Source organism: Massilia sp. GER05 (genome assembly GCF_052056005.1).
Lineage (GTDB): Bacteria > Pseudomonadota > Gammaproteobacteria > Burkholderiales > Burkholderiaceae_D > Telluria > Telluria orientalis.
Genome location: NZ_CP178858.1, coordinates 3,890,995 through 3,947,224 on the forward strand (window position 1 = coordinate 3,890,995; position 56,230 = coordinate 3,947,224).

The window sequence follows — 56,230 nt, forward strand, 5'->3', positions numbered from 1 at the left end:
CGGATGCTGAAGCAGCTCGCCGAATACGAGCGCCGCTCGTCGATCGAATTACAACTTTTCGTGAAGTCAGGGTCTCCCGATGCGCCGCATTCTCATTCTTGACGACGAACCGTCCGTGCTGAGCGCATTGCGGCGCACGCTGCGCGCGGCATTCCCGCCGGACGACGTCGTGATCGAAGCGTTCGACGAGCCGGAAGCGGCCGTGCTCCGTGCCGGCGAACAGGACTTCGACGTCGTCATCTCCGACTACCGCATGCCCGGCCTGAACGGTGCCGACGTGCTCCAGCTCATGAAAGGCCTGCAGCCGGAAGCGGTCCGCATCGTCGTGTCCGCGACGAAGGAAATCCTCGAGGTGGCCGACGCCGTGAACCGCGCCGAAGTGTTCCGCTACCTGGCCAAGCCGTGGCAGCAGGAAGAACTGGTCGCGACGGTGCGCGAAGCGTTCGCCCGCCGCGACCGCCGCGCGCCGCCGCGTCCGGCGCCGGCGGCGGCGGGCGGGCACGACGACGTGTTGCGCCGGCTCGAGCAGGACGAGCCCGGCATCACCCGGGTCGACTGGGACGAGGACGGCAATATACGCCTGTTCTGACGCGGCATCCTGTCCGGATCGGCGGGAAACACCGCTCCCATGCCGTAAAATCAGTCATATCATGTGGATTGAATTGCCATAAGGCAATTTATTTGACACAATCCCGCTCATAACGATATTTACATGGGCACGGAGGCATGTCATGGGTTGGATTTCACGTTTGATGGGCGGTTCGGACGGCGGCGCCAGCCCGTCCGCGGCGGCGGCCAAGGCCGGCGAGCAGAAACTGGAGCAGGCGCGCGAAGCCGAACGCATCGGCCACGACATCGATGCGGCGTATTACCGCTGGCTGACGGGCTCGGCCCGTTTCGATGCGGCGCCGGACGTGGAACAAGGCATCCTCGACGAGGTCCGGGCGCTCGCGGCCCGGCCGGGCGATGCGGCCGGGCTCGTGCCGCGCGTTCCCGAAGTGATCCCCCAGCTGCTGGGCAGCCTGGGCGCGGAAGACGTCTCGACCACCGACCTGTCGCGCCTCGTCATGCAGGATCCCGTGCTCGTGGCGGAAGTGATCCGCGAGGCCAACAGCGCGTTCTACCGCCCCATGACGAAGGTCGATACCGTCGAGGCCGCCATTAAGCTGCTGGGGCAGAACGGCCTGCGCATGGTGCTGGCGCGCGTCGCGTTCCGGCCCGTCATCAACATGGAGTCGGACGGCTTCGCGCGCCGCGTCGCGCCGCGCGTGTGGGACCAGGCCGAGCGGTGCGCGCTGGCCGCGAGCCTCATCGCGCCGGGCATCCCCGCCGGCGGCTTCGAAGCGTACCTGGCCGGCCTGATGCAGAACGTGGGCCTGATCGTCGCGTTCCGCCTGTGCCCGGACCGCGCCGTCCCCGGTTCCACCGGGTTCAGCAGCCAATTGCTGGCGCTGGGACGGCAGCTGTCGGCCGGCATCGCGCGCCACTGGGAATTTCCGGCGGAGGTGACCCTGGCCATCGAACAGGCGGGCGCGCCGGACGCGTCCAACCTCGCGCGGGCGCTCGCGCAGGGCGACCGCATCGCCAAACTGCGCCTGCTGATCGACGCCGGCACGGTGCCCGAGGACGATGCCCTCGTCACGGATGGACTCGACAGCTTCCAGCGCCGTTGCCTCGGCAAGCTGGCCCACCTCGAGACTTGATCACATTGCCCACACTCGTTGTGAGCAATGTCAATTTTTAGCAACAATATAACGATAACCTCTGTCGTTTAATTTGCGACAGAATTATCGAATTTGCGGTATTTTAGATACGCGTGGGCGATTTATTGCTGGAAATTTCATGAAATCCACAGGTTTGGCCATTGTTCCTGCGTGCCGAGCCTGTACATACGTCCATGCCACGCGCAATGGGACTGACACGCCGGCCGCAAGGTCCGCTAGGATCAGGCTCATGCGAAGAATGCCAGCGGTCGCCTGGTATCGCATCGACAGGAGATGAGCATGAATCCCTCCGCTTTTGCGCCCGAAGCGGCGTTGCCGGCCCGGCAACCGGCAGCACTGCAGGTCCTTGAATTCGATTGCCGGGGGCGACGCTTTGCCGTGCCGCTGGCGTCCGTGCGGCGGGCCGTGCTCAGCGCGCGGCCGGTGCCGCTGCCGGGGGCGTCCGACATCGTGCTCGGCGTGCTCGACGTGGGCGGCGAGACCGTCACCGTCGTCGATTTCGGCCTGCGCGCCACCGGCCGCCCGACGGTCATCACACCTTCCCAGCAATTCCTCATCGTCGAGATGGACGGGGTCCTGTGCGCGCTCGTGGTCGACGCGGTCGTCGGCCCCGGCACGGCGGTGCCGGACAGCGGCTGGCCGGACGCTGCGGGCGCGGCCGATTACGTCGACGGCGTGGTGCGCCTGCCGGACGGCCTGTGCCTCGTGATCGATCCGGCCCGGTTCCTGTTCGAGCACGAACGGGTGCAGCTGACGCGAGCGTTGGGAGCGGTGGGTGAGCGCCATTGACGACACCGTCGTCGCCGACGTGTTCGACCTGGCGGCGCAGCGGGTCGAGGCCGCGACCGGCCTGACGTTCACGGGCCTGCGCCGCCGCCAGTTCGACGCCGCCCTGGCGCGGATGGCCGACGCGCTGGGCCTGCCGGGCGCCGCGGCCTGCGCGTCGTGGCTGCTGGCCGGGCCGTGGGACGCTGCCCTCAGCGCCCTGTGCGCGCGCTTCCTCACCGTCGGCGAAACGTATTTCCTGCGCGAGCCGCGCGCCTTCGACCTCGTGTGCGACCAGGCGCGCTCCCTGCTGGCCCGGGGGACGGCGCGCCCGCTGCGCATCTGGAGCGCCGGCTGCTGCACGGGCGAGGAACCGTATTCGATCGCGCTGGCGCTGCGCCGCGACGTCCCGCAACTGCCGCCCGAACGCGTCGACATCCTCGCCACCGACCTGAACGACGCCTTCCTCGACGTCGCGCGTGCGGGCGTCTACCGGCGCTGGTCGTTCCGCCGCACCGACCCGGCCGAACTGGCCCCGTTCATTCAGCCGCTCGGCGACGGCCGCTTCGAAGTCGACCCCGTGCTGCGCGCCCAGGTCCGCTTCGCGCAGCTGAACCTGGCCAGCGGCGCGTATCCGTCCGCCATGGACGTCATTTTCTGCCGCAACGTCCTGATGTACTTCGGGCCCGAGCAGTCCGCGCGCGTCGTCGCGCGGCTGCGCGCCGCCCTCGTCGACGGCGGCTGGCTCGTCGTGAACGCCAGCGAGGCCTCGACCCGGCTGTTCCAGGGCTTTACCGCCGTCTACCTGGAGGATGCCGTGTTCTTCCGCAAGGACGCGCTGCCCGCGCCGGCGCCGGTGCCGGTGGAGCCCGCACCGGCCGTGACCCGGCCGGCGCCGGTCCCGCGTCCCGAGCCGTTGCCGGCCGCGGCGCCGAGCGCGCCGGTGCCGCCGGACGATGCGGCCATGGCGCGCGTGCACGCGCTCGCGCAGGCGGGCGGGCGCGAGGAGGCGCTGCAATGCCTGCGCCGCGCCGTCGAGGCCGAGGCGCTGTCGGCCCCGTTGCAGCAGCGTGCCGCGCTGTTCGCGCTGGAGCAGGGCGACCCGGCCCTCGCGCGCCATTGCGTGCGGCGCCTCCTGTACCTCGAACCGGACAGTGCGTTCGGCCACTACCTGTGCGCGCTGATCGAAGACGCCGCGGGCCGGCGGCCGCGCGCGCGCAGCCTGCTGCGCGACTGCCGCCGACTGGCCGGCGCCGCCGACGCCGAACTGGGCGGCGCGGCGGCGGCGTGGCTGGAGCGGATGTCATGACGGCCGCCTTCGACTGGGAAGCCTTGTCGCGCCGGCTCGAAGCGGCCGCCGCGGGCCTGGACGCGCTGGACCGCATCGAGCCCGGCGCCCGCGAGCGCGTGCTGGCCGCGCGTGCCGCCGCGCTGGCAGCGGCGGGCGCCGCGCCTTGCGCGGCACCGCCCGCCGGCATCGAGGTGCTGGCCTTCCGCTGCGGCGGCGAGCGCTACGCGTTCGACGCGGCCTGGGTCGCGCGCGTGCTGCCGGCGCTGCCGCTGACTACCTTGCCCGGCGTGCCGGACGTCATCGCCGGCATCACGATGTGGGAAGGCGAGGTGCTGGCCGTCGTCGACCTGCGCGTGCTGCTCGCGCTGCCGCTGACCGAACTGGCCGACCCTGGCGCGCTGATCGTCCTGCGCGGCGAGGAGAGCCGGTTCGCCGTGCTGGCCGAGGCGATCGACGGCACCCGGCGCTTCCCGCACGACTGCCTTGGACACGACCTGCCGATGCTGGCCGACCCGGACGCCAGCTACCTGCTCGGCGTCGCCCCCGACCGCACCGCGCTGCTGGACGCGCGGCGCCTGCTTGCCGATTCCACGCTGATCGTGAATACGGACCACCAATAACAAGAGGAGATTCCCATGCGCGCCCTGGCCGACTTTTCCACCCGCGCGAAACTGATGCTCGGTTTCGCATTGATCGTCGTGGCGATGGCGCTGTCCAGCTTCTCGTCGTGGAACGGACTCGCGCGCCAGCGGGCGTTGCAGCAACGCCTGTACAACGACGACCTGGCGATCACGATGAACGTGCTGGAGCTGCGCAGCGCCATCAACCGCGAACGCGTGGCGCTGCTGTCGACGCTGGTTGCGGGCAGCACCGCGCAGGCGGGATTCGGCCGCCAGCTCGAAGCCGAGGAAGGTGCGATCCGGAGGCTGTTCGGCGAGCTCGCCGCGCACAAGGACGCCGACCAGGCGTTTGCCGCGGACTACGCGCGTCTCGTCAACGCCTACCAGGAATACGGCGTCGTGCGCGACAACGACGTGCTGCCGCAGGTGCGGGCCGGACAGCGCGCGGCCGCCGGCGAAGCGGCGACGGGACGCCTGCAGAACACGTTCGACCGGCTCAGGACCGTCGCCGACGAGATCGCGGCGAAGCAGATGCAGGAAGCCCGGGCCCGGATGCGCGATGGCGAGGCGCTGGTGGAAAGCGCGGGCGTGACGCTGATCGTCCTGAACCTGGCGGTCGTCCTGCTGGCGTTCGTGAAGACGGTGTGGCTCAACCGCGCCATCGCGGTTCCCCTCCGGGAAGCGACCACCGTGGCCGCGCGCATCGCGACGGGCGACCTGCGCGCCGACGTCCCGGCCGGCACGAGCCGCGACGAGGTCGGGCAGATGCTGCGCGCACTGGGCGACATGGTGCAGTCCTGGCGCACCCTCGCGGCCGAGACGACGCGCGGCGTCGCCACGCTGACCGGGGCCGCCGGCGAGATCCTGTCCAGCACCGCGCAGGCGGCGGCCAGCACGGCCGAGACGGCGGCCGCCGTCAGCCAGACCACCGCCACCGTCGAGGAGGTCAAGCAGACCTCGCTGCTGGCGTCCGAGAAGTCGCGCGCCGTGTCGGACGCGGCGCAGCAGGCCGCCCGCACGGCCGCGGAGGGGCGGCGCGCACTGGAAGACAGCATGAAGGGCATGGAATCGATCCAGGAAAAGATGGAAGCCATCGCGTCCACCGTCGTGCGCCTGTCCGAGCGCAGCCACGCGATCGGCGAGATCACGGCGACTGTGGCGGGCCTCGCCGAGCAGTCGAACCTGCTGGCCGTGAACGCGGCCATCGAGGCCGCCAAGGCCGGCGAGCATGGCCGCGGCTTCGCCGTGGTGGCGCAGGAAGTCAAGAGCCTCGCCGAGCAGTCGCGCCAGGCCACGCGCCAGGTGCGCGAGATCCTCGGCGAGATCCAGAAGAGCGTGGGCGCCGCCGTGATGATCACGGAGCAGGGCGCCAGGACGGTGGCGCAGGGCGTCGAGCGGGCCGCGCAGGCCGGCGAGGCCATCCGCGGGCTGACGGACAACATGACGGAGGCGGCGCAGGCGGCGGTGCAGATCGCCGTCTCGAGCCAGCAGCAGCTGGCCGGCATGGACCAGGTGGTGCTGGCGATGGAGAACATCCAGCAGGCCAGCACGGAGAACGCGGCGGGCACGCGCCAGGCGGAGGCGTCCGCGCGCAACCTGCACGCGCTGGGGCAGTCGCTGCGCCAGACCATGACCCGCTTCCAATTCTGATCCCGCGATGACCGACGAAGCATTCCGGGAGCGGCTGCGCGCCATCTTCGGCGAAGAGGCGCGCGAGCACCTGGCCCAGATCGACGTGGGCCTGGTGGCGCTCGAACAGGCGGGCGGGGGCCAGCGCGACGTCCTGTTCGAACGCCTGCTGAAGGTGCTGCATACCCTCAAGGGCGCGGCGCGCACCGTCGACGAGATCGAGCTGGAGCGCCTGTGCCATGCGCTGGAAAGCATGCTGGGCGCGGCGCGCGCGGCCGGCGCGGCGGGTTTGTCGGCGACCGCCGAACAGTTCGACCTGCTGCACCGGGCCGCCGCCGCGGCGCGCCAGGTCGTCGACGCGCCCGCCCTGCGCAGCCGCAAGGTGGCTGGCATGCTGGCGGCGCAGCTCGAGACCGCCGCGGCCGAGCTGCCGGCGCAGGCGGCCGAGGCGCCCGCGCAGGAAGCGCCGGCGGCGCCGGAGGTGCCGGATGAGCCGGATGAGCCGGACGAGCCAGACCCGCCGGCGGACGAGACGGAGCAGAACCGGACGGACGAGCGCATCCGCGTCGACGGCCGCTGCATCGACTCGATCCGCGCCCACGCCGAAGGCCTGCTGCCCGTCGAACTTAAGTTGCGCCACCACGTCGACGAATTGCGCGCTCTCGCGGCCGGGATCGCGACGCGGCGGCGCGAAGGCGTCGCCTCCTTCGACGATGAAGCGGCGCGCCTCGAGCTCGCGTGCGCCCAGCTGGCCACGGGGCTGGAAAACACGGGCAAGGAATTGCATGGCGTGCGCGCGCGCCTGTTCGAGGCCGTGCTGGAAACGGCGCTGGTGCCGGCCGCCGCCGCGTTCGGCGAGCTGCCCGCGCTCGTGCGCAACCTGGCGCGGGGGCGCGGCAAGCAGGTACGGCTGGAGACGCTGGGCGCCGACGTGGACCTCGACCGGCGCGTGCTGGGCGTCGTGCGCGAAGCGCTGATCCACCTCGTCACCAATGCCGTCGACCACGGCATCGAGACGCCCGACGAGCGTGCGCGCGCGGGCAAGGATCCGGCCGGGCGCATCGAGATCGCGGTGACGCAGCGCGACGCGCGCATGGTGTGCGTGCGCGTGCGCGACGACGGCGCCGGCATCGACGCGGACGCGGTCGCGCGCCGTGCCGGCGTGGACGCGGCGGAACTCGCGCAGATGAGCGAACAGCAGCGCCTGCAGCTCGCCCTGCGGGCCGGCGTGTCGACCCGCACCGAGGTCACGTCCGTGTCGGGCCGCGGCGTGGGCCTGGCCATCGTGGCGGACAAGGTGGCGGCCAGCGGCGGCCAGCTGGTCGTGGGCACCGTGCCGGGCGCCGGCGCGTCGTTCGAACTGCTGCTGCCGGTGGGCGTGGCGAGCCTGCGCGCGCTGGTCGTGGAAGTCGACGGCCACCGCTACGCGCTGCCGCTGGCCGGCCTGGAGGCCGTGCGCAGCGCGGCGCAGGCGGCCGTGCGCACCGTCGAGGGCCGCGAGACCGTGCTGGTGGGCGGGCGCGTGCTGCCGCTCGTGCGCCTCGCCGCACTGTTCGGCACGGCACGGCCCGGCAGCGACGGCGACCAGGGCGTCGTGGTCACCGCGCAGGCGGGCGGCCAGGCGTTCGCCGTGCTGGTCGACGCCATCGTCGCCGAGCAGGACCTGCTGCCCAAGCCCCTGGGGCCGCTGCTGCGGCGCGTGCGCTGGTTCAGCGGTGCGGCGCAGCTGGGCGACGGCACGCTTGCGCCCGTGATCGCGCTCGAGGACGTCGCCGGGCGCGGGCTCGCGGGGGCCGCCGCGGCGGCCGCGCCGGCGCCGGCGGCGGGGCCGCGCAAAGTGCTCGTCGTCGAGGATTCCGTCACGTCGCGCCTGCTGCTCAAGCACATCCTCGAAGGCGCCGGCTATGCGGTGGACACGGCCGTCGACGGCCTCGACGCGCAGTCGCGCCTGCGCACCGGGCGCTACGACGTGGTCGTGAGCGACGTCGAGATGCCGAACCTGGACGGCCTGGCGCTCACCGCCAGCATCCGGGCGACGCCGGCCACCGCCGAGCTGCCCGTGATCCTGGTGACGTCGCTGCAGACACCCGAGCAGCGCGAGGCCGGCCTGCGCGCGGGCGCGGACGCGTATTTCACGAAGGGCAGTTTCGATCAGGACCGCCTGCTGGCGACGGTGCGCCGGGTGGCGGGGATGGAGGCATCATGATCCGGGTACTGGTGGTGGACGACTCGAATTCGGTGCGGGCGCTGCTGATGCACATCCTCGGCACGGCCCCGGGCCTCGCGGTGGTCGGGTGCGCGGCGGACGGCGAGGAAGCCGTGAAGCTCGCGCGCGAGCTGCAGCCGGACGTGATCACGATGGACCTGCACATGCCGCGCATGGACGGCTTCGAAGCCATCCGCCGCATCATGCGCGAATGCCCCACGCGCATCGTCGTCGTCAGCGGCAGCGACTCCCGGGCCGAGGTCGACGCCAGTTTCCGCGCGATCGAGGCGGGCGCGCTGGTGCTGGTGCGGCGGCCGCTCGGCATCGGCAACCCGGCGCATGCGGACAGCGCGCGCGACCTCGTGCGCACGGTGAAGGCGATGGCCGAGGTGCGCGTCGTGCGGCGCTGGAGCGATGCGCGCCGGGCCGCGCGGCCGCTGCAGGGGGCGCCGCGGCGGCTCGTGGCCGTCGGCGCGTCGACGGGCGGACCGACGGTGCTGCGCGACATCCTGGCCGAACTGCCGGCCGACTATCCGCTGCCGGTCGTGATCGTGCAGCATCTCGCGCCCGGCTTCATGGACGGCCTGGCGACGTGGTTGGGCGAGGCCAGCGGCTACCCGGTGGAGGTGCTGAAGGATGGCGCCCCGCTGGCGGGCGGGCGCGCCTGCCTCGTCCCGGAAGGCTGGCAGGCGACGCTGGGCCCGGGGCTCGTCGGCCGGCTCGTGCTGGCGCCGCCGGAACACGGCATGTGCCCGTCCGTGTCGCACCTGTTCCGCGCCATCGATCCCGAACTGCGTCCGGCCACCGCGGCCGTCCTGCTGACCGGCATGGGCAAGGACGGCGCGGCCGAATTGAAGCTGTTGCGCGAGCACGGCGCGCTGACGATCGCGCAGGACCGCGCGAGCGCCGTCGTCTACGGCATGCCCGGCGAGGCGTTGCGGCTGGACGCCGCGATGCTGGTGCTGGAACCCGCGGAAATCGGCAAGGTGCTGGCACGCCTGCCGGCCGAGCCGTTTCCGTCATCCGTATTTCCAACCCTTGGGGACCTTCCATGAGCACGTCTCCCGACAACGTCGTCGAACGCGATACCGTGGCCTCCCACGAGATCGAAATCCTGGTGGTGGAGGACAGCGCCACCCAGGCCCGCCAGCTGGCGCAACTGCTCGAAACCGTGGGCTACCGCGTGCGCATCGCGTCCGACGGCCGCGCGGGCCTGGAGGCGGCCCGACAGCGACCGCCGACGCTCATCGTCACCGACATCAACATGCCGCGCATGGACGGCTTCGAGATGTGCAAGGCGATCAAGCAGGACCCGCACGTGCGCGACGTGCCGGTGATCCTGCTCACGTCCCTCTCCAGCCTGTACGACGTGATCAAGGGCCTGGACTGCGGCGCCGACAACTTCATCCGCAAGCCGTTCGAGGCGGACTACCTGCTGGGCCGCATCCGCTTCATCCTCGCCAACCGCGCGCTGCGCTCCAACGAGCGGGTGCAGCTGGGGATGAAGATCAACCTGGGCGGCCAGACCCATTTCATCACGGCGGAACGCCAGCAGATCTTCGATCTCCTGATCTCGACGTACGAGGAAGCGATCCACATGACGGAGCAGCTGCGCGCCCAGCAGGAGCGCATCGCGCATTCGTACCAGTCGCTGGAAGGGCTGTACCGGGTCGCGGAGGCGATCAATCCGGTGCTGTCGGAGCAGGACGTGGCCGAGCGCGCGCTCGACCGCGTGCTGGACCTGCCGGGCGTCACCGGCGCGACGATCCGGCTGCACGACCACGACGGCCGGCCCACGTTCGCCGTCGCGCGCGACGGCACCGGCGCGGTCATGGAGCCGTGCACCTGCGTCATGCCGGCCGGGGCGCAGCCGGCGGCCGTGATGCGGTCGACGTGCCGCGGCTTTCCCAGCCTGCGCGTCCCGCTGTCGACCGGCACGCGCAGCCGCGGCATGATGTGCCTGACTGTCGGCGACGGCCCGCTGGCCGAGGACGACCGCCAGGTACTGGAGACGGTCGGCAGCCAGATCGCCGTCGCCGTCGAGCGCGCGCACCTGTACGGCAATATGGAGCGCCTGGTCGACGAGCGCACGGCGGCGCTGGAATCGGAGCGTGCGCTGCTGGCGGCCGTGGTGAACCTGTCCGGGGCGCTGGTCTGCGTGGTGGACGGCGACGGCAGCATCCGGCTGTTCAATCCGGCCTGCGAGCAGACGTCGGGCTGGCGTGCGGAAGAGGTGCTGGGGCGGCCGTTCCGCGACCTGTTCCGCCGCGCCGACAACGCGCCCGTGGAATTCAATGCGTCGCCGGCCGGGACGATGCCCGTGCAGCAGAGCGGCGAATGGGTCGCGCGCGACGGGTCCGTGCGCTCCGTGATCTGGTCGTCGACCATGCTGCCCCGCGCCGACGGCAGCGTGCAGTACGTCGTCACGGCGGGCATGGACGTGACGGAGCTGCGCCGCGCCGAAGAGAGCCTGCGCTATCTCTCCAACTTCGACCGCGAGACCGGCCTGCCGAACGACGTGCTGCTGCGCGACCGCGTGCGCCAGATGCAGGCCCGCGTCATCGACGGCAAGCCGCTGCTCGGCTACATGCTGCTGCGCCTGACGCGCTTGCAGGTGATCCGCGCCAGCGTGGGCGTGGAAGCCGAACAGGCGCTGCTGCGCCAGGCCGCGGGCCGCCTGGGCGAGCTCCAGGACGCCGACCTCACGGTCGCGCGCACGGGCGAGCGCACGTTCACGCTCGCCGCGCTGCGCGCGAACGAGGCGGAGATGGCCACGCTGGCGCGCCTGGTGCTGGAGCGCATGGACGAGGCGTTCGTCCACGACGGCGAGGACGTGCACCTGGACCCATGCATCGGCATCGCCCTGTTCCCGAACGACGCCGACGACTATGACGGCCTCACCCAGGACGCCGAGGCGGCGCTGCAGCGCGCCCTGGCGAGCAAGGACGAGCGCTACGCGTTCTACCGGCCGGAACTCAACGACGGGGTGTACGAGCGCTACCGCTTCGAAAACGCGCTGCGGCGCGCGCTCGAACGCGACGAGCTGATCGTGTACTACCAGCCGCAGGCGAGTCTCGCCACCGGTCAGCTCATCGGCTTCGAGGCGCTGCTGCGCTGGCAGCATCCGGAACTGGGCCTGATCCCGCCGGGCCGCTTCATCGGCCTGGCGGAGGAGACGGGCATGGTCCTGCCCATCGGCGAGCGGGTGCTGCGGCTGGCCTGCGAACAGTCGATGGCGTGGCAGCGCGAGGGCCTGCGCGCCGTGCCGGTCTCGGTGAACCTGTCGGCGCGCCAGTTCTCGGAACGGATCGTCGACACGGTCGCGAAAACCCTCGCCGCGACGGGGCTGGAACCGAAGCTGCTGGAGCTGGAGTTGACGGAAAGCGCGTCGATGGAAGACCCGCAGAAGACCGTCGACATCCTGTGCAAGCTGAAGGAGATGGGCGTGCGCCTGGCCATCGACGATTTCGGCACGGGCTACTCGAACCTGAACTACCTGAAGCGCTTCCCCGTCGACCGCCTGAAGCTCGACCAGTCGTTCGTGCGCGACCTGACGTCCGACCCGGACGACCTGGCGATCGCGCGTGCCGTGATCGCGATGGGGCACGGCCTGCGGCTGGACGTGATCGCGGAAGGCGTCGAGACGGAAGGGCAGCTGGCGCTGCTGGCGCAGCACGGCTGCGACGAGGTGCAGGGCTACCTGTTCGGCCGGCCCGCGGCGCCCGAGGATTGCGGCCGCATGCTGCGCGAGGAAAAGTCGCTCGCCCTGGACAAGCTGCAGCCGCAGCCCTATCACCGCACCCTGCTGTACGTGGACGACGAAGTGAACCTGCTGACGGCGATCCGGCGCGCGATGCGCCAGAGCGGCTACCGCGTGCTGGTCGCGAGCAACGCGCGCGAGGCGTTCGAGATCCTGGCGACGAACGAGGTGGGCGTCATCGTGTGCGACCAGCGCATGCGCGGGATGAGCGGCACCGAATTCCTCGCGCGCGTGAAGCAGATGTATCCGCTCGCCGTGCGCATGGTGCTGTCGGGGTACACGGACCTGCAGTCGGTCACGGAGGCCGTCAACCGGGGCGCGATCTTCAAGTTCCTGACGAAACCATGGATCGACACGGAACTGGACGAGGCGGTGCGCGAGGCGTTCGCCGAATTCGAGTCGAAACGGCTGCACGGGAACCCGTGAAGGAGGCTCTGCTATCGCGCTTTTGGATACCGGCCCGGCCCATTTCATATAGCTGGGCGCGGGGAGGCTGGCTCATACTTGGGGTTTCCCTTCTCATAACCATAACGACGAGACCATGACGCTTCTTCCCCGTTCCCTCACCATCGTTGCCCTCGGCGTCGCCATGCTGTGCGGCGGCGCCCATGCGGCCGACGTCCGCGAACGCCAGTCGTTCGACGCCGGCTGGCGCTTCACGAAAGGCGATCCGGCCGGCAGCGCGGCACCGGACGCCGCCTCCCAGCCGGCCTTCGACGACGCCGCGTGGCGCAAGCTCGACCTGCCGCACGACTGGGGCATCGAAGGGCCGTTCAAGCAGGAATACCCGGGCGAGACGGGCAAGCTGCCGTGGTGGGGCGTCGGCTGGTACCGCAAGCACTTCACCTTGCCGGCCGGCGACGCGGGCCGCCGCGTCTACCTGGACATCGACGGCGCCATGTCGCACGCGAAGGTCTGGGTGAACGGTCAATACGTGGGCGGGTGGCCGTACGGCTATGCGTCGTGGCGCGTGGACCTGACGCCGTACGCGAAGCCGGGCAGCGACAACGTCGTGGCGATCCGGCTCGACAATCCCGAGAAGTCGTCGCGCTGGTATCCGGGCGGCGGCATCTACCGCCACGTCTGGCTCGTCAAGACGACGCCCGTGCACGTGGCCCAGTACGGGACGTTCGTGACGACGCCGCAGGTCTCGAAGGCGCAAGCCACCGTCTCCGTGCAGACGACGGTGGAAAGCAACGGCCGCGCGGCGCAGGTGCAGGTCGCGACCGAGATCTACGCGCTCGACGCGGCCGGCAAGCGCGGCGCCGCGCCGGTCGCGCGCCAGGCGGCCACGAAGGTCACCAAGGTGGAGGCGGATCGCCAGGCCCAGCTCACGCAGACGCTGACGGTGCCGCAGCCGAAGCTGTGGAGCATCGCGAGCCCGCAGCGCTACGTGGCCGTCACCACCGTCACGGAAAACGGCCAGGTGACGGACGTCGTCGAGACCCCGTTCGGCATCCGCAGCGCCGTGTTCGACGCGAACAAGGGCTTCCTGCTGAACGGCCAGCGCGTGCCGCTGAACGGCGTGTGCATGCACCACGACCTGGGCGCGCTGGGCAGCGCGATCAACGAGCGCGCCCTCGAGCGCCAGCTCGAGCTGCTGCGCGAGATGGGCACGAACGCGATCCGCACGAGCCACAACCCGCCGGCGCCGGAGCTGCTGGACCTCGCCGACCGCATGGGCTTCGTCGTGCTGGACGAGGCGTTCGACATGTGGCACGAGAAGAAGACGCCGAACGACTACCACACGTCGTTCGACGAATGGCACGAGAAGGACCTGCGCGCGCAGATCCGGCGCGACCGCAACCACCCGAGCGTGATCGCCTGGAGCACCGGCAACGAGATCCCGGAGCAGGGCAAGCCGGAAGGCTGGAAACTGGCCGCGCACCTGGCCGAGATCGCGCGCGGCGAGGACCGCACGCGCCCGATCACGTCCGCATACAACCACACGGATTCCGGCTACAACGGCTTCCAGAACGTGGTCGACATCTTCGGCTACAACTACAAGCCGGGCGAGTACGGCAAGATGCATGCGTCCGCGCCCTACCTGCCGATCTACGGCAGCGAGACCGCGTCGACGATCAGCTCGCGCGGCGAATACTTCTTCCCGGTCAGCGACGACAAATCGAAAGGCGCCGCCAACTTCCAGGTCAGCAGCTACGACCTGACGGCGCCGCCGTGGGCGACGTCGCCCGACGTCGAATTCAAGGGGCAGGACGACAATCCGTTCGTGGCGGGCGAATTCGTGTGGACCGGCTTCGACTACCTGGGCGAGCCGACGCCGTACAACGACGACACGACGAACCTGCTGAACTTCACCGATCCCGCCCAGCAGGCGCGCGCCGCGCAGGAACTGGCGACGCTGAAGAAGATCGCGATGCCGTCGCGCAGCTCGTACTTCGGCATCATCGACCTGGCCGGCTTCAAGAAGGACCGCTTCTACCTGTACCAGGCCCGCTGGCGCCCGGAGCTGCCGATGGCGCACCTGCTGCCGCACTGGAACTGGCCGGAGCGCGTGGGCCAGGTGACGCCGGTGCATTTGTACACGTCCGGCGACGAGGCGGAGCTGTTCCTGAACGGCAAATCGCTGGGCCGCAAGAAGCGCGGCCCGCGCGACTACCGCCTGCGCTGGGACGACGTCGTCTACCAGCCCGGCACCTTGAAAGCGGTCGTGTACAAGAAGGGCAAGCGCTGGGCCGAGGACACCGTCGCGACGACGGGCGCGCCCGCGAAGCTGCTCGTGTCGGCCGACCGTGCCAGGCTGCGCGCGGACGGGAAGGACTTGTCGTTCGTGACGGTCACGGTCGCGGACAAGGATGGCCGTCAGGTACCGCGCTCGCATGACCGCATCACCTTCAAGCTGTCCGGGCCGGGCGAGATCGTCGCGACCGACAATGGCGACGCGACCGACCTGGAAGCGTTCCAGTCGCCGCAGCGCAAGGCCTTCAACGGCCTGGCGCTGGCCATCGTGAAGACGAAGGCGGGCGAAGCGGGCAAGCTGACCCTGACGGCCAGCGCCGATGGGCTCGAAGGGGCGCAGGTGACGCTGGACACCCAGGCGCAGTAAGGCCGACTGTTGTAATCAGGCGATAGCGACCGAAACTCTTGCATGCAAGAGTTTCAAGAAAGCCCCCACGCTCGGCGTTTCCTCCGGATAATGGAATTTCCGTAAATATGCCGAGCCATCGCCATGGAATTTGAAGTTTTCGAATCGCTATCGTCGAGTCCCGCGCCGGCCGAAGCCGCGTCGCCCCTGGTCCGGCTGCAATACCTGATCGACAACACGCCGGCGATCATCTACGCCACCGTGCCCAGCGGCGACTTCAAGATGACGTTCGTGAGCAACAATGCCTACAAGGTCCTCGGCTACCGGCCGGAAGAGATGCTGGCCGATCCGAACTTCTGGTTCGACCATCTCCACCCGGACGACGCGCCGGGCATCTTTTCCAGCCTGGCCCAGCTGTTCGTGGAAGGCGAGCGCACGTACGAATACCGGTTCCGCACCGCGAGCGGCGAGTTCGTGTGGATGCACGACCGCCTGCGCCTGATCCGCGACGAGCACGGCACGCCGGTGGAAGTCATCGGCTCGCTGACGGACATCACCTCGCGCAAGAACATGGAGCAGAAACAGCAGCAGCTGATCGCCCGCCTGAGCGAGGCGCACGAGCAGCTGCTGCAGTCGGAAAAGATGGCGTCGATCGGCCAGCTGGCGGCCGGCGTCGCGCACGAGATCAACAACCCGATCGGCTTCGTCAACTCCAATATGGGGACGTTGGGGCACTACGTGGACACGCTGCTGAACGTGGTGGACGCGTACGGCGAGGCGGTGCAGAAGGCGGCGCCCGGCTCGGCGCTGATGGCGCAGATCGAGGCGATCAACCGCGAGGCGGACCTCGGCTACCTGAAGGACGACATCGCCGACCTCGTGCGCGAGTCGATGGACGGCCTGAAGCGCGTGAAGGACATCGTCCAGGCGCTGAAGGATTTCTCGCACGTCGGCCAGAACGACTGGCAGTACGCGGACGTGCACGCGGGCCTGGACACGACGCTCAACATCGTCGCCAACGAGATCAAGTACAAGGCGACGGTCGAGAAGCACTACGGCAAGCTCCCGGAAATCAAGTGCCTGGCCTCGCAGCTGAACCAGGTGTTCATGAACCTGCTCGTGAATGCCGCCCAGGCCATCAAGAGCAAGGGCGTGATCACGATCGCCACCGGGGCGGGCGAGGGCTGGGTGTGGGTGAAGATCAGCGACAACGGCTGCGGCATCCCGCCGGACAACCTGAAACGCATCTTCGAACCGTTCTTCACCACCAAGCCGGTGGGCAGCGGGACGGGCCTCGGCCTGTCGCTGTCGTACAGCATCGTCAACAAGCATGGCGGGCGTATCGACGTGGCGTCGAAGCCGGATGTCGGCACCGTCTTCACGATCAAGCTGCCGGTGGTGCCGCCGGCATCCTGACGCTCATTCCTCATGCAGGCGGATCGCCTGCTTCTCCTGTTCCGGCTTGTCCAGCCAGCGCCGGTGCAACGCCCGCTCGATGGGCTTGCCGCACACGAACAGGACGAACACGAGGACGAGGGCGATCGCGGCGATCTGCCACGAGCCCATGCCGCACAGGATGCCGAGGATCGCGGTGATCCAGATCGACGCGGCGGTCGTGAGGCCGCGCACGCGGTCGCTGCCGTTGTCGCGGATGATCACGCCCGAGCCGAGGAAGCCGATGCCCGTCACCAGTCCCTGGATCACGCGGCTGACGGCGGAAGGATCGGCCTGGCCGTCGCCCGTGAGGAAATTGGCGCCGGCGAGGGTCAGCACGCAGGCGCCCAGGCATACGAGTCCCAGGGTGCGGATGCCGGTGGGCTTGCCGTGCAGGTTGCGGTCCAGGCCGATCAGGCCGCCGACGAGGACCGAGACCGTCAGGCGCAACAGGATGTCGAGGTAGTCCATGCGTCGGGTTGTTGTCGAGAGGACACTATCCTACCACCTGGATGGCACCGTTGCAGGCAAGCTTGTGGATCTGATAAATGCTGTTAAAACATTCGTAATTTCGAGCATTCGGGGCCAGAAAACTGTCTCGTTCCCGTCCAAAAAGCATGGTTTCGTCGCGTTTTTACGACCACATTTCGCGAGGTTGCGCTAATATTGACGCGCGGAAACTTTCACCCAATGTTTATGAAAACACGTTCCCTGACCACCCGGCGCGAACGCGGCTTCACGCTGATCGAGATCCTCGTCGTCGTCGCAATCGTCGGCATCCTCAGCGCCATCGCCGTCCCGACCTATCGCGACTACGTGATACGGGCGCGCCTGACCGAAGCGTTCTCGGGCCTCGGCAGTGTGCAGATCGCCGCCGAGGATTACTGGAACAACGGCAGTCCCCACACGTACGCCGGCTTCGACCGGCTACCGCCGAACAGTAGCAGCTTCACGTTCGTGCTGAGCGGCGCGACCGCGTCCGCGTACACCGTGACGGCGACGGGTGCCGGTCCGGTGGCGGGCTTCGTCTACACGGTCGACCAGAACGGCAACCGCGCGACGACGGCCGCGCCGACCGGGTGGGGTACGAGCACGTCGTGCTGGATCGACCGCAAGGGTGGCCAGTGCACCCAGTGACGCTCCCGCCGGCGGCGCGCGGCTTCACGTTGATCGAGGCCGCGGTGGTCGTCGCCATCATGGGCATCGTGCTCGCGGTCGGCTTGCCGTCCATGTCGGACTGGCTGCTGGGCCGCAAGGCGCTGGCGGCCGCCGTGTTTTACCAGGACGGCTTCACGCTCGCGCGCAACGCGGCGATCGCGCACAACAGCCACAGCCGGCTCGTGCTGACCGAAAACGCCGCCAACGGCAAGATGGACTGGCGCGTCGACATCTGCTTCCCGACGTCGGGCACACCGTGCAACGACGTGACGGGCGGCTGGTCGACCGCCGCCGCGGCGGCGGACGGCGATCCCGATCCGAACCCCGTCTTCCGCTCGATCGCACGTAGCGCCCAGGCCATGCCGGGCGAGAGCGACCTCGCGCAGGCCGTGAGCCCGTCCGGCGCCACCGAAGTCTATTTCACGCCGCTGGGCTGGGTCGATACGGCCGTCGCGCCGTATCTCGCGCGGATCGACATGGCGCCGTCGCTCACGCGCGCGCACGCCTTCGCCCCGCTGGCCGTCGTGTTGACGCTGGCCGGCATCGCGTCCATCTGCGACCCGGCGGCGCCGGCGCACGACGTCCGCGGATGCCCGCCATGATCGCACGCCGCCAGCAGGGCATGGCCCTGATCGAATCCATCGTCGCCGCCGTGTTGCTGGCGGTCGGCCTGCTCGGCGTCGTCGGCATGCAGGCGCGGTCGATGGGCGCCCTGGCCGACACCGGCATGCGCGCCGAGGCGACCATCGCGGCCGACCGGCTGCTCGGCATGATGGCCGTCGACCTGCCGAACGCGGGCGCGTACGCGCTGGCCGCGGGCGCGACGCCGAACGCGCGCCTGCAGCCGTGGTACGACGACACGCGTGCGCGTATCCCGAATGCGCAGGTGGTGATCGCCGTGACGCCCGCGGCCGGGCGCACGCGCGTGGCGATCACGATTTCCTGGACCCGCAAGACGGGGGCGGCACAGAACGCGCACCGGGTCGTGTCCTACCTGGCGGCGGCGACATGATGCGCGCGCCATCGCGCCGGGCAGGGGGCTTCTCGCTCGTCGAGCTGATGGTCAGCGTGGCCATCGGCCTGCTGGCACTTCTGTTTGCGCTGCGCATGGTGGGGGGCGCCGAACAGAACGCGCCGCACCGCGCTGGGGGGCTCGGACGAAATGCAGAACGGGATGGTCGCGCTGTTCTCGCTCGCTAACGACGCGGGTAATGCCGGTTATGGCCTCAACGATCCCATCATCGCCGGCTGCAACACGCAGTTCAGCGACACGGCGGGATACGAGCTGGCGCCCGCGCCGCGCGGCACGGCGACCGTGACGCCGCTTGCGCCCGTCGTGATCGAGTCGCACGGTGCGGACGCGGACCGGATCTCGTTCTATGCCGGCACGTCGGTCGGCGGCACGCCCACGCTGCGTCTGACCAGCGACGCGGCAGCCGGCGCCACGCAGCTCGACGTGGACCGCATCGTGTACGGTTTCAGCCAGGGCGACGTGCTCGTCGTCGCGCCCGAGCAGCCGGGTGCCGACTGCCGTCTCGTCCAGCGTTCCGACAACGACCAGACGGCCACGCGCGTCCTGCTGGCGTCCGGCGGCGGCATGCGCTTCAACGACAATACGTCGACGGCCACGTTCAAGGGCTACGCCGCGCGCGTGTTCGACCTCGGCCCGGCCGGGAACCTGGCGTTTCGCTCGTGGTCAGTGGCGGACGGCTACCTGCAGCTGCAGGCGGCGGCGCCAGTGGACGCGGCGGGGCAGCCGTCGACCGTGGCCGAGGACATCGTCTCCATCAAGGCCCAGTACGGCATCGACACCCGCACGGGGAGCGCGTTCCTGCCGCAGAACGGCCTGCAGGTGAACCGCTGGACGGCCACGATGATCGATGCGGACGGTTCGGGCACGGTGGGCGACGCGGGCGACTGGCAACACATCGCCGCCGTGCGCCTGGCCGTCGTCGCGCGCAGCAAGGCCGTCGAGCACCCTGCCGCCGGCGCGGCCTGCACGACCACGACGGCGCAACCGGTCGTATTCTCGAGCGCCGCGCCTGCCGGCGTGGCCGGCGTGCCCATCACGGTGAACGTCGCCGTGACCGGCGATCCGCTCGACTGGCGCTGCTACCGCTACCGCGTGTTCGAGACCGTGGCCACGCTGCGCAATGCGGGATGGAGGCCGAATCCATGAGAACGCGGCCGAACCTGCGGGCCCAGGGCATGGCGCTGCCTGTCGTGCTGATCATCCTCGCCGTGATGCTGCTGGGGAGCGTGTACCTGCTCCGCTCCGTCAACTCCACCGCGCTCACGACCGGCAATCTCGCCTACGACACCACCCTGAGCCGCGAAGCCGACCTGGGCTTGCACACGGCGTTTGCCTGGCTGAGCCAGACCGCGCAGACCAACAAGGCGGCGCTGAACCAGGACGACGCGGCCAGCGGCTACGTGGCCACGTGGGACGCCGCCAGCCAGACGCGCGACGCCGCATTCTGGAACGGCAGCCGCACCATCACCGGCGACGACGGCACGAGCATCGAATACGTGATCCACCGCCTGTGCGCGTCGGCCGGCGCGTACAGCGGCACGAACCGCTGCATGCAGACGGCCGCCAATACGGCGACGGCGGGCAGCACGGTGGCGATGGGCGACAGCCTGGCCTCCGACGCGCCGTCGTATGCGGGTACGCCCCAGCTGCATTACGTGATCACGGCACGCATCACCGGCGGCCGCGGAGCCAACGTGACCAACCAGATGATCGTCCTGATCGGCGCCTGACCTACCAACATGAATAAACTCCTCGTCATCCTGGGCTTCGTTGCCCTGACGCTGGCCGGCACCGCCGGCGCGGCCGTGACCAGCATTGCCCAGCTTCCGCTCCTCAACGTCGACGGCACCGGTAACGTCAAGCCGAACCTGATGCTGCTGTACGATAACTCGGGCTCGATGGCGAGCGCCTTCACGCCGGACTATATCGACGACAGCACGACGTGCCGCTCGCGCGCGCTGATGACGGGCGGGACCCGCGGCTGCACGGTCGGGCACCCGCCATTCAACAGCGCGGACTTCAACCGCCAGTACTACGACCCGAAGGTGCGCTACACTCCGCCGGTGCGGGCGGACGGCACCTCGTACACATCGATGACGCGCAGCGCAACCAGCGACTGGACGTCCGTGACGACGGACGGCTTCGGCGTGAACCGGCGCGACCTGCTGGGGAACAGCGCCGCCAGCACGAACCTCGCGACCGGATTCCCCGACCTGCGCTGGTGCGACTCGAACAGTGCCAATTGCGTCTACAACTCGGCCACGTACACGTATCCGAACGATGTGCGCTATACCGCGAAGGCGTACACGACCAACCCCTACTACTATACGATCAACGTTGCCGAGTACTGCACGACCGCCGCGCTGACGACGTGCGTGACGACCGCAGTGGGCGCACCGGCACCCAACGGTTATCCGTTCCCTGCCAGGGTGCGCTGGTGCGACAGCACCACGCTCACCAACTGCCAGGCGAAATACGTCGGCAACTTCAAATACCCGCGTTTCTCGAATCCGAACGGCGGCGTGGTCGCCGCGTATGGCACGATCACGATCGGCACGTCGGCCTCGAACGGTGCCATCACGATCAATGGCGTGTCGGTCGCCGAGTCGGGGGGCAACGTCGTCATCTCGAACAACGCGGTCACTGCCGCGTCGGGCACGAATACGATCGGCAAGCAGCAGACGGTAGCGACCGCGCTCGCCGCGTCGATCATCGCGAAGACGGGGTTGACGAACCAGTACCTCGCCTGCGTGCGCACGCCGGCGTCGGGCTACAGCGTGCCGGCCTGCTCGACCTACGGCATCACGCTCGGCACCGACAACGTCGTGGCCGTGATCCCGATCGACTGCGCCAGCGGCACGAGCGGCAAATCCATGGGCGTCTGCTCGGTCCTGACGGACAGCAGCCGTTCCGGCTGGGCCATCACGGTGGACGCGCCGGCGGCCATCGTCCAGGCTGCGCAGCCGGCAACGGCCCTCATCACGGTGTCCGGCACGGCCAGCAATAGCAAGAATGCCAGCGGCCGCACCGTGCTTGCCGGCGGTACGAAGCTGGGCAGCAAGACCATCATCGCATCCGACATGACGTTCGGCAGAGGAGCGAGCAATACTGCGGTCGCTTCGGCCATCGCGGCCGCGATCGGCACGCAGGGCACCGTCACGGCTTACGCGGGCGGAAACGCCGTCACGACGGCCTGCGCGGGCAAGGGCGCCGCCACGGTCTGCGTGGCCGACACGGGCGCCAGCGCGGGCGGTGCCGCGATCACGATGGGGGCGCTCACCAACAACGGCGGCAACATCAGCTTCGCGCTGACGCCGGCGTCGGCACCCGTGCCCGCCGTGTACGACACGATGCCGGTAACGACGACACCGCTGGGCAGCGGGGCCGCCGTATTCGTGCGCACGGACATCGTGCCCACCGTGACGAGCTACCCGAAGGCGGCCGGCCGCACCGACTGCGCCGGCGACACCTGCACGTACGACGAGGAGATGACGAACTTCGCCAACTGGTATGCCTACTACAAGACGCGCAACCAGATGATGAAAACCGCCGTCGGTCTCGCGTTCCAGGCGTTGACGTCGAACTACAACGTCGGCATCGTCGCGCTGTCCGCCGCCGCGGCCGAGGGCACGATGACGGCGCCCCAGCAATTCACGGGCGACGCGCGCACGACCTGGTACTCGACCCTGTACGCGATGGACGGCAGCCAGTCGACGCCGCTGCGCCCCGCGCTGCACGCGATCGGCAAGATGTACGCCAACCTGAGTCCCTACGTGGCCGCGGCCGGATCGGAAGTGGTGCAGTACCCGTGCCAGCAGAACTTCACGTTCATCACGACCGACGGATACTGGAACGGCGGGGCCGCGTCCACGGTCGTCAACAACGACAACGTCGAAAGCGCGGCGCGCTTCTGCACGCGCGGCACCGGCTGCTACGATCCGAGCGCCCAGAGCTACAACACGCTGGCCGACGTCGCGCTGTACTGGTACAACGGCGGTTCGAACACGGTATCGTCGTCGCTGCGCTCGGCGCTGGAAGACTGGACGAAACCGGGTCTCGTACCCGCGCAGGCGGGAGAAAACAGCCGCCTGCACATGAATACCTATGCGCTCGGCCTGGGCGTGGACGGCGTCATGAACTACGAGCCGAAGTACGATTCGGCGCCGGTGCCGGGCGGCGATTTCTACAACCTGATTACCGGCGCGGCGACCGGCTGCCCGTGGAACGGCAACGGCGCGTACGTCTGGCCGGATCCGAAGACGAGCGATTCCAGCGGCTCGGCCGCCTACCAGTCGCGCGTGGACGACCTGTGGCATGCCGCCATCAATGGCCACGGCCACTATTTCAGCGCGTCCGATCCGACCCAGGTCGTCCAGGGCCTGTCCTCGGCGCTGTCGGCGATCCAGGTGCGCATCGGGGCGGCGTCGGCGGCCGCGACGTCCACGCCGAACATCTCGCAGCAGGACAACGACATCTTCTCGTCCACGTTCACGACCGTGCGCTGGTACGGCGAACTGTCGGACCGCAAGATCGATCCGATTACCGGCGCGGTCTCGACGACGGCCGCGTGGACGTCGTCGGACACGGTCGGCCGCCTCGTCGGAGACAGCAGCGACTCGCGCACGATCTGGATGCAGGATACGGTGAACGGCGGCCTCAAGTCGTTCACGTACGCGAACCTGACGGCGACCGAGAAAGCGTGGTTCGACAACAAGTGCGCGGCGCTGGCCCAGTGCGCCAGCCTGTCGGCGACCGACCGCGCCACCGTCAACGCCGGCGCCAGCATCGTCGACTGGCTGCGCGGGCAGCAGCAGTACGCGGACGGGACGGTCCTGCGCGCGTACTCGCGCACCGACCACAACCCGCCCGGCCTGACGACGACGATCCCGATCGTGCTGGGCGACATCGCTTCTTCGAAACCGGCCTACCTGCGCGATCCGCGCAAGGGCTATTCCATCGCGGGCTATGCCGATTACAAGGCCGCCAACGCGACGCGCTCCCCGACCGTGTTCGTGGCCGCGAACGATGGGATGCTGCACGCCTTCGATGCGGCGTTTGGCTCCGAACTGTGGGCCTACGCGCCGCGCATCACGATGAAGAAGCTGTACCTGCAGGCCGGCACGACCTACGGCACCAACCACCAGTTCACGACGGACGGCGCGCCCGAGGTGGCCGACGTCAAGATCGACGGCACCTGGCGCGCCGTGCTGGTGGCCGGCCTGAACGCGGGCGGCCGCGGCTACTACGCGCTGGACGTCACCGATCCCGCGCATCCGCGTGCCTTGTGGGAATTATGCGCCGATCCCGCGGTGTGCAGCGGTACCGCATATGACGCCGACATCGGTCTCACCTTCGGCAACCCGCAGTTCGGCACGTGGAAGGACAGCGGCGGGACCGAGCACTGGGCCGTATTCCTCACGTCCGGCTACAACAACGTTCCCGGCACCGACGGCGTAAACGGCGGCAACGGCGCGGGCTACCTGTACGTGGTCGACGTCGCCACGGGCCAGGTACTGAACAAGGCCAGTACGGCCAACGGCGACACGACCACGCCTTCCGGCTTTGCCCGCATCACGGCCATTACCGCGAACCCGCTGACGGATCCGCTCGTGACCTATGTGTACGGGGGCGACAACCAGGGCAGGATGTACCGCTTCGACTACACCGCCGGCGGCGCGCCCGTGGTCGTGCAGATGGCGGATGCGGGCAGCACGCAGCCCGTGACGACGCGGCCGGAAATCACGCAATGCCGGGCGAACGGCACGGATGCGCAGGGCAACGCGACGACGGCCGTGCGCACGATGGTCGTGTACGGGACCGGGCGGTTGCTGGACCTGCCGGACATCGCGAATACCGACACGCAGAGCGTCTACGTGCTGAAGGACACCGGTGCGGGCATTCCGGCCGTGGACTGGCGCACGGCCGCGAAGATGGCCCGGATGCGCCTGTCGAAAAGCACGACCGGCGGCGGCGACACATACGCCATCAGTGGCACGACCGTCAACTGGGGGACCCAGGCGGGCTGGTACATGGACCTGGACCAGAACAGCGGCGAGCGCGTCAACCTGGACCCGAAAGTCGTTTCCGGCACGCTCAACGTGGTGGCCAACATGCCGACGTCGTCGTCCGCCTGTTCGGTCGGCGGTACGAGCAATCTGTACCAGCTCGACGTCTGCACGGCGCAGCCGTTGCTGGTCGATTCCAGCAACCAGCCCATCGTGGGCCGCGCCCTGTCGAACACGTCGGCGGCCGTCGGCTTCATCATCGTGCGGCTGCCGAACGGCGCGCTGAAGCTGATCGCGACGACTGCGGACGGCAAGAACACGCCGTTCGATCTGCCGGCCGCCACGGCGCAAGCCGCACGCAAGGCCGGCTGGCGGCGTGTGCGCGACTGAGCCGCGTTACGGCAGCGCGGGGGCGGAGTCCAGCGCCGACAGCGTTTGCGTGTTGCTTCCGCCCGCATCTTCCACGCGCAGGCGCACGGGCAGCCAGTTTCGCTCCGGCGCGAGCCAGATGTCCAGCCGTGCCATGCCGGGAGCGGCCAGTTCCGCGAGATGCCAGGCCGCGAGCGTACCGATGCCAGTCGCGACATCTTCCCGGCCCAGCACCTTGAACCGCGCGATGCGCAGGTCGCGCGCGCCGGCCACGACGACGTCGAGCGTGTCGCGGACCTGGTCCGGTTCCGCAAGGCCGATGCCGGCGAGCTGCATCAGCACCGATGCGCGGTCCTGGATACCGACGTTGTCCGGACTTTCGGCGCCGGTTGCGCGGAACAGCACGCGGTGGCCGTCCGCATCGAATTCCGTCAGCAGTGGACCGGCGTCGCCGTCCTCGCGCGCAAGCCGCGGCGCGATGCCGGCGTCGCCGCTCGCGCCCTCGCTGTGCAGGCGTCCAAGGACGCCGTCCATGTCGAGTACATAACGGTCGCCATCCGTGCGCCAGGTCAGGCGCGCCGGGCCGGCCGGCGCCGGGACGCCGCCCGCCGGCTGGCGCACGAGGTCGTAGGTGAGCTGGACCGGGGCGGGCAGGCGGACGCGGTAACGGCCCGGCATCTGCAGCAGCGGCGGCCCGACGTCGGACGGCGCGGTGGATACCGTGCCCGGCGCATCGGGGGCTGGACGTTGCGCGTCGGCGGGTGGTGGCACGGGCGTGGCTGCCGACCGCTGCGCGGGTCGCGGGCGTGCCGGTGCTGCGACGGCTGCCGGTGCCGCCGGGGACGGGGAAGTCGGCGCGGCCGGGACGGGGACCGGAGCAGGCGGCGCGAGCCTTACGCTGAGTCTGCTTTCAGCCGCCGCCGGCGTGGCCGGGAACGCTCCGCGACCGCGCGCGGCGAGCAACTGCAGCAGTGCGAGGTGCGCTGCCGCGGAACACACGCACAGGACCAGCAAACGCCGGTGCCGGGACAGGAAGGCAAGCGTCATGCCGCTAGTGTAGCAGTGCGCTGGTGGCCTTCCTCAACCCGTCTTCTCGACAGCCTTGACCATGCACTTCGACAGCTTGTCGAAGTGCGCCAGCGCCGCCTGCGTGAGCGTCACCTGCTTGCGCCTCGTGTCCTCGGTGTCGGTCAGCATGATCCAGCCCTTCTCGCGCATCGACGTCAGGCGGCTGTGGACGGTGGCCGGCGCACCGAGTTCCTTCTTGGCCATCATGTCGCGCACGCACAGGCGTTCGCCGTCCTGCATGGCGCGCGCGACGGTGCCGAGGATGCGTTCTTCCAGCGGGTCGAGCGAGGGCAGGGACGGCAGCCCGCGCAAGGCTTCCGCGAGTTGCAGAAAGCGCAGATAGATGTCGGCGGGACGGGTCGATTTGCTCATGCGCAGATTATAATGCGATAGCCACGCGAACTCCATCACCTACAAACCCTCATGTCATCCCCTTTAACTCCTGGTAACCACGCTGGACCGGGCGTATCCGACCGCGCCCGCGTCGCCTGCGCGAGCGTCGTCGGCTCGGTGGTGTTCTATCTGCTGCTGGCGCGGTTGCAGGACTGGGTGTTCCCCAACGTCGAGTTCATGCGCGGGGTCGGCTGGATCTACCTGCCGGCGGGCGCACGGCTGCTGTGTCCGTTGCTGCTGGGCTTGCCCGGCGCCGTCGGCGTCCTGGTGGGGTCGTGGTGCGAATGCTTCTTCCACCTGTATCCGGACGATCCCGTGCGCTCCTTCGCCGGCGGCATCAGCTCGGCGCTCGCGCCCTACCTGGTGTACCTGTTCGCGCTGCGGGTGCTGGGCATGCAGGCGTCGCTGGCCAACCTGACGTCGCGCCGCCTGCTGCTGCTCGTGCCGCTATTCGGCGTGGCCAGCCCGCTGATGCACCACCTGTGGTTCTGGATGCATGGCGACCACGTCGACCTGGCGCAGGGCTTCGCCGTCATGGCGGCCGGCGACATGCTGGGCGCGCTGGTGGTCCTGTACGCGCTGAAGGGCATGCTGGGGCTGCTGCCGGCGCCGGCACCCCGCCGGGAAGATCTTTCATGACGCGGCGGACATGATTCCGCTGCGGATTCATGAATCCCATTCATAAGGTCAAGCAATCCCCGCCGGTCCCGCGCGGCAGGTTTGCCGTTACCATCGTCGTCCCGCGATGCAAACGACAAGCTTACGAAAGGATCATCCATGACCGTCAAGGCCTATGGCGCCCATGCCGCCGACAAACCGCTCGAATCCCTGGACATCGCCCGCCGCGCGCCGGGTCCGCACGACGTGCAGATCGAGATCGCCTATTGCGGCGTGTGCCACTCCGACCTGCACACGGTGAAGGCCGAGTGGGCCGGCACCCTGTATCCGTGCGTGCCGGGCCACGAGATCGTCGGCAGGGTCTCCGCCGTCGGCGCCCACGTGAAGGATTTCCGGGAAGGTGACCTGGTGGGCGTCGGCTGCATGGTCGACAGTTGCCGGCACTGCGCGGACTGCGAGGACGGCCTCGAAAACTATTGCGACGGCATGGTCGGCACGTACAACGGCCCGACCGCGGACGCACCCGGCCACACGCTGGGCGGCTATTCCGAGCGCATCGTCGTGCACGAGCGCTACGTGCTGCGCGTGCGCCACCCCGAAGCGCAGCTCGCCGCGGTCGCGCCGCTGCTGTGCGCCGGCATCACGACGTACTCGCCGCTGCGCCACTGGAACGCGGGCCCGGGCAAGACCGTGGGCGTCGTCGGCATCGGCGGCCTGGGCCACATGGGCATCAAGCTGGCCCGCGCGATGGGCGCGCACGTCGTCGCCTTCACGACGTCCGAATCGAAGCGCGCGGATGCCGCGGCGCTGGGCGCGCACGAGGTGGTCGTGTCGCGCGATGCCGATGCGATGGCCGCGCGGGCGAACAGCCTGGACCTGATCGTCGACACGGTCGCCGCGCCGCACGACCTGGACGCCTGCCTGAACCTCCTGAAACGCGACGGCACGATGGTGCTGGTCGGCGCGCCCGCGACGCCGCACCCGTCGCCGCAGGTGTTCAACCTGATCATGAAGCGCCGCGCGCTGGCCGGCTCGATGATCGGCGGGATCGCGGAAACGCAGGAGATGCTGGACTTCTGCGCGCAGCACGGCATCGTCGCGGACATCGAGATGATCCGCGCCGACGAGATCAACGCCGCGTACGAACGCATGCTCAAGGGCGACGTGAAGTACCGCTTCGTGATCGACAACGCGACGCTGGCCGCCTGATGCAGCCACAAGTCTCAGCGCTCCCGAACGGCGTCGCGCAGGACGCGCAAGCCGCATGGGGCGCCGTGTTCGCGCTGGCCCTGGCCGCGTTCGCGCTCGTCGCGTCCGAGTTCATGCCGGTCAGCCTGCTCAGTCCCATCGCGTCGGACCTGCGCATCAGCGAAGGCCAGGCGGGGCAGGCGATAGGCGTGTCCGGCGCGTTCGCCCTCGTGACGAGCCTGTGCGTGGCGCGCCTGGCCGGACGCCTCGACCGCAAGGTGCTGCTGCTCGGCGTCACGCTGATGATGATCGTGTCCGGCACCATCGCCGCGTTCGCGCCGAACTACGCCGTGTTCATGGCGGGGCGGGCGTGCATCGGCGTGGCGATCGGCGGATTCTGGTCGATGTCGGCGGCGACCGCGATGCGGCTCGTGCCGGACCACCTCGTGCCGCGCGCGCTGGCCATCGTCAACGGCGGCAACGCGCTGGCGACCGTGGTCGCGGCGCCCGCCGGCAGCTTCCTCGGCGCGCTGGTCGGCTGGCGCGGCGCGTTCTTCGCGATCGTGCCTGTCGCGGCGCTGGCATTCGCGTGGAAGTTCGTGAGCCTGCCGGCCTTGCCCGCGGCATCGGACGCGACATCCGGCAGCGTGTTCGCGCTGCTGAAGCGCCCGGCCGTCGCGTACGGCATGGCGGGCGTCAGCCTGTTCTTCATGGGGCAGTTCGCGCTGTTCACGTATCTGCGGCCGTTCCTCGAAACGGTCACGCACGTGAGCGCGACGACGCTGACCGGCATGCTGCTGGCGATCGGCATCGCGGGCTTCATCGGCACGACGTGCATCGGCGCGGTCCTCGACAACCACCTGTACCGCACGCTGGCCGTCATCCTGCTCGTGATGGCCGTGCTGGCCGGCGCGCTGGTGGCATTCGGCGGGTCGACGCCCATCGTCGCGATGCTGCTTGCCGTGTGGGGCCTCGTCGCGACGGCGGCACCGGTAGGCTGGTGGACGTGGCTCGCGCGCACCTTGCCGGACGACGCGGAGGCGGGCGGGGGCCTGATCGTGGCCGTCGTCCAGCTGGCGCTCGGCCTCGGCGCCACGTTGGGCGGCGTGCTGTTCGACGCCTGGGGCTTCCGCGCGACGTTCGGGTTGGCCGCGCTGCTGCTCGTCATCGCCGCGGCGCTGGCCCGCAAGGCCGCGCGCGCCTGATTCAAGCTTAGAATCACGGCATGGCACGCGATAATCTCAGCGACATCCTCGTCTTCCTCGCGGTCGCGCGCGAACGCAGTTTTACGCGCGCGGCGGTCAAGCTCGGCATGACGCAGTCCGCGCTCAGCCACACGATCCGCGCGCTGGAAGCGAGACTGGGCGTGCGGCTGCTGACGCGCACGACGCGCAGCGTGTCGCCCACCGAGGCCGGCGAACGGCTGTTGCAGAACGTGGCGCCGCGGCTGGAAGAGATCGACGCGGAGATCGCCGCCGTCAGCGAGCTCGGTGACCGGCCCGCCGGCACCGTCCGCATCACGGCCACGGACCACGTCATCGACAACGTGCTGTGGCCGCGCCTGGCCGCCGTGCTGCCGCAGTACCCGGACATCCACCTGGAGATCAGTTCCGAATACCGCATGGTGGACGTGGCGGCCGAACGCTACGACATCGGCGTGCGCTGGGGCGACCAGGTCGAGAAGGACATGATCGCCGTGCGCCTCACGCCCGACACGCAGACGATGATCGTCGGCGCACCCGAGTACTTCGCGCACCGTCCCGTGCCCGCGTCCATCGACGACCTCATGAAGCACGAATGCATCCGCCTGCGCCTCGCCGGCGGCGGCGTCTACGCGTGGGAGATGCTCGATCGCGGCGCAGCCGTCGACGTGCGCGTGCGCGGACGCTACACGTTCAACGGCGTGTACCAGATGCTGAACGCGGCGCTGTCCGGCTGCGGCCTCGCCTACATGACCGAAGACGTGGCGGTACCGCACCTGCGGGCCGGCCGCCTCGTCAGCGTGATGGCGGACTCCTGCCCCAAATTCCCAGGCCTGCATGCGTACTATCCGAGCCGCCGCCACGCGTCGCGCGCACTGGCCGTCGTGCTCGATGCGATCCGCCACAAAGGCTGATTTCTGCCGGGATTTTTCGTGCGTACCATATCTCCGAAGAGGCCGGCGCACGGTTGAAGCGAATACCTGAACGGATGGCCAGGATGTTCTAGAATGGGTCGCCTGCGGTGCCTGTCGCACGCCGCATGGAGGACCGCATGGACCTGCTCGAGGCAATCAACGACCCCGCCGCCTTGCGTGCGCTACCCCGCGCGCGCCTGGAGACGCTGGCGCGCCAGTTGCGCCGCTTCCTGCTCGACACGGTGGCGCGCACCGGCGGCCATCTCGCGTCGAACCTGGGGACGGTGGAACTGACGATCGCGCTGCACTATGTGTTCGCCACGCCGCGCGACCGCATCGTGTGGGACGTCGGCCACCAGAGCTATGGCCACAAGGTGCTGACGGGCCGGCGCGCGCAGATGCACACCCTGCGCCAGGCGGGCGGCCTCTCGGGCTTCCCGCGCCGCTGCGAGAGCGTGCACGACTGCTTCGGCACGGCCCACTCGTCGACCGCATTGTCCGCCGCGCTCGGCATGGCGCTGGCCGCGAAGCTGCAGGGCGACGACCGCCATGCCGTGGCCGTCTGCGGCGACGGCGCGCTGTCCGCCGGCATGGCGTTCGAGGCGTTGAACAACGCCGGCGTCGATCCGTCGCTGCGCCTGCTCGTCGTCGTCAACCACAACGGCATGTCCATTTCGCCCGCCGTGGGCGCGCTGGACCGGCATCTGTCCGATCTCGCCGCCGGCCGTGTGCGCCCCGGCGCATCGCTGTTCGAGGCGCTCGGCTGCGCGTACGCCGGCCCGGTGGACGGCCATGATCTCGACGCGCTGATCCCCGCGCTGGCGGCCGCCCGGGGGCGTCCGGGTCCGCAGGTGCTGCACGTCGTCACGCGCAAGGGGAAGGGCTATGCGCGCGCGGAGGCCGCGCCCACGCTGTACCACGGCACCGGGCGCTTCGACCCCGCGCAGGGCGTGCCGGACGGCGCCCGCGGCCGGCCGGCGTACACGGACGTGTTCGGCGACTGGCTGTGCGACATGGCCGCGCACGACCCGCGCCTCGTCGGCATCACGCCCGCCATGCGCGAAGGGTCCGGCCTCGTGCGCTTCGCCCGGCGCTTCCCCGACCGCTACGTGGACGTCGGCATCGCGGAGCAGCACGCGCTGACGTTCGCGGGCGGCCTCGCCGTCGAAGGCATGAAGCCCGTCGTCGCCATCTATTCCACCTTCTTGCAACGTGCCTACGACCAGTTGATCCACGATGTCGCGCGGCAGAACCTCGACGTGACGTTCGCGCTCGACCGCGCCGGCCTCGTCGGCGCGGACGGCGCCACCCATGCGGGCAACTACGACATCGCCTACCTGCGCTGCGTGCCGAACATGGTCTTGATGGCCGCGTCCGACGAGGCCGAGTGCCGGCGCATGCTGACGACCGCCTACCGCCATCCGGGGCCGGCGGCCGTGCGTTATCCGCGCGGACCGGGCCCCGGGATCGTGCCGGCGGCCGAGCTGGACACCATTCCGTTCGGCCGCGGCGAGGTGCGCCGGCGCGGGGCCGGCATCGCGATCCTTGCCTTCGGCCCGATGCTGGCGCCGAGCCTCGAGGCGGGCGCGGAACTGGGCGCGACGGTCGCCAACATGCGCTTCGTGAAGCCGCTCGACGCGGACCTCGTGGCGGCACTGGCGCGCGACCATGCGCAACTCGTGACGGTGGAGGAGGGCGCCGTCATGGGCGGCGCGGGCGCGGCCGTCGCGGAGGCGCTGGCCGCGGCCGGCCTCCAGCGCCCGCTGTTGATGCTGGGCCTGCCGGACCTGTTCATCGAGCACGGCGACCCCGCCGCGCTGCTGGGTGCCGCAGGGCTCGACGCGGCCGGCATCGCGGGCGCCATCCGTCAGCGATATCGTGCCGATGCTCCTTTGCTCGTAGCGAACAGTAGTTAGCGAGAGGTGCCCCATGCTTCCCGAGACGGATGCGCTCACCGTGCCGGACCACACGCCGGCCAGTTCGTTCGGCCTGGCCATGCGCGTGCTGCCGGCGCCGCGCCGGGCCGCGATGTTCGGCATCTATGCATTCTGCCGCGCCGTCGACGACATCGCCGACGGCGCGGCGCCGCCCCGTGAACGCCGCGCGGCGCTGGAGCGGTGGCGCGCCGACGTCGACGCCGCGTATGACGCCGGCGGATCCCCGCGCCTGCGCGCGCTGGCGCCGCACATCGCCGCGTACGGCCTCGCGCGCGCCGACTTCCATGCGGTGATCGACGGCATGCTGATGGATGCGCAGGACCGGCCCATCTGCGCGCCGCCGGCCGACACGCTCGACCTGTACTGTGACCGCGTGGCCGCCGCCGTGGGGCGCCTGTCCGTGCGCGTGTTCGGCCTGCCGGCGGACGACGGCATCCTGCTTGCCCACCACCTGGGCCGCGCGCTGCAGCTGACGAACATCCTGCGCGACATCGATGAAGACGCGGCCATCGGCCGTGCCTACGTGCCGCGCGAACTGCTGCTCGCGGCCGGGGTCGAGCCGCGCGTGTGCGCCGCCGGCGCGGACGACATCGCCGCGCATCCGGCGCTGCCCCGTGCATGCGCGGACCTCGCCGCGCAGGCGCGCCGGCATTTCGCTGCGTCCGACTTCGTGCTGCGCCGCCACCGGGGCAGCGCTGGACGGGCGCCGCGCCTGATGGGGGCCGTCTACGCGGCGCTGCTCGAGCGGCTCGCGGCGCGCGGGTGGAGCCGGCCGCGCACGCCGGTCCGGCTGGGCCGGCTGGCCAAGGTCGGCATTCTGGTGCGGCACGCGCTGCTGTAGCCACGGGGGACGCCATGCACGACTCGTCATTCCGGTCCACCGCACAGGCCGGCGCCGTCGAGGCGGAACGCACCATCGGCAAGCGCGCGCGGCTGGAGCCGGCCATCGACGCGGCGCTCGCGGCGGTACTGGCCCACCAGCGCGGCGACGGCCACTGGGTCTACGAACTGGAAGCGGACGTCACCATTCCCGCCGAATACGTGTTGCTGGTGCACTATCTTGGCGAGACGCCGAACAAGGACCTGGAACGCAAGATCGGAACGTATCTGCGCCGCCGCCAGGGCGAGCACGGGGGCTGGCCGCTGTTCCACGGCGGCGCCTTCGACCCGAGCGCAAGCGTCAAGTCGTATTTCGCGCTGAAGATGACCGGCGACCCGCCCGACGCGCCGCACATGGCGCGGGCACGCACTGCGATCCTGGAGCACGGCGGTGCCGAGCGCAGCAATGTGTTCACGCGCATGCTGCTCGCGCTGTTCGGCGAGATGCCGTGGTCGGCGGTGCCCGTGATGCCGGTGGAGATCGCGCTGCTGCCGCGCTGGTCGCCGTTCCACCTGTCCAAGGTCTCGTACTGGACCCGCACCGTGCTGACGCCGCTGCTCGTGCTGGGCGCGCTGCGGCCGAGGGCGCGCAATCCCCTTGGTGTGGGCGTCGGCGAGTTGTTCCTCGCGCCGCCGGAGAACCTCGGGCTGGCGCCGCGCGCGCCGCACCAGGACCGCATGTGGTTCGCGCTGTTCCGCACGCTGGAGTCGCAGGTGCGGCTGCTGGCGCCGCGTCTGCCCGCGCGCCTGCGCCGGCGGGCGGTGGAACAGGCGGCCGCGTTCGTGCGCACGCGCCTGAACGGCGAGCATGGCCTGGGCGCCATCTTTCCCGCGATGGTCAATGCCGTGCAGATGCTGGACGTGCTCGGCTTGCCGCCGGACGCGCCCGAGGCGTCCGCCGCGCGCCGCGCCATCGACCGGCTGCTCGTCGACCGCGGCGCCGAGGCCTATTGCCAGCCGTGCCTGTCGCCCGTGTGGGACACGGCGCTGATGTGCCACGCACTGCTGGAAGCGGGCACGCCGGCCGCATTGTCTGCCGCACGCCGTGGCCTCGACTGGCTGCTGCCGCTGCAGATCCTCGACCGGTCGGGCGACTGGGCCGCACGGCGGCCGGACGTGCGCCCCGGCGGCTGGGCGTTCCAGTACGAAAACGCCTGCTATCCCGACGTCGACGACACGGCGGTCGTCGCGATGGCCATGCACCGGGCCGCGCACCTCGAACCGTGGCCGCTGCCGGACCGGTACGCGGACGCCGTCGCCCGCGCCAGCGAGTGGATCGTCGGCATGCAGGGCAGGGGCGGCGGCTGGGGCGCGTTCGAGGCCGACAACACCCACTACTACCTGAACCACATCCCGTTTGCCGACCACGGCGCGCTGCTGGATCCGCCGACGGCCGACGTGTCCGCGCGCTGCCTGTCGATGCTGGCCCAGCTCGAGCCCGGCGCCTGCGCGCGGCGCCGCGCGCCGGCCGCGCGGGCGCTCGGTTGGCTGCTGCGCCGCCAGGAAGCGAATGGCAGCTGGTACGGACGCTGGGGTGTGAACTATGTCTACGGCACGTGGTGCGCGCTATGCGCCCTCGCGGCGGCCGGCCTGCCGCCGGAGGCGCCACCGGTCGCGCGCGCCGCCCGCTGGCTCGCCTACGTGCAGAATCCGGACGGCGGCTGGGGCGAAGGCGGCGACAGCTACCGGCTCGACTACGCGGGCCACGCGTGGGCGCCGTCGACGGCATCGCAGACGGCGTGGGCGCTGCTGGGCCTGATGGCGGCGGGCGCCGTCGAGACGCGGGCCGTCGCGCGCGGCATCGCCTGGCTCGTCGACCACCAGCGCGCGGATGGCCTGTGGGACGAGCCGCAGCACACGGCCACGGGCTTCCCCCGCGTGTTCTACCTGCGCTACCACGGCTACGCCAGGTATTTTCCGTTGTGGGCGCTGGCCCGCTACCGCAACCTGCGGGCCGGCGGCAGCGGCCGGGTCGCGTTCGGGATGTAGACCGTGCCTTCGGCGCCGTGCGTGCTCGCCGTCTGCGGCATGCCGTTCGAGGCGGCGATCGCGGACGGGCCCGGCGTCGCGAGCGTGTGCGGGCCCGGACCGTGGCGGGTGGCGCAACGGCTGCACGGGATGCTGGAGGGGCCCTGTCAGGCGCGACCCGGTCAGCAGGGATCCGGTCAGGCGCGACCCGGTCAGGCGCGACCCGGTCAGCAGGGATCCGCTGGCTGGGCTGGCATCATCAGCTTCGGCTGTGCGGGCGGCCTGGACCCGGACCTCGCGTGCGGCGACTGCGTGGTGGCCACGGCCGTGCTGACGCCGGACGGCCTCGTCGCGACGGACCCGGACTGGTCGCGCGCCTTGCTGGACCGGCTGCCCGGTGCCCGTCCCGGGTTGCTCGCGGGCGCGGACGCGCCACTCGCCACGCCGGTCGCCAAGGCGGCGCTGTGGCGTGACGCGGGTGCCGCCGCCGTCGACATGGAAACGCATGCCGCTGCGCTGGCCGCGAGGCGGCACGGCCTGCCGTTCGCGGCCTGCCGCGTCGTGCTCGATCCGGCCTGGCGCACCGTGCCCGCGGCCGCGCTGGCCGGCCTGGACACGGGAGGCATCTGGCCCGTGCTGCGCGCTCTCGCCCGTGGGCCGGGGCAGGTCGCCTCCGTGTGCGTGCTGGCGGGCGAGGCGTGGGTGGCGCGGCGTGCCCTGCTGCGGGCGCGTGCGTGGCTCGGGGCGGGGCTGGGGTGTCATTGTCCGCCGTCTTCCGTGCCGCCATCGTCCTTGTTGTAATCCGGCAGCGGCGTTTCCTTGCCCTCGTCGAGCTGCGTACGGCGGCGGCCCAGGTAGGCGTCGCGCACGAACAGATAGCGGTCGAGCGCGGCCTGTTCCAGCAGATTGGTCGCATTCAGGTAACGGGCCCGCGTGCTGACGAAGTCGACGCCCCACAGCGTGTTGCGCAAGGCCGGCTTCGCGTAGGTGACGGGCGAGGCGTACTGGTCGACGCCGAAGCCCGCCGCGTCGCGGAACGTGCTCGGACCGAACAGGGGCAGCACGAGATAGGGGCCGGCCGGCACCCCGTAGTGGCCCAGCGTGAGGCCGAAGTCCTGGTTGCGCTTGGCGATGCCGGCGGGCGTGGCGACGTCGAGCACGCCGAGCAGACCGAACGTGGAATTCACGGCCACGCGCATCAGGTCGTTCATGCCGTCCATCAGGCGCAGCTGGGCGAAATCGTTGAGCATCACCGGGACATCGCCCAGGTTGGAAAAGAAATTGTCCACACCGGTGCGGACGAAGCGCGGCACGGTGCGGTTATACGTGCGCGCGACCGGTTGCGCGATGTGGCGGTCGAGCGTGTCGTTGAAGCGGAACGTGGCGCGGTTGAGCGGTTCCAGCGGATCGGCCGGATCGCGCCCGGGGCCCGTGGCGCAGCCGGACAGGAGCGCGAGGGGCGTGAGCAGCAGGGCGGCAACGATCCGCCGCGGCGGCGGGTGGGTCATGGCGGACCTCGTTCGGCAGGTGCCGGGGCACGGGGCTGCCCCAGCAGGACGGGCTGGAAGAACACGGCGCCGATCAGGGTGCAGACCAGCGCCAGCACCAGCAGCTTGCCCATGCTCGCGGTGCCGGGGTGGTGCGACAGCCACAGGCTGCCGAACGCGGTGCCGGTGGTCGCCGCGCTGAGGACGATGGCTTGCGTGAGCGGATGCTCCAGCCGGGCCGGCTGCCCCGCGCGCCACGCCATGATGTAATAGATTTTAAAAGCGACGCCAACGCCCAGCAGCAGCGGCAGCGCGATGATGTTCGCGAAATTCAGGTGGATGCGCAGCAGCACGCAGGCCTCCAGCGTGGCCAGGCTCGACACGAGCAGGGGCACCATCGTCAGCAGCACATCGCCCACGCGCCGGAACGCGATCCACAACAGCAGCGCGATGGTCGCGATGGCCAGCAGCGCAGCCTGCACGAACGCGGCGACGATCAGGTCGGCCGCGTGGCGCACGGAGATCGGGCCGCCGGCCGCATCCGGGGCGATGCGCAGGACGGCATCGGCAAAGCGGCCCAGCCGGCTGTCGTCGCCGAGGCTCGTCCCCGTGGGCCGCTTCGGACTGACGTCGACCAGCGCGCGGCCGTCGGGCGCGATCCAGTTGCGGCGCATCGCGGCGGGCAGCGTCGCCAATGTGACGGGTTCCGGCCGGAGGGCCAGCCGCAGGGCGTCCAGCGCGAGCCGCAGCGTACCCGCCAGCACCTGGTCGGCGCGGTCGCGGGCGGCCGGCCCCGCGCGCGCCAGGGCAGCGAGCGCCCGCGCGAGCCGCGACGCCTCGGCCGCACCGGGACCCGGATGATCGAGCGCCGCATTGTGCAGCGCTTGCGCGGCCGTGCGCAGCGCCGCCGTGCGCTGCGCATCCGACGCCGGCGCGACTGCCGGTGCCGCTGCGGACCGCTCCAGCACGGGCAGCAGGCGGGCGGCCGCGGCCGCGATGGCCTCCAGTTTTTCCGGCTGGCGGTCGGGCACGAGGCTGGCGGCCGTCAGCGCATGGGCCACGTCGGGCAGGCCCTCCAGGCGGGCCGCCAGGGCCGCGGCCTGTGCCAGCGACGGGGCGAGCACCTGCACGTTGTCGAGTCCGATGTCGGTGCCGCGCGCGAGCGACGTCAGCGTGGCCATCGATTCGCTGCCCGGATTCTTGAGGTGCAGCGGATCGAAGTCGAATTCGAGGCGCCACAGCAGAGGAATGCCGGCCGTGACGAGCGCCAGCGTGGCCGCGAGCACGGTCCTGCGGTGGGTCTGCAGCGCATGGTCGATGCCGGCGAGCCACGGGTAGCCGGGCGCGAGCGCCCCCGCCGGCGGATCGGTGATGCGGATCAGCGCGGGCAGCACGGTCAGGCAGGCGGGCAGGGCGACGCACAGGATGCCGACGCCCGCGATCTGCCCCAGCTCGGCCACGCCGCGGTACGCGGTGGGCAGGAACGCGAGGAAGCCGAACGCCGTGGCGGTCGCCGCGAGCGTGAGCGGCAGCGCGAGCGCGCGCGCCGTCGCCAGCAGGGCCGTGCCGGTGCCGGGCCGGACGCGCCGCAGTTCGCGGAAGCGCATGCCGAACTGGATGCCGAAATCGATGCCGAGCCCGACGAACAGGATCGCGAACGCGATGGAGATCAGGTTCAGCGCACCCACCATCATGAGCCCCAGCGCGGCCGTGAGCGCGAGGCCGCCCAGCATCGTGATGCACAGTGCCAGCACGAGCGGGGTCGAACGCACCGCGCGCCACAGCAGCACGAGCACGATCGCGACGGGGATGCTGCCGACGAGCGGCGACCCTTCCTGCAGTGAGGCGAACTCGTCGTCCGACAAGGGCACCGGCCCCGTCAGCGAGACGTGCGCGCCGTAGCGTTCGGCCAGGCGCAGGTCGGCGGCGGCCGCGCGGATCGCGTCGCTGGACGCGGCGCCGGGCAGCAGGGCGGCGTAGTCCAGCACCGGGCGGACTTCCACGAGGCCGGGTTCGGCCGCCACGCCGGCGGTGGCGAGATCCTGCCAGGACAGCGCGGTGTTTCTCCCGGCGAGGACGCCCTCGACCGTGGCGGCGCCATGCGCCAGCAGCGGCGCCATCTGCGCGAGCGAGACCTGGCCCGTCAGCAGGGGCGTGCCCAGCGTGACGGCCAGCAGGTTCGCGACGCCCCGCAGGGACGGGTCGCGCGCGAGCGCACCGAGCAGGGGCCGTGCATCGACGAGGCGCGCCGCCAGGTTGCGGACCTCCTGCGCGTCGAGGTACAGCAGGCCGTTGCGGCGGAAGAATTCGGCGCCCGCGCCGAGGTCCACCGCGCGGAACAGGGCGGGTTGCCGGCGCAGGCGGTCGGCCAGTTCGCGCGCCGCCTGCGCCGCGAACTCGGGCGCGGGCGCACGGATGACGGCCAGCGTGGTGTCGCCCCGGTTCGGGAACGCGGCGGCGATGGCGGCGTCGCGCCGGGCCCATGGCGCATTCGCGTCAATCAACTGCCCGACGTCCGTATTGATGGCGAAATGGCGTGCCACATAAAGCCCGGATCCAAGTACCAGCAGCGCAAACGCCCCGAGCACCGCCCATGGGTGGCGGCACGACAGGTGGACGAGCCTGGCAATCTGGTGGGTCAGCATGGTGTGTTCATTAGAACGGATGCGGTGCGGGTGGCCGTATGATCTGGCGCAGCCGTGCGCGGGAACACGGACGGCGGACGACGGTCATATGGATGTGCCGATCGAGGATCCCATGAAACCGTCCTTATTTGTGTTTGCCCTGGTCTGTTCCATGCCGCCGCCGGCCTGTGCCCAGCAGGTGGCGGAGCGTACGCCGGAGCAAACATTGAGGAGCACGATCGACAAGGTCATGAGCGCCATCCGCAGCGACCCCGGCGCGCGCGCAGGCGACCCCGAGCGAACGCTCGAGATCGTCCGCCGCGACTTCCTGCCGTCCACGGACTTCATGCTGACGACCCAGTACGCGGTGGGCAGCGCGTGGGCACGGGCGACGCCGGCGCAGCGTGAGGCGCTGTTCCGCGAATTCCAGACCTTGCTGGCGCGGACCTACGCGATCCAGCTGACGCAGATCCAGCAGGAGAACACGGAGTTCCGCTACGCCCCCGCGACCCGTTCCGCCGCGAACGCCACCGATGCCGTCGTGAAGACGACCGTGGTCACGGGCGCCGACGCGATGCCGATCGACTACCGGATGCACAAGACGTCCGCCGGCTGGAAAATCTACGACATCAACATGATGGGTGCGTGGATGATCCAGGTGTATCGCCAGCAGTTCGCCGCGCGCCTGGCGACGGAGGGCGTCGACGGCCTCATCCGATACCTGGCGGCTCATAATCGTGGCCCCTGAGCGCGGTCGCCGAACGGACGCAGGCGGCGCATTTCGAACCAGTGCCACGAGACGAGAGCCGGCACGCCGGTCGCGAGCTCGCGCATCCGTTTGGCGAGCGCCAGCGACAGCGCCACATCCCCGCCCACGCCGGCCAGCTGGCCGAACAGCAGCACAGCGGCTTCCTGCACGCCCAGGCCGGCGGGCACCATGAAGCCGGCGTGGCGGACGGCTTGTGTCAGCGCCTCGATGGCGAGCGCGGCCTGCAAGCCGACGGGGTGGCCGAGCAGGGCCAGCGCGTACCACGTTTCGAACGTGCCCAGCACGTTGGCGAGCAGCGACCACATCCCGGCGCGGGCGAGACGGCCTCGTTGCCGGAACAGGCGCGCGACGGCCGCGTCGATGCCCGCGCCGTCCAGGTGCAATGCGATGACGTTTTGCGGCCCGAGCAGGCGCAGTACCCAGCGTTCCAGCCGCGCGAACGGCGCGCCGTGGCGGAGCAGCCACCAGGCGAGCACGGGCAGCGGCAGCGACAGCAGCAGCGCCGCCACGACGATCCCGACGAGGCCGGGCCCGGCCGCCAGCGTCAACATGAGCAGCGCGCCGGCGCCGCAGAACAGGTAGAGCACGACGATCGTCAGCACCACTTCCACGACGACACTGGCCGCGACGCCGGCCGTGTCGGGCACCCGCAGGCCCGCGAGCCGTACGCCGGCGACTTCGCCGCCGATGTTCGCCACCGGCAGCAGCCGGTTGACGGCCTCGCGCACGAATGCCACCCACAGCAGGAACAGCGGCCCGGCGGCGCGCCCGGGGTCGAACGGCGCGAGCAGGATGCGCCATGCGCGCACGTCGAACAGCTGCGTGACGACTCTTGCCGGCACGACGAGCAGCAGCGCCCAGCCGGCCCGCTCGAATGCGGCCACGACGCCGGTCCAGCCTTCGGCCGCGACGAGCGCCGCCACCAGCGCGAGCCCGGCGAGCGATGCCGTCCAGGCCAGCCGGCCCATCGTGCGGGTGTGGTTCATGGGCTGCTGCGGTGGTCCGCCCCGACGGCGCGGTTGTCCGCCCCGACGGCGCGGATGTCCGCCCCGACGGCGCGGGTGTCCGCCCCGTCGCCTGTTGCGGCGACGAGGTCGGCGAATCCACCGAAGCGCCACCCCTGCGCGCGCAGGGCGCCGCACACCGCACGCACATGCGGCGAGAGGAGTGCCGCGAACTCGTCGGCGTGGCGGTAGTCGCGCATCGATGGCGCGATCGCCGCGCCCGACGCGAGCGCCGGATGCAGGTACAGCTCGCCGATGCCGGACGTCGGCAGGTTGCACAGTGCATCCAGCAGGGCCGCCTCGTCGAAGCGCCCGGACTGGCGGATGCCGGTCACGTAATCGTTGTGGCCGATGCGGGCGGCGTCCAGCCTGGCTTCGAGCAGCGCCAGCCAGGGCCGCAGCCACCGCGGGGACGCCTGCGCGGGCGGCCCCGTCTCGCGCGGCAACCTGACGGCTTGCAGCCCGAACGCGCGGCCGATATCGAGGATGAGCGTCAGGATCGTCGGGTGCACATGAAAATGCTTGTGCGCGTTGACGTGGTCCAGCGCCAGGCCGCTGGCGGCGAACGCGTCGAACTGGGCGCGGATCTCCAGCGCCAGCTGGCGGCGTACCAGCGGCAGGCAGAAGTACCGCGCGCCGTCTCGTGCCATGCGCCCCCCGAAGCGGCCCTGCGCGTCGACGAGGTCGGGGATGGCCCGCGGCGGCAGCACGGACGCGCCGTCGGCCAGGACGAGGTGCAGGCCCACCCGCAGTCCCGGCAACGCGCGCGCGCGGGCGATCGCATCCTCGGCGGCCGGCGCGCCCACCATCAGGCTGGCCGCGGTCAGGATGCCGTCCCGATGCGCGCGCTCGACGGCCGCGTTCACGCTCGGGTGCAGGCCGAAGTCGTCGGCCGTGACGATGAGGCCCCGTCCCGGCGGCGCGCTCATGAATGGGACGCGCCGTGGGCGCGCAGGAAGTGGAAGAATTCGACGCCTTCGCGCAGGCGGCGCCGGGTCATGTCCCAGCTCTGCAGCATCTCGCTGACGATTTCCCAGATCTTCGAAGGCCGGAAATAAAAACTGCGATAAAACTGTTCCACGCCGTGATAGATCTCGTCGCTCGACAGGTGCGGATAGCTGAGCGCGGCCAGTTGCACGCCGCTGCCGTCGACGAGCGGAATGGTCTTGTGGGCCGGTATCCAGTCGTTCTCCAGCGCCTGTTCGTACAGCCGGGTGCCCGGGTACGGCGCCGCCAGCGAGACCTGGATCGTGTGCGGATTGATTTCCTTGGCGAAGGCGATCGATTTCGCGATCGTCTCCCGTGTCTCGCCGGGCAGCCCGAGGATGAACGTGCCGTGGACGGTGATGCCGAGCGCGCGGCAGTCGGCGGCGAAGCGCCGCGCGATGTCGGTCCGCAAGCCCTTCTTGATGTTCAGGAGGATCTGGTCGTCGCCAGATTCGTAGCCCACGAGCAGTAGCCGCAAGCCGTTTTCCTTCATGATCTTGAGCGTCGAATAGGGCACGTTCGCCTTCGCATTGCACGACCATGTCACGCCCAGCTTGCCGAGACCCCGCGCGATCTCCTCGGCGCGGGGGCGGACGTCGGTGAACGTGTCGTCGTCGAACATGATTTCCTTCACTTCCGGCATGTTCTCGCGGATCCATCGGACCTCGGCGAGCACGTTTTCCGCGGACCGGGTACGGTAGCGGTGGCCGCCGACGGTCTGCGGCCACAGGCAGAACGTGCAGCGCGAGCGGCAGCCGCGGCCCGTGTACAGCGACACGTACGGATAGTTCAGGTAGCCGATGAAGTAATTGCGGATGTTCAGGTCGCGCCGGTAGACGGGCGCGACGAACGGCAGCGCGTCCATGTCTTCGATGATCGCGCGCGGCGGGTTGTGCCGGATGGCACCGCCGGCATCGCGCCAGCTGATGCCGTCGATGTCCGCGAGCGGCCGGCCGGCGGCGACGTCGCGGCAGGTGTAGTCGAATTCCTCGCGCGCGACAAAGTCGACGGCAGTGCCCGCCCGGAGCGATCCGCCGGGATCGACGGCGACCTTGGCGCCCACCATGCCGATGCGTATCGCGGGATGCGTTTCCCTGAGCATCGCGGCGAAGCGCACGTCGCCCGGAAACGAGGGCGTGCTCGTGTGGATGATCACGAGGTCGTAGTCGCGCGCGATGTCCAGCGTCTGCGCCACGGAGAGCCCGTCCGCGGGCGCGTCGAGCAGCCGGCTGCCGGGCACGAGGGCGGCGGGCTGGGCCAGCCAGGTCGGATACCAGAACGAGCGGATTTCGCGCTTCGCCTGGTAGCGCGAGCCGGCGCCGCCGTCGAAACCGTCGAACGACGGCGCCTGCAGGAACAGGGTCTTCAGCATTGCGGTATGCATCGTGGTCGTGTCCATGTTCGCTATCGCCAGGATGGCCGGTCATGCGGCGCGGGCACACCGCCGGGCCGGTCGGGGCCCGCCGCCCGGCCCGTATCGATGGGCAGGCGGTGCCGCCGCCAGTGCGTCGACGTACCGGCAAAGGCGCTCGCCCACTCCAGCATGAGCAGGCAGTCGCGCAGCGGGGCGAGCCAGGCGTGACCGGGTGCGGGGATGTCCGGCGCCGGCCTCCGCCAGTGCAGGCCGAGGCGTGCCGCCGCGCCGCACAGTGCCGGCGCCATGTTCCACGCTGTCGGCGCGAGCCACAGCCCGAGCGCCAGCATCGGCAGGGTGAAGGTGATGCAGGACAACGCGTAGCCGAGCGGATTGAGCGAGCGGATCGTCTGCATCCAGCGCCGCTCTCTCGACCACAGCGCGCGCAGGCCCGTTTCCGTCACGTCGGTCCCCACGTTCACGTCGGACAGCACCGTCTCCAGGCCCAGACCGCGCACGAGTTCGCCGAGCCGGTAATCGTCGGCCAGGCGGTTCTTCAGCACCTCGACCCCGCCAACGGCCTCGAGCGTCGCAGCGCGCACCGCAATCGTCGCCCCGAACGCGAAGGCGCTGGTGCCGCCGCTGCTCGCGACCCGCACGGAGGGGGCGAACCAGGTGTCGATGAAGAGTGCGCCGATGCGCGGCCAGACACCGTCCAGCGGCCGGCCGTGGTACAGGCAGGTGACGATGCCGACCTGCGGCTCGGCCAGCGGCGCCGTCACGCGGGCGACGTACTCGGGCCCGACGACGATGTCGCTGTCGGCCAGCACGAGCCAGGGATGGCGTGCAGCCTGCATCATGTTGATGAGGTTGCTCACCTTGAGGTTGCTGCCGTGGATGCGCGGATCGACGACGAGCCGCATGTCCACGGCGGGGAAGCGCCGGGCGAGGCGTTCGACGACGGCGATGGCCGGGTCGGCGGGATCGCGGACCCCGAACACGAGCTGGACATGCGGGTGCGTCTGGCTGCACAGGCCGGCGAGATTCTCTTCCAGCCGGGGCTCGGCACCGCACAGGGGCTTGAGCACGGTGACAGGCGTCCACACGGGGGGCCGGTCCGCGCGCGCGACGCGGATGCGGCCACGGCAGAGCAGCGCCGCCACCGCGTACAGCGTGGCCAGCACCGTCAGCGCCGAGCCGGCCAGCGTGACGAAAGACGGCATCATCGGGCTCCTCCATTCAGCCCGGCCTTGCGGCCCCGGATCTCGTCGAGACGGATGGCGACCTGTTGCGCATGCACGTGTTGCGCGGGCCGCTGTCCGCCCAGCGGAATGTCGGGCGCCATCGGCCCGTCGGTGGCGACGCCCCGCAGCGCGACGCGGGCGGCCGTGAGAGGACGCGCGAGCGTATCCCGCACGGCGCTCGCCTCGTAGCCGCTGTGCACCATGCAATCCGCACATTTCTCGTAGCGTCCCGTGCCGTAGGCCTCCCAGTCGGTGTCGTCCATCAGTTCCCGGAACGATGCGGCATAGCCTTCGCCGAGCAGGTAGCATGGACGCTGCCAGCCGAATACGGTGCGCGTGGGATTGCCCCATGGGGTGCAATGATAGGTCTGGTTCCCCGCAAGGAAGTCGAGGAACAGGCTGGACTGGCTGAACGCCCAGCGCCGCCCCCCGTCGCCGCGTGCGAGTATGTCCCGGAACAATTGTCTCGTCCGGTTGCGCGTGAGGAAATGCTGCTGTTCGGGCGCGCGTTCGTAGGCATAGCCGGGCGACACGGTGATGCCGTCGACCTCCATCGTCTTCAACGTATCGAAGAAGCTCGCCACCCGCTCCGGACGGGCATCGTCGAACAGCGTGCAGTTGACGTTGACGTGGAAGCCCGCCGTCTTGGCACGCCGGATCGCGGCCACGGCACGCCCGTACACGCCCGGGCGGCAGACCGAGCGGTCGTGCATGCCCTCGTCGCCGTCGAGGTGCACGGACCATGTGAAGAACGGGCTCGGGCGGTACTGGCCGAGCTGCCGTTCCAGCAGCAGCGCATTCGTGCACAGGTAGACGAACTTGCGGCGCGCGACGATGCCGGCGACGATCGCGGGCATGTCCTTGTGCAGCAGCGGCTCGCCGCCCGCGATCGAGACGACGGGCGCGCCGCATTCGTCGACGGCGCCGAGGCACTCTTCCACCGACAGGCGCTGGTCGAGAATCTCGGCCGGATAATCGATCTTGCCGCAGCCCGCGCACGCCAGGTTGCAGCGGAACAGCGGCTCGAGCATCAGCGCGAGCGGATAGCGTCGTTCGCCGGCCAGGTGCTTGCGCAGCACGTAGGCGCCGACGAGGACTTTCTGCAGGAGAGGGATGGCCATGCTCGTGTCCCCGCCGTCAGCGCGTGCCGGCTTCCGGCCCGTCGGCGAGCGCGCGCGGCAACCGGAATTCGATGTGTTCCTCGATCCCGTCCAGCGTCGACACCTCGACGGGGCCGAGGGAGCGCAGGGCAGCGATCACGTGCTCGACCATGGCCTCCGGTGCGGAGGCGCCGGCCGTGATCCCGACCACCGCCGCGCCTGCGACCCAGGCTGGGTCGAGCTCGCTGCCGTCGGCCAGCAGCCAGGTCGGCGTACCGGTCTCCGCGCCGATTTCGCGCAGCCGGTTCGAGTTCGAACTGTTGGGCGCCCCGACGACGAGCAGCGCGTCGACCTGGCGGCACAGGTCGCGCACGGCGCGCTGGCGGTTCTGCGTGGCGTAGCAGATGTCGCGCACGTCGGGTCCGACGATGTCCGTGAAGCGCCGCCGCAGGGCCGCGATGACGCCGCGCGTGTCGTCCACGCTGAGCGTCGTCTGCGTCACGTAGGCGACCGGCGTGTCGGGCGGCAGGTCGAGGACCTCGGCCTCGCGTGCGTCGCGCACGAGCAGCACGCGGCCGTCGATCTGCCCCATCGTCCCCTCGACCTCCGGGTGGCCGGGATGGCCGATGAGGATCACCGTCCGGCCGCCGGCGGCATACTGGCGCCCCTGGATGTGGACCTTGGCGACGAGCGGGCAGGTCGCGTCCAGCACCCGCAGGGCGCGCGCGCCGGCATCGGCCTCGACCGTGCGCGCCACGCCGTGCGCACTGAAGATCGTCACCGCCTGCGGCGGCACTTCGTCCAGGTCTTCGACGAACACGGCGCCCTTGGCGCGCAGGCCGTCGACCACGGCCTTGTTGTGGACGATTTCGTGGCGCACGTACACGGGCGCGCCATGCCGTTCGAGCGCGCGCTCGACGATCTCGATGGCTCGGACGACGCCCGCGCAAAACCCGCGCGGCTGGGCTAGGATCACGTGCATGACGGTTCTCTGCGGTGCTTTCCGTTCGGTGCTGATTGGAGTCCCGGCCGGCGCGCAAGTTCGCACGCGGCGTTTGATCCAGATGCGTATGCGCCTCGCATATGCGATTAGAATGCGCTGCGGATGGATGCCTGAAGGAGGCAATGGTGGCGCGGAGCGACCTCGTGCTGGTCACGGGCGCGGCCGGGTTCGTCGGTGCCGCCGTGGCGCGCGCGGCGCTGGAAGAGGGGTATGCCGTCCGTGCCCTGGTGCGCGCGAGCAGCCCGCGCCGCAATCTGGCGGGGTTGGCCGCCGAGGTCGTCGTAGGCGACATGCGCGACGCGGCGGCGGTCGGGCGCGCGCTGGCCGGCGTGCGCTTCCTGCTGCATGTCGCAGCGGATTACCGGTTGTGGGCGCCCGACCCCGGCGAGATCATGCGCAACAACCTGGAGGGAACGGCGACCGTGATGCGGGCGGCGCTGGCTGCCGGGGTCGAGCGCGCGGTCGTCACCAGCAGCGTGGCCACGTTGCGGGTGAGTCCGTCGACCGTGGCGGCCACGGAAGACGAACCGCTGGCTGAGCACGAGGCCATCGGCGTGTACAAGCGCAGCAAGGTGGCGGCCGAGCGTCTCGTCGAGCGCATGGTCGCGCGGGAAGGTTTGCCGGCCGTGATCGTCAATCCGTCGACGCCGGTAGGCGCGCGAGACGTGCGGCCGACCCCGACGGGGCGCATCATCGTCGAGGCGGCCCGCGGCCGGATGCCGGCGTTCGTCGAGACGGGGTTGAACGTCGTCGACGTCGAGGACGTGGCGCGCGGGCATCTGCTTGCCCTCACGCGTGGGCGCGTGGGCGAGCGCTACATCCTCGGCGGGCAGAACGCGATGCTGCGCGAGCTGCTGGGCGAGATCGCGCAACTCGTCGGGCGCAGGCCGCCGCGCGTCAGATTGCCGGCCGCTCCGCTGGTGCCGCTGGCGCACGCGGCCGAGGCGGTCGCGCGCCTGCGCGGGCGCGAGCCGTTCCTGACGGTGGACGGTTTGAAGATGTCGCGCAACCGGATGTTTTTTTCGTCGGACAAGGCGGAGCGGGAACTTGGCTACCGGCCGGGACCGTACATTGGCGGCGTGCAGGCGGCGGTCGCGTGGTTTGGGCGGGAAGGGTATCTCGACTAGGGCTCGACCGCGGCATGCCCTGTTCGGCCTGTTCGAAGGGCCGTCGTCGGCCAGGGCAGACGGTGATCACGACCGGGGGAAGCGAGTCAGGGCGGTTATTGCATTCAGTGCCACGAGCAAACGTGTACTGTCGCCGGGCCGTCCTGCTTCCATTCACCATTGGGTGTACGCGCGAGAAAAATATGCGATGAGTGACGGCAGTCTCCGGCTTGATGGACTTTGGGATAGACACTCCCCGTCAGAAATTCGATTCGGTCGCCGTGCAGCCGGAACTGGAACACGCGGAGATAAGCCGGCGTTGAATACGCCATGCTGCGATCGGGCACGTCTGCCAGGGCGACGACGTTTGCCACGCTTCCCAAAGCGTGTCGCGCTTCCGAAGACAAGCCGTCATCGACAACAAACGTCACCGCCTCCACGCGGCTCGTCAGCCTGAGCGCAGCCTTTGCCACGGAAAGCCAATCGGCATCGGTCACTTCCACGGATGCCCGGCCTTGCGCGGCCACCGTGCAGATTGACGCCACGAACAACAACAGCAGTACGGATTTCCTCATCGTGATCAGGTCCAGGTCGTGTTGGCCTTGAGCGGCGCATTGTCGAGCAGCATAGCACTCAGCGTGGCCAATCGAACGGTCTGGACAGCCGCAGCGCGAGCCGGGCCAGGCGCGGCACCGTGCGGGGACGCAGCAGCCGTTCGTCATAGCCCGCAAAGCGCCGGTCGTTTTCTGCAAGGCATAGCGCGAGCAGGTCACGGACACCGACGCCATCGTCCGCCACGGATTGCGCCCCGTGCAGCGTGAAATTATTGTCCTGTGCGCGTGCACCTCCGTCCGCGTCGATGGCGCGCGCGAAACCGATCCGCTCCCATGCGAGGAACGCCCACACCGCGGCGACCTTCGTTTCGAAGCGCACGCGGCGCAGGAAGGACAGGCGCGCGCGGTGCCAGGCGGCCCAGTTGGCGAACAGCAGGATGTGCCGGCACTCTTCCTGCATCACGGGCTCGAACGTGTCGACGAGCGCCGGCGGGAACAGGCCGGAACGCCGCGCCAGCTCGAACAGGCCAAAGGCGAAAAAGCTGTCGACGCATTCGCTGTAGCCGGTGACAAGGTAGGCCCATTCCGGATCCCGGGGCGGGTGCTGGACGGGTTCGGGCGCGAGGTCGATGCCGTACGCCGCCACCATCCGCGCGAGCACGTCCTTGTGGCGCTGCTCTTCCCATGCGTTCAGCGCGAGGGCGTCGCGCATGGCGGGGTCGCGCAGCGTGCCGGCGTAGGCCGCCATGCGCAGGCGCGCCTTGCCTTCGGTCTGGACCGCGATGTCCCAGATCGGCAGCGCGACGATGCGGTCGCGCACTGCCGGTTCCAGCACGGGCCAGTCCAGCACGGCGGGGCGGTAGGGGTTGAAGGTGTCGCGGAACATGCGGCACGCGGCGTCCCCGTGGCGGTCCGAGCCGGGAACCAGCGGACCGTCGTCCGGGTCGCGCCAGTGCCGCATGCGCGCGTCGGCCGCGGCCAGTTGTGCAGCGCTTTGGCCCGGTACAGCCTGCGACGGAGGGCGGAAGCCGGGCACCAGGCCGGCAACGTCGAAGGCGTCGGTGGCATAGCCGTCCATGCGTGTCTCCCAGACGTCGATCAACATCCAGGTATCGACCGGCTCAGACGGCAGAGGTTCCCGCCGCCAGGCACACCAGCTTGATCTCCATCTGCAACGCCACCAGCAACGTTGTTTGCACGAACCCCAGTTCCCCCCTGACGGGATGCCGGAACCGCCGCTCCCCGCCTTCCCGGTGCAGCACGTCCTGCTTGTCCCAGCATTGCGCGAACAGCGTGCTGTCCCGGCACAATTGTTCAACCAGCGCCTGCATGTCCCCATCCGCCGGCCGCCGGTGGAAATCGGCCCGGAATTCCGCCGCCAGCCGCCGGGCCCGTGTCTCCCAGTCCACGATGAGCTCGCGCGCGGCCGGATGCAGGAAGACGTAGCGGAGCAGGTTGCGGTCGGGCGCCTCCGCGTCCAGCCAGCCGACGAACAGCACGGCGGCGGCATCGTTCCAGGATCGTGCCGTCCACGTATGGTCGAGCAGGTAGGCCGGCGCGGCCATCAGCCCCGGCAGCGCCAGCAGCGCCGGGGACAGGTCGTCGACGTGGTCGGGCAGGGCGCGCGGATCCTTCTTGCCGGCGAGGTCGAACAGCGACGCCCGTTCGGCCGCGGACAGCTGCAGCGCGTCGGCCAGCCGCGACAGCGCGGCGACGGAAGGCTGCACGTCGCGGCCCTGTTCCAGCCACGTGATCCACGTGACGCCGAGGCCGGCCGCGTCCGCGAGTTCCTCGCGCCGCAAGCCGGGCGTGCGCCGGCGCGTGCCGGGCCGGGCGGGCGTCAGGCGCGCGCGGTGGGCGCGGATGAAGGCGCCGAGCATCTGGCGCTGGTGCTGTTGCGTTCCGGTCATGGTGCTCTTTATACCAGGATAAACAGGCTCCTTGTAACAGGAAAACGCCTCGCAGACAATAAGTGGACCATGAGCCAACGATCAAACCCAGGAGCCAACATGCACAACCACGATGCCACCGTCCTCGAACAATACGATTCCCGCGCCGAGGCCTATCTCGCCAGCGCCGTGCACGCCGCCGGCGCGGACCTGGAGCGGATGGCGGACCTGATCGGCCACCGTCCCGATGCCGTCGCGCTGGACATGGGCTGCGGCGGCGGCCATGTGGCGTTCCGCATGGCGGGCCAGGTGGGCAAGGTCGTCGCATACGACCTGTCCGCCGCGATGCTGAACACCGTCGCCGCGGAAGCGCGCCGGCGCGGCCTGGACAATCTCGTCACGAAGCAGGGCGCGGCGGAAGCGCTGCCCTGTCCCGATGCGTCGTTCGATATCGTCGCCACCCGCTACAGCGCGCACCACTGGGGCGCGTTCCGCGACGGACTCGCGCAGATGCGCCGCGTCGTGAAGCCGGATGGTCTCGGGTTATTCATGGACGTCGTCTCGCCCGGCGTGCCATTGCTGGACACATGGCTGCAGACGCTCGAGCTGCTGCGCGATCCATCCCACGTGCGCAACGCGTCGGTGGCGGAATGGCAGACGACGCTGGCGGCCGTCGGCTTCGCGGTCGACGACGTGGTCACGTACAGGCTGCGGCTGGAATTCGCGTCGTGGATCGCGCGGATGCGCACGCCCGACGTCCACGTGGCCGCGATCCGCTCGCTGCACGCGCGTGCCGCGAGCGAAGTGAGGGATTATTTCCAGATCGGGGAGGACGGCAGCTTCACGGTCGACACGGCCCTGATCGTGGCCCGTCCGGTTTAGGCGCGCAACCGGTCGACGCGCAGCCGCTGGCGGTCGTCGCTGAGGGCCCGCACGGCCAGCATGGCGGCGCCGACGGACGCCAGGCCGCTTGCTCCGGCCAGCAGGAACATCAGCAGGATCTGGTATTTGACGGCCTCGATCGGGTCCATGCCCGCGAGCAGCTGGCCCGTCATGATGCCGGGAAGGGTGATGATGCCGGCGGCCGACATCTGGTTCGCGACGGGAATCATGCCGCGCCGCGTCGCGTTGCGCACGAGCGGGCCGATGGCTTCGCGCAGCGGCGTGCCGAGGGCGAGCCGCGCTTCGATGCGGGCGCGCTCGCGCACGACGCCATCGAGGATGCCGTCCAGCGCGAGGCTGGCGGCGTTCAGCACGCTGCCGAGGACGATGCCCATCAGCGGGATCGCGTAGCGCGGTTCGTACCACGGTGTCGGGCGCACGGCCGTCGCCAGCGCCAGCAGCACGGTCGCGACACCGGTGCAGGACACGACGGCGGCGCTGATCCGGTAGTTCACGTGGCGCTTCAGGCGCTGCTTCGGCCGGGTCGCCACTTCGCGCGCGGCGGCGGCGATCATGAACACGACGACGGCCAGCGTGGCTGCCGCGGAGCTCGTGGCGAACACGTGGCGCAGCACGAGGCCGACGATGGTCAGCTGCGCCACCATGCGCACGGCCGCGACGAGGATCTGGCGGTGCAATCCGAGGCCCAGTGCGAGCGACAGCGCGGCGTCCAGCAATATCAGGATAGCGGCGGCAAGCAGATCCCAGGCGCCAAGGTGAATCGCGTTCATGTCGTCGTCAGCTGTCCCTGTTCGAGCCGGAAGATGCGCTGCGCGAGGCGGCGCGCCTGTTCGCCCGCGTGCGTGACGATCAATATCGCCATGCCGGCCGCCAGCCGTGCGCGCAGCAGCGCCTCCACGCGCGCGACGGCGTCGGGATCGAGGGCGGCCGTCGGTTCGTCGAGCAGCAGCACGCGCGGACGCCGGGCCAGCGAGCGGACGAGGGCGAGGCGCTGGCGTTCGCCCGTCGACAGGCGTTCGATTTCCGTGTCCAGCAGCGCGGGGGACAGGCCCAGCGCGGCCAGTGTGGCGCCGACGAAGTCGCGGTCCGCGGCGGCGAAATGCGCGCCGGCCGTCGCTTCCCACCACGCGGGTTCGGCCGCCTGGTAGACGACGGCGGCGCGCCAGTCGGGCGCGGACATCGACGACGCCGGCCGCCCGTCCAGCAGGGCGCCACCGTCGTGCGGATCGAGGTCGGCCAGCATGCGCAGCAGGACGCTCTTGCCGGCGCCGGACGGTCCCTGGATCGCGATGCATTCGCCCGCGTGCACGTCGAACGTGAACGGTCCGCCGAACGGCGAACGCAGGTCGCGTGCCGACAGCAGGACGGTCGCGCTCAACCCAGCCATGCGCGCAGCATGTCCGCGCTTTGCGTCATGCCGGATTTCAGGCGGCGCTCGGCCTCTACGGCGCATTGTTCGGGCGTGCCGGCGCCCTGGTCGGACGCCTTCATCGCCATGGCCCTCGCGGCGATCCCGAAGGCGAGGATCGCTTCGTCCCAGGTGAGGCCCGAGGCCAGCGCGTGTTCGACGACGTGCGCCGTCAATGCGCCGAGCCGGTCGACCCGCGCACGGTCCATGTTGTCCAGTTTTAGCATCGCTCGTTCTCCATGGCTATCGTTTGCGACGTTGTAGCATGTCCGCGGCGGGGCGTCCGTGCGGTGGCGATCACGAACGGGCGGCGGCGCGGATCAGGTCGAAGGGGGAGATGTCGCGCACGGTCGAGCGCGAGTTCAGCAGGTTGTTGTCGAAATGGACGAAGCCGCCCGGCACGCCGCCGCGGTCCTGCCAGTGGCGCAGGGGCGTCTCGTCGGCGCCGAACTGCGCTTCCAGCTCCAGCTGTTTGACGCGGGCGGTCAGGGTGGCGACGGTGCTGCGCAGTTCCGCCAGTTCGTGGTCGCGCTCGAGCAAGGCCTGGTCGTGGGCGGCGCGCAACTGGCGCATGCGCTCGTCGAAGCCGGCGTGCAGGCGGTCGGCCACTTCGTCGACGAGGGCGTGCAGGACGCGGCCCGTGTCTTCGCGGCGCATGCCCGGCACGGCGTCCGCGCCGCCGTCTTCGGCGCGCAGCTCCTTCAGGTATTTGTGGATGGTCGACTTGGAGCCGCTGTCGCCGAGCGCATGGCGCACCGCGTCGACGGAGGGATGACGGCCCTCCGCCACCAGCCGGTCGCGGGCTTCCCTGACCTGCGATTTCGTGAGTCCGCTGCGCGCCATGAATACTCCACTTCGTTCGATCCGATCAGGAACTGGCCTGATTCACCAGTCCGCGGTGCCGCACGCGATGCAATTTCGGATGCACGACCGGGACGGTCAGCATTGTACTGCCGACGGCCATCAAAAGGAGCGCGGTGAACGTTTCGCTCGTGATGATCTGCTTGTCGAGGAGGATGTTGGCGAAGATGATCTCGATGAGGCCCTTCGTCTGCAGCAGCCAGCCGATGATGGATGCCTCGCCGTCCTTCCATTTCAGGACCTTGCCGGCGATGTGGGCGCCGGCCAGCTTGCCGCCGACGGACGCGAACAGCAGCAGGCCGCCCGCGAAGAACACCGCATGGCCGCCGAGGTCCCACTTGGTGCGCAGGCCGGTGCTGAGGAAGAACACGGGCATCAGCGCGAGCAGCACGTTCTTGAAAAGGGCATCGAGGTGTTCCTGCTCGAACCAGTCCGCGTCCATCACGACGCCGGCCAGGAACGCGCCCACCATGAAGTGCAGGCCGGCCCAGTCGGCGCCGAACGCGCAGGCGATCAGCCAGATCATCGCCACATACCAGCGGTCGGTCTGGCCCAGGCGCGCCATCAGGCGGCGGAACACGAACGTCAGCACGGTGAACGCGACGAGGAAGCCGAGCTGGCGGCCGATGCGTTCGAAGTCCAGCATGATGATGGCGAGAACGCCCCAGATCGCGACGTCGTCCAGGCTCGCATAGCGCAGGATGCGCTGGCCCATCGGCTGGCGCAGGAAATCGAGTTTTTCCATCAGCAGCACGAGGATCGGCAGCGCGGTCACGGCGCAGGCCATGCCCGTGCCCAGCGTGAACTGCCACGGCGCGGCCCGCGCGCCCATCCAGCCCGGATACGACATCAGCAGCGCCGCGGCCGCGCAGCCGAACAGCAGGGGCGTGCCCAGCGCCAGGCCGGCCGTCGTCGCGCTCTCGCGGCGGTAGGTCCAGACCTTCTTCAGGTCGAGCTCCACGCCGGCCAGCATCACGAACAGCATCACGCCCCACTGGGCGATGCCGTTCAGCGTCTTTACGACGTCCGGGTTGAACACGAACTTGTGGTACTCCGGGAAAGCCGCGCCCAGCACGCCGGGGCCCAGCACCACGCCCATGATGATCTGAACGATGACCAGGGGCGCGACGTAATCCGTGCGGCCCAGGCGCCAGATGGCGTACGGGACGACGAAGATGATCAGCATCGCGAGCAGGAAGATTTCGGTGGTGCTCATGGGTCTCCTTGTTGTATTACGTAATTATGTAACGGCATCCTAGCGAGAAATTGAAAAAATGAAAAGGATTTCATAAAACCTTGCATAGTCGACAATTTGTTGTCATAACATAAGAAAATCGTTACGATTCTGCGACGCGCCCAGCCGCACCAACGACGAGGAACCCGTGGCATTCGACTTTTTCCGCAAGATTTCCCGCGCACCGACGCATCCCCGCACGGTGTCCCGGCCGCGCGAATTCGACGTCGCCGACCTGTACCGGGGACCGGTCGCCGCGGACGGCGGCACCGGCGGCGCGGACGACATGGCGGGGCAGCTGGACGAGAAGCTGCGCCAGGCCTACTTCTGGATCGTCAACAAGGCGATCATCAGCCCGCACTACGACATCGAATTCAACGAGGGCCCGCCGCAGACGTTCACGGTGGGCGACAGCCGCCGCACCCTGACCTTGCCGTCGGGGCAGAGCTATTCCAGCTTCGTGCTGCTGCCGCTGCTGACGTTCGCCACGCGCCGCAAATGCCTGTTCGTCGGCGGCCCGGGGCGCGGCAAGACGGCCAGCGCGGTGCTGATGGGCGTGCTGTCCGGCGCCAGCGTGCGCGACGTGCGGCGCGCCATGCAGCACGGCCATCCGCAGATGACCATCGCCGACCTGCTGGGCAATCCACTGCCGGCGGATCTCGTCAACGCCCAGGACATGGCGCAGATCCGCATCGCGTGGCGCGCGTGGCTGGGCATGCGCGTCAAGATCGTCGACGAGTACAACCGGATCCCCACGCGCACGCAGAGCGCGCTGCTCACCGTCATGGGCGACAACTATGCGGAAGTGCTGAACCAGGTGTACGAATGCCCGGAGTCGGCGTGGTACCTGACGGCCAACGACGAGCAGGGCGGCGGCACGTATGAAGTGATCGAAGCGCTGCGCGACCGCATCGACGTCGTCGTGCAGGCCCTCGCGTTCAACCCGCGCTTCCTCGACGAACTGCTCGTGCGGATCGAGGAAGACGTGCGGCCGGAAGAACTCATGCCGCGCGAGCTGGTGTTCACGGACGAGGAAGTCGACCGCATGGGCCGCGCGATCCGCGCCGTCGAGGTGCCGGTCGCCGTGCGCCGCCGGGTGGAATTCTTCGCCAGCCAGTTCGAGCTGGCCGAGATGGCCGGTGGCCAGTTCGAATACATGACGAAGGACACGGCGCGCCTGTCCGGCATCGCGTGGCACGAGCTGGCGGCGCTCGACAACGGGCGCGACCGCATGAAGGACCTGGGCTGCCAGACCCTGAACGGCCTCTCGGTGCGCAATCTCATGACCCTGCTGCTGTTCGCCAAGGCGCTCGCCTGGTTCCGCGGCAATCCGCAGGTGGAGCTGGACGACGTGCGCCAGATCCTGCCGTTCGTCCTGCACGACAAGCTGCGGCCCGACCCGGACGCGCCGTTCTTCGCGCTGCCCGAAAATGGTCCGTACCGGTCCGACCGCGTGAGCTGGCTGCGCCGCCTGTTCGACCTTGCGAGCGCGGAAT

The 56,230-nt window shown here is 70.1% G+C and carries 50 protein-coding genes (2 of these 50 running past the window's edge); 31 read left to right on the forward strand and 19 right to left on the reverse strand.

Going from position 1 to position 56,230, the window contains the following annotated elements:
* From ACL58G_RS17365 to ACL58G_RS17420, 12 genes are all read left to right on the forward strand, one after another.
* On the forward strand, positions 1-102 hold the final stretch of the coding sequence (locus tag ACL58G_RS17365; RefSeq protein ID WP_413385710.1) for an HD domain-containing phosphohydrolase. The gene continues 1,248 nt to the left of window position 1, outside the view; 102 of the gene's 1,350 nt are visible here — the last part of the coding sequence; the start codon falls outside the window, past its left edge; the stop codon is at positions 100-102.
* On the forward strand, positions 80-589 hold the full coding sequence (locus ACL58G_RS17370) for a response regulator (protein WP_440962590.1): 510 nt from the start codon (positions 80-82) through the stop codon (positions 587-589). The genes ACL58G_RS17365 and ACL58G_RS17370 overlap by 23 nt, the downstream gene beginning before the upstream one ends.
* A 142-nt stretch (positions 590-731) precedes the next feature.
* Positions 732-1,703 (forward strand): HDOD domain-containing protein, encoded by a 972-nt coding sequence (locus ACL58G_RS17375; RefSeq protein WP_440962591.1) that lies wholly within the window; start codon positions 732-734, stop codon positions 1,701-1,703.
* A 300-nt stretch (positions 1,704-2,003) separates the two neighbouring features.
* Entirely contained in the window at positions 2,004-2,513 is a 510-nt protein-coding gene (locus tag ACL58G_RS17380; protein ID WP_413385713.1) for a chemotaxis protein CheW, read from the forward strand.
* Complete coding sequence (locus ACL58G_RS17385; RefSeq protein ID WP_440962592.1) at positions 2,500-3,798, forward strand: CheR family methyltransferase; 1,299 nt, start codon at positions 2,500-2,502, stop codon at positions 3,796-3,798. Before ACL58G_RS17380 ends, ACL58G_RS17385 begins: the two co-directional genes overlap by 14 nt.
* Positions 3,795-4,400: a chemotaxis protein CheW gene (locus tag ACL58G_RS17390; protein ID WP_440962593.1), complete on the forward strand. Its 606-nt coding sequence runs from the start codon at positions 3,795-3,797 to the stop codon at positions 4,398-4,400. Before ACL58G_RS17385 ends, ACL58G_RS17390 begins: the two co-directional genes overlap by 4 nt.
* Positions 4,401-4,415: 15 nt before the next feature.
* Complete coding sequence (locus tag ACL58G_RS17395; RefSeq protein WP_440962594.1) at positions 4,416-6,050, forward strand: methyl-accepting chemotaxis protein; 1,635 nt, start codon at positions 4,416-4,418, stop codon at positions 6,048-6,050.
* Between the two features lie 7 nt (positions 6,051-6,057).
* Positions 6,058-8,235 (forward strand): hybrid sensor histidine kinase/response regulator, encoded by a 2,178-nt coding sequence (locus ACL58G_RS17400; protein WP_440962595.1) that lies wholly within the window; start codon positions 6,058-6,060, stop codon positions 8,233-8,235.
* Positions 8,232-9,290 (forward strand): chemotaxis protein CheB, encoded by a 1,059-nt coding sequence (locus tag ACL58G_RS17405; RefSeq protein ID WP_413385718.1) that lies wholly within the window; start codon positions 8,232-8,234, stop codon positions 9,288-9,290. Before ACL58G_RS17400 ends, ACL58G_RS17405 begins: the two co-directional genes overlap by 4 nt.
* Entirely contained in the window at positions 9,287-12,421 is a 3,135-nt protein-coding gene (locus tag ACL58G_RS17410; RefSeq protein ID WP_440962596.1) for an EAL domain-containing protein, read from the forward strand. Before ACL58G_RS17405 ends, ACL58G_RS17410 begins: the two co-directional genes overlap by 4 nt.
* 115 nt (positions 12,422-12,536) lie before the next feature.
* On the forward strand, positions 12,537-15,062 hold the full coding sequence (gene galB / locus ACL58G_RS17415; protein WP_440962597.1) for a beta-galactosidase GalB: 2,526 nt from the start codon (positions 12,537-12,539) through the stop codon (positions 15,060-15,062).
* A 123-nt stretch (positions 15,063-15,185) separates the two neighbouring features.
* The gene (locus ACL58G_RS17420; RefSeq protein ID WP_440962598.1) at positions 15,186-16,457 is read left to right on the forward strand and encodes an ATP-binding protein; all 1,272 of its coding nucleotides are present in this window, start codon (positions 15,186-15,188) and stop codon (positions 16,455-16,457) included.
* A gap of 3 nt (positions 16,458-16,460) precedes the next feature.
* On the opposite strand, the gene ACL58G_RS17425 is transcribed toward ACL58G_RS17420, so the two are convergent.
* Complete coding sequence (locus tag ACL58G_RS17425; RefSeq protein ID WP_413385722.1) at positions 16,461-16,946, reverse strand: MgtC/SapB family protein; 486 nt, start codon at positions 16,944-16,946, stop codon at positions 16,461-16,463.
* Positions 16,947-17,171: 225 nt separating this feature from the next.
* Between ACL58G_RS17425 and ACL58G_RS17430 the strand changes: the two genes are divergently transcribed.
* Genes ACL58G_RS17430 through ACL58G_RS17460 form a run of 7 tightly spaced genes read left to right on the forward strand, consistent with a single transcriptional unit; the run spans position 17,172 to position 25,061 of the window.
* Complete coding sequence (locus ACL58G_RS17430; protein ID WP_440962599.1) at positions 17,172-17,612, forward strand: type IV pilin protein; 441 nt, start codon at positions 17,172-17,174, stop codon at positions 17,610-17,612.
* Positions 17,609-18,235 (forward strand): pilus assembly FimT family protein, encoded by a 627-nt coding sequence (locus ACL58G_RS17435; protein ID WP_440962600.1) that lies wholly within the window; start codon positions 17,609-17,611, stop codon positions 18,233-18,235. The genes ACL58G_RS17430 and ACL58G_RS17435 overlap by 4 nt, the downstream gene beginning before the upstream one ends.
* Positions 18,232-18,645, forward strand: coding sequence for a type IV pilus modification PilV family protein (locus tag ACL58G_RS17440; protein WP_413385725.1), 414 nt, complete (start codon positions 18,232-18,234; stop codon positions 18,643-18,645). Before ACL58G_RS17435 ends, ACL58G_RS17440 begins: the two co-directional genes overlap by 4 nt.
* Before the next feature lie 47 nt (positions 18,646-18,692).
* A complete protein-coding gene (locus ACL58G_RS17445; protein WP_440968052.1) occupies positions 18,693-18,833 on the forward strand; it encodes a hypothetical protein in 141 nt (46 codons plus the stop codon).
* Positions 18,796-19,812 carry a PilW family protein gene (locus ACL58G_RS17450; RefSeq protein ID WP_440962601.1) on the forward strand — a complete coding sequence of 339 codons (1,017 nt, stop codon included), beginning with the start codon at positions 18,796-18,798 and terminating at the stop codon, positions 19,810-19,812. The genes ACL58G_RS17445 and ACL58G_RS17450 overlap by 38 nt, the downstream gene beginning before the upstream one ends.
* Positions 19,809-20,396: a pilus assembly PilX family protein gene (locus ACL58G_RS17455; RefSeq protein WP_440962602.1), complete on the forward strand. Its 588-nt coding sequence runs from the start codon at positions 19,809-19,811 to the stop codon at positions 20,394-20,396. Before ACL58G_RS17450 ends, ACL58G_RS17455 begins: the two co-directional genes overlap by 4 nt.
* 9 nt (positions 20,397-20,405) lie before the next feature.
* Positions 20,406-25,061 carry a pilus assembly protein gene (locus ACL58G_RS17460; protein ID WP_440962603.1) on the forward strand — a complete coding sequence of 1,552 codons (4,656 nt, stop codon included), beginning with the start codon at positions 20,406-20,408 and terminating at the stop codon, positions 25,059-25,061.
* A 6-nt stretch (positions 25,062-25,067) separates the two neighbouring features.
* Here ACL58G_RS17460 and ACL58G_RS17465 read toward each other — a convergent pair whose 3' ends face one another.
* Together ACL58G_RS17465 and ACL58G_RS17470 are read right to left on the reverse strand one after the other, a co-directional pair.
* Entirely contained in the window at positions 25,068-26,087 is a 1,020-nt protein-coding gene (locus tag ACL58G_RS17465; protein ID WP_440962604.1) for a DUF3108 domain-containing protein, read from the reverse strand.
* 33 nt (positions 26,088-26,120) lie between these two features.
* Complete coding sequence (locus ACL58G_RS17470; protein ID WP_075791842.1) at positions 26,121-26,480, reverse strand: MarR family transcriptional regulator; 360 nt, start codon at positions 26,478-26,480, stop codon at positions 26,121-26,123.
* A gap of 51 nt (positions 26,481-26,531) precedes the next feature.
* On the opposite strand from ACL58G_RS17470, the gene ACL58G_RS17475 reads away from it, so the two are divergent.
* From ACL58G_RS17475 to ACL58G_RS17510, 8 genes are all read left to right on the forward strand, one after another.
* Entirely contained in the window at positions 26,532-27,140 is a 609-nt protein-coding gene (locus tag ACL58G_RS17475; protein WP_413345036.1) for a hypothetical protein, read from the forward strand.
* 138 nt (positions 27,141-27,278) lie between these two features.
* Positions 27,279-28,328, forward strand: a complete 1,050-nt coding sequence (locus tag ACL58G_RS17480) for an NAD(P)-dependent alcohol dehydrogenase (protein WP_440962605.1) — start codon at positions 27,279-27,281, stop codon at positions 28,326-28,328.
* The gene (locus tag ACL58G_RS17485) at positions 28,328-29,512 is read left to right on the forward strand and encodes an MFS transporter (protein WP_440962606.1); all 1,185 of its coding nucleotides are present in this window, start codon (positions 28,328-28,330) and stop codon (positions 29,510-29,512) included. The genes ACL58G_RS17480 and ACL58G_RS17485 overlap by 1 nt, the downstream gene beginning before the upstream one ends.
* A 20-nt stretch (positions 29,513-29,532) precedes the next feature.
* Positions 29,533-30,423: a LysR family transcriptional regulator gene (locus ACL58G_RS17490; RefSeq protein ID WP_413385732.1), complete on the forward strand. Its 891-nt coding sequence runs from the start codon at positions 29,533-29,535 to the stop codon at positions 30,421-30,423.
* Between the two features lie 137 nt (positions 30,424-30,560).
* Positions 30,561-32,339, forward strand: coding sequence for a 1-deoxy-D-xylulose-5-phosphate synthase (gene dxs / locus ACL58G_RS17495; RefSeq protein ID WP_440962607.1), 1,779 nt, complete (start codon positions 30,561-30,563; stop codon positions 32,337-32,339).
* Between the two features lie 13 nt (positions 32,340-32,352).
* Positions 32,353-33,201, forward strand: coding sequence for a presqualene diphosphate synthase HpnD (gene hpnD, locus ACL58G_RS17500; protein WP_440962608.1), 849 nt, complete (start codon positions 32,353-32,355; stop codon positions 33,199-33,201).
* A gap of 14 nt (positions 33,202-33,215) precedes the next feature.
* Positions 33,216-35,228: a squalene--hopene cyclase gene (gene shc / locus ACL58G_RS17505; RefSeq protein ID WP_440962609.1), complete on the forward strand. Its 2,013-nt coding sequence runs from the start codon at positions 33,216-33,218 to the stop codon at positions 35,226-35,228.
* A 129-nt stretch (positions 35,229-35,357) separates the two neighbouring features.
* Entirely contained in the window at positions 35,358-36,008 is a 651-nt protein-coding gene (locus tag ACL58G_RS17510; protein ID WP_440968054.1) for a phosphorylase family protein, read from the forward strand.
* Here the strand turns inward: ACL58G_RS17510 and ACL58G_RS17515 are convergent.
* A complete protein-coding gene (locus ACL58G_RS17515; protein ID WP_440962610.1) occupies positions 35,966-36,715 on the reverse strand; it encodes an MlaA family lipoprotein in 750 nt (249 codons plus the stop codon). The two genes, ACL58G_RS17510 and ACL58G_RS17515, sit on opposite strands and share 43 nt — an antisense overlap.
* Entirely contained in the window at positions 36,712-39,339 is a 2,628-nt protein-coding gene (locus ACL58G_RS17520) for an MMPL family transporter (RefSeq protein WP_440962611.1), read from the reverse strand. Before ACL58G_RS17520 ends, ACL58G_RS17515 begins: the two co-directional genes overlap by 4 nt.
* 112 nt (positions 39,340-39,451) lie before the next feature.
* Between ACL58G_RS17520 and ACL58G_RS17525 the strand changes: the two genes are divergently transcribed.
* Positions 39,452-40,066, forward strand: a complete 615-nt coding sequence (locus tag ACL58G_RS17525) for an MlaC/ttg2D family ABC transporter substrate-binding protein (RefSeq protein WP_440962612.1) — start codon at positions 39,452-39,454, stop codon at positions 40,064-40,066.
* Here ACL58G_RS17525 and ACL58G_RS17530 read toward each other — a convergent pair.
* Genes ACL58G_RS17530 through ispH form a run of 6 tightly spaced genes read right to left on the reverse strand, consistent with a single transcriptional unit; the run spans position 40,048 to position 46,758 of the window.
* Positions 40,048-41,073, reverse strand: coding sequence for a lysylphosphatidylglycerol synthase domain-containing protein (locus ACL58G_RS17530; protein ID WP_440962613.1), 1,026 nt, complete (start codon positions 41,071-41,073; stop codon positions 40,048-40,050). The two genes, ACL58G_RS17525 and ACL58G_RS17530, sit on opposite strands and share 19 nt — an antisense overlap.
* Positions 41,070-42,020, reverse strand: coding sequence for a hopanoid biosynthesis-associated protein HpnK (gene hpnK, locus ACL58G_RS17535; RefSeq protein ID WP_440962614.1), 951 nt, complete (start codon positions 42,018-42,020; stop codon positions 41,070-41,072). Before hpnK ends, ACL58G_RS17530 begins: the two co-directional genes overlap by 4 nt.
* A complete protein-coding gene (hpnJ, locus tag ACL58G_RS17540) occupies positions 42,017-43,450 on the reverse strand; it encodes a hopanoid biosynthesis associated radical SAM protein HpnJ (protein ID WP_440968056.1) in 1,434 nt (477 codons plus the stop codon). Before hpnJ ends, hpnK begins: the two co-directional genes overlap by 4 nt.
* A gap of 32 nt (positions 43,451-43,482) precedes the next feature.
* Positions 43,483-44,658, reverse strand: coding sequence for a bacteriohopanetetrol glucosamine biosynthesis glycosyltransferase HpnI (hpnI, locus tag ACL58G_RS17545; RefSeq protein ID WP_413385739.1), 1,176 nt, complete (start codon positions 44,656-44,658; stop codon positions 43,483-43,485).
* Positions 44,655-45,797 (reverse strand): adenosyl-hopene transferase HpnH, encoded by a 1,143-nt coding sequence (gene hpnH, locus ACL58G_RS17550; protein WP_440962615.1) that lies wholly within the window; start codon positions 45,795-45,797, stop codon positions 44,655-44,657. Before hpnH ends, hpnI begins: the two co-directional genes overlap by 4 nt.
* Positions 45,798-45,813: 16 nt before the next feature.
* Positions 45,814-46,758, reverse strand: coding sequence for a 4-hydroxy-3-methylbut-2-enyl diphosphate reductase (ispH, locus tag ACL58G_RS17555; protein ID WP_440962616.1), 945 nt, complete (start codon positions 46,756-46,758; stop codon positions 45,814-45,816).
* A gap of 143 nt (positions 46,759-46,901) precedes the next feature.
* On the opposite strand from ispH, the gene hpnA reads away from it, so the two are divergent.
* Positions 46,902-47,906, forward strand: coding sequence for a hopanoid-associated sugar epimerase (gene hpnA, locus ACL58G_RS17560; protein WP_413385742.1), 1,005 nt, complete (start codon positions 46,902-46,904; stop codon positions 47,904-47,906).
* A gap of 104 nt (positions 47,907-48,010) precedes the next feature.
* Here the strand turns inward: hpnA and ACL58G_RS17565 are convergent, their stop codons facing one another.
* From ACL58G_RS17565 to ACL58G_RS17575, 3 genes are read right to left on the reverse strand one after another with little or no spacing between them, the layout of a single operon-like run.
* Positions 48,011-48,460 (reverse strand): hypothetical protein, encoded by a 450-nt coding sequence (locus ACL58G_RS17565; protein WP_440962617.1) that lies wholly within the window; start codon positions 48,458-48,460, stop codon positions 48,011-48,013.
* A gap of 58 nt (positions 48,461-48,518) precedes the next feature.
* Positions 48,519-49,517, reverse strand: coding sequence for a ferritin-like domain-containing protein (locus ACL58G_RS17570; protein ID WP_440968058.1), 999 nt, complete (start codon positions 49,515-49,517; stop codon positions 48,519-48,521).
* 43 nt (positions 49,518-49,560) lie between these two features.
* Complete coding sequence (locus ACL58G_RS17575; protein WP_440962618.1) at positions 49,561-50,349, reverse strand: helix-turn-helix transcriptional regulator; 789 nt, start codon at positions 50,347-50,349, stop codon at positions 49,561-49,563.
* A 99-nt stretch (positions 50,350-50,448) separates the two neighbouring features.
* Between ACL58G_RS17575 and ACL58G_RS17580 the strand changes: the two genes are divergently transcribed.
* Positions 50,449-51,210 (forward strand): class I SAM-dependent methyltransferase, encoded by a 762-nt coding sequence (locus tag ACL58G_RS17580; protein ID WP_440962619.1) that lies wholly within the window; start codon positions 50,449-50,451, stop codon positions 51,208-51,210.
* Here ACL58G_RS17580 and ACL58G_RS17585 read toward each other — a convergent pair.
* The 5 genes from ACL58G_RS17585 to ACL58G_RS17605 form a co-directional block, all read right to left on the reverse strand.
* The gene (locus tag ACL58G_RS17585) at positions 51,207-52,001 is read right to left on the reverse strand and encodes an ABC transporter permease (protein ID WP_413385746.1); all 795 of its coding nucleotides are present in this window, start codon (positions 51,999-52,001) and stop codon (positions 51,207-51,209) included. The genes ACL58G_RS17580 and ACL58G_RS17585 overlap by 4 nt on opposite strands.
* On the reverse strand, positions 51,998-52,618 hold the full coding sequence (locus tag ACL58G_RS17590) for an ABC transporter ATP-binding protein (protein ID WP_440962620.1): 621 nt from the start codon (positions 52,616-52,618) through the stop codon (positions 51,998-52,000). The genes ACL58G_RS17585 and ACL58G_RS17590 overlap by 4 nt, the downstream gene beginning before the upstream one ends.
* The gene (locus ACL58G_RS17595; protein WP_413344194.1) at positions 52,606-52,866 is read right to left on the reverse strand and encodes a hypothetical protein; all 261 of its coding nucleotides are present in this window, start codon (positions 52,864-52,866) and stop codon (positions 52,606-52,608) included. The genes ACL58G_RS17590 and ACL58G_RS17595 overlap by 13 nt, the downstream gene beginning before the upstream one ends.
* Before the next feature lie 70 nt (positions 52,867-52,936).
* Positions 52,937-53,482 (reverse strand): DNA-binding protein, encoded by a 546-nt coding sequence (locus ACL58G_RS17600; RefSeq protein WP_440962621.1) that lies wholly within the window; start codon positions 53,480-53,482, stop codon positions 52,937-52,939.
* Positions 53,483-53,507: 25 nt separating this feature from the next.
* A complete protein-coding gene (locus ACL58G_RS17605; RefSeq protein WP_413385749.1) occupies positions 53,508-54,716 on the reverse strand; it encodes a cation:proton antiporter in 1,209 nt (402 codons plus the stop codon).
* A 166-nt stretch (positions 54,717-54,882) separates the two neighbouring features.
* Between ACL58G_RS17605 and ACL58G_RS17610 the strand changes: the two genes are divergently transcribed.
* A protein-coding gene (locus tag ACL58G_RS17610) for an AAA family ATPase (protein WP_413385750.1) crosses the window boundary here: on the forward strand, positions 54,883-56,230 show its 5' portion. It continues 242 nt past the right edge of the window; the window shows 1,348 of its 1,590 coding nt (coding positions 1-1,348); its start codon is at positions 54,883-54,885; the stop codon falls past the right edge of the window.

Excerpts from the sequence above, each read along its gene's own strand:
- ACL58G_RS17370 (WP_440962590.1), top strand. The coding sequence starts at position 80 with ATGCGCCGCATTCTCATTCTTGACGACGAACCGTCCGTGCTGAGCGCA.
- ACL58G_RS17375 (WP_440962591.1), top strand. The coding sequence starts at position 732 with ATGGGTTGGATTTCACGTTTGATGGGCGGTTCGGACGGCGGCGCCAGC.
- ACL58G_RS17380 (WP_413385713.1), top strand. The coding sequence starts at position 2,004 with ATGAATCCCTCCGCTTTTGCGCCCGAAGCGGCGTTGCCGGCCCGGCAA.
- ACL58G_RS17390 (WP_440962593.1), top strand. The coding sequence starts at position 3,795 with ATGACGGCCGCCTTCGACTGGGAAGCCTTGTCGCGCCGGCTCGAAGCG.
- ACL58G_RS17395 (WP_440962594.1), top strand. The coding sequence starts at position 4,416 with ATGCGCGCCCTGGCCGACTTTTCCACCCGCGCGAAACTGATGCTCGGT.
- ACL58G_RS17400 (WP_440962595.1), top strand. The coding sequence starts at position 6,058 with ATGACCGACGAAGCATTCCGGGAGCGGCTGCGCGCCATCTTCGGCGAA.
- ACL58G_RS17405 (WP_413385718.1), top strand. The coding sequence starts at position 8,232 with ATGATCCGGGTACTGGTGGTGGACGACTCGAATTCGGTGCGGGCGCTG.
- ACL58G_RS17410 (WP_440962596.1), top strand. The coding sequence starts at position 9,287 with ATGAGCACGTCTCCCGACAACGTCGTCGAACGCGATACCGTGGCCTCC.
- galB (WP_440962597.1), top strand. The coding sequence starts at position 12,537 with ATGACGCTTCTTCCCCGTTCCCTCACCATCGTTGCCCTCGGCGTCGCC.
- ACL58G_RS17420 (WP_440962598.1), top strand. The coding sequence starts at position 15,186 with ATGGAATTTGAAGTTTTCGAATCGCTATCGTCGAGTCCCGCGCCGGCC.
- ACL58G_RS17425 (WP_413385722.1), bottom strand. The coding sequence starts at position 16,946 with ATGGACTACCTCGACATCCTGTTGCGCCTGACGGTCTCGGTCCTCGTC.
- ACL58G_RS17430 (WP_440962599.1), top strand. The coding sequence starts at position 17,172 with ATGAAAACACGTTCCCTGACCACCCGGCGCGAACGCGGCTTCACGCTG.
- ACL58G_RS17440 (WP_413385725.1), top strand. The coding sequence starts at position 18,232 with ATGATCGCACGCCGCCAGCAGGGCATGGCCCTGATCGAATCCATCGTC.
- ACL58G_RS17445 (WP_440968052.1), top strand. The coding sequence starts at position 18,693 with ATGGTCAGCGTGGCCATCGGCCTGCTGGCACTTCTGTTTGCGCTGCGC.
- ACL58G_RS17450 (WP_440962601.1), top strand. The coding sequence starts at position 18,796 with ATGCAGAACGGGATGGTCGCGCTGTTCTCGCTCGCTAACGACGCGGGT.
- ACL58G_RS17455 (WP_440962602.1), top strand. The coding sequence starts at position 19,809 with ATGAGAACGCGGCCGAACCTGCGGGCCCAGGGCATGGCGCTGCCTGTC.
- ACL58G_RS17460 (WP_440962603.1), top strand. The coding sequence starts at position 20,406 with ATGAATAAACTCCTCGTCATCCTGGGCTTCGTTGCCCTGACGCTGGCC.
- ACL58G_RS17465 (WP_440962604.1), bottom strand. The coding sequence starts at position 26,087 with ATGACGCTTGCCTTCCTGTCCCGGCACCGGCGTTTGCTGGTCCTGTGC.
- ACL58G_RS17470 (WP_075791842.1), bottom strand. The coding sequence starts at position 26,480 with ATGAGCAAATCGACCCGTCCCGCCGACATCTATCTGCGCTTTCTGCAA.
- ACL58G_RS17475 (WP_413345036.1), top strand. The coding sequence starts at position 26,532 with ATGTCATCCCCTTTAACTCCTGGTAACCACGCTGGACCGGGCGTATCC.
- ACL58G_RS17480 (WP_440962605.1), top strand. The coding sequence starts at position 27,279 with ATGACCGTCAAGGCCTATGGCGCCCATGCCGCCGACAAACCGCTCGAA.
- ACL58G_RS17485 (WP_440962606.1), top strand. The coding sequence starts at position 28,328 with ATGCAGCCACAAGTCTCAGCGCTCCCGAACGGCGTCGCGCAGGACGCG.
- ACL58G_RS17490 (WP_413385732.1), top strand. The coding sequence starts at position 29,533 with ATGGCACGCGATAATCTCAGCGACATCCTCGTCTTCCTCGCGGTCGCG.
- dxs (WP_440962607.1), top strand. The coding sequence starts at position 30,561 with ATGGACCTGCTCGAGGCAATCAACGACCCCGCCGCCTTGCGTGCGCTA.
- hpnD (WP_440962608.1), top strand. The coding sequence starts at position 32,353 with ATGCTTCCCGAGACGGATGCGCTCACCGTGCCGGACCACACGCCGGCC.
- shc (WP_440962609.1), top strand. The coding sequence starts at position 33,216 with ATGCACGACTCGTCATTCCGGTCCACCGCACAGGCCGGCGCCGTCGAG.
- ACL58G_RS17510 (WP_440968054.1), top strand. The coding sequence starts at position 35,358 with ATGCTGGAGGGGCCCTGTCAGGCGCGACCCGGTCAGCAGGGATCCGGT.
- ACL58G_RS17515 (WP_440962610.1), bottom strand. The coding sequence starts at position 36,715 with ATGACCCACCCGCCGCCGCGGCGGATCGTTGCCGCCCTGCTGCTCACG.
- ACL58G_RS17520 (WP_440962611.1), bottom strand. The coding sequence starts at position 39,339 with ATGCTGACCCACCAGATTGCCAGGCTCGTCCACCTGTCGTGCCGCCAC.
- ACL58G_RS17525 (WP_440962612.1), top strand. The coding sequence starts at position 39,452 with ATGAAACCGTCCTTATTTGTGTTTGCCCTGGTCTGTTCCATGCCGCCG.
- ACL58G_RS17530 (WP_440962613.1), bottom strand. The coding sequence starts at position 41,073 with ATGAACCACACCCGCACGATGGGCCGGCTGGCCTGGACGGCATCGCTC.
- hpnK (WP_440962614.1), bottom strand. The coding sequence starts at position 42,020 with ATGAGCGCGCCGCCGGGACGGGGCCTCATCGTCACGGCCGACGACTTC.
- hpnJ (WP_440968056.1), bottom strand. The coding sequence starts at position 43,450 with ATGCTGAAGACCCTGTTCCTGCAGGCGCCGTCGTTCGACGGTTTCGAC.
- hpnI (WP_413385739.1), bottom strand. The coding sequence starts at position 44,658 with ATGATGCCGTCTTTCGTCACGCTGGCCGGCTCGGCGCTGACGGTGCTG.
- hpnH (WP_440962615.1), bottom strand. The coding sequence starts at position 45,797 with ATGGCCATCCCTCTCCTGCAGAAAGTCCTCGTCGGCGCCTACGTGCTG.
- ispH (WP_440962616.1), bottom strand. The coding sequence starts at position 46,758 with ATGCACGTGATCCTAGCCCAGCCGCGCGGGTTTTGCGCGGGCGTCGTC.
- hpnA (WP_413385742.1), top strand. The coding sequence starts at position 46,902 with ATGGTGGCGCGGAGCGACCTCGTGCTGGTCACGGGCGCGGCCGGGTTC.
- ACL58G_RS17565 (WP_440962617.1), bottom strand. The coding sequence starts at position 48,460 with ATGAGGAAATCCGTACTGCTGTTGTTGTTCGTGGCGTCAATCTGCACG.
- ACL58G_RS17570 (WP_440968058.1), bottom strand. The coding sequence starts at position 49,517 with ATGGACGGCTATGCCACCGACGCCTTCGACGTTGCCGGCCTGGTGCCC.
- ACL58G_RS17575 (WP_440962618.1), bottom strand. The coding sequence starts at position 50,349 with ATGACCGGAACGCAACAGCACCAGCGCCAGATGCTCGGCGCCTTCATC.
- ACL58G_RS17580 (WP_440962619.1), top strand. The coding sequence starts at position 50,449 with ATGCACAACCACGATGCCACCGTCCTCGAACAATACGATTCCCGCGCC.
- ACL58G_RS17585 (WP_413385746.1), bottom strand. The coding sequence starts at position 52,001 with ATGAACGCGATTCACCTTGGCGCCTGGGATCTGCTTGCCGCCGCTATC.
- ACL58G_RS17590 (WP_440962620.1), bottom strand. The coding sequence starts at position 52,618 with ATGGCTGGGTTGAGCGCGACCGTCCTGCTGTCGGCACGCGACCTGCGT.
- ACL58G_RS17595 (WP_413344194.1), bottom strand. The coding sequence starts at position 52,866 with ATGCTAAAACTGGACAACATGGACCGTGCGCGGGTCGACCGGCTCGGC.
- ACL58G_RS17600 (WP_440962621.1), bottom strand. The coding sequence starts at position 53,482 with ATGGCGCGCAGCGGACTCACGAAATCGCAGGTCAGGGAAGCCCGCGAC.
- ACL58G_RS17605 (WP_413385749.1), bottom strand. The coding sequence starts at position 54,716 with ATGAGCACCACCGAAATCTTCCTGCTCGCGATGCTGATCATCTTCGTC.